Genomic DNA, 54,705 nt, shown 5'->3' with positions numbered 1-54,705 from the left:
CCCTGCGTAGTTCTCGTAGTCGAACACCGCCGTGCGGCAGTTGAGGAAGCTCCGGAACGACGAGACCCGGCCGCTCCACCCGATGGCGCTCAGCCTGGGGTACCCGTAGGAGTAGTAGGAGCATCCGCTCGACACGCCCGTGATGACGGTCGAGCCGCCCCCGTAGTTGATGTGCTCGTAGACGATGCTGACGACGTAGGCCGCCTGCACCCCGACGCTCGATCGGGCGGCGACTTCGTACTCCGCGGCCCGGAACGGCTTGCCGCCGATCTTGGTTCCCTCGGGCGCCGAGATCTTCACGCCCTTCTGCCTGAGCACCTCGGCCACGAGATCGACGCCGGCATCGACGCAGAGGCTCTCCTGGGTGATCCCGTCGACCCAGCAGCTGTTCGCGGCGTCGCGCACCGGCGGCGCGGCGACCGCCGCGCCCGGGCCGGTCAGGGTGAGCGCTGCGGCTGAGGCGAGCGCAGTGATGGCGGCGGCGATCCTTCGACGCATTCGACTTCCTCTCCGACGGTGTAGCTGGATGAAACCGCACCCTTCCGGTCGGATGCAACGATCCGGGTGGACTTGAGACGCATTGCCCGCGCCGGACATTCGAGGTTGGGGGATCGAATCGGTCGAGAGCAGGTGACCCGCGCTCAGGCGGGCTCGGCCGCCGACCGGTGATCCGGAATCGGCCGGGCATGATCCGATTCCGGAATGCATCTCGCTCCCGGTTTCGTGCGGGGCGCGCTCCCGGCGTACCGTACCCCAACGGTCGAGGTCGACGCGTCGAAGCCCGGGGGGAGCTTCGCCGGTCGACCTCACCGCCGTGTCCCCACCCAGCACGCACCACCAGTGGAGGCCCGCATGGGCATGCTCGTCTACGACGGCCGGATGTCACTCCCCCTCGATGACCGCACCCTCGCGCATGTGCAGGCGGTCGTCGTGAACAAGCTCCGCCGCCGCGAGAGTTTCGCGTTCACCGCCATCGTCGACGGCTCGGAGATCGTCTCCTGGATCGGCCCCGCGACGCCGCTCGAGTTCGTGTACTCGGGCAACCGCCGACCGCTGCTCAACCGCGCCTGGCTGGAACTGCTCGCGGAATCGGCGTCGTCGAACCGCGGCCTCGTCATCGTGCCCGAACCGCCGGAACTGCCCGAGGCCGCGCTGGCACCGGGTCGTGAGGTGCCCGGTCGTGAGGTTCCGGTCAGCGCCTGAGGGTCTCCGACGGTCGCTCGTCGAACGCACGCCGGTACTGCTCGGCGAATCGCGGAACGTGCGCGAAGCCCCAGCGGCGCGCCACGGCGGCGACGGTGACGTCGAGGCCGCCGGCGAGCAGGTCGGTGCGGGCGGCGTCGAGCCGGATGCGTCGGAGGTACTGCATCGGCGTCTCGCCGCGCTCCCGTGTGAAGGCCGCGTGCAACCCGCGTGTCGAGATGAACGCCGCGGCCGCGACATCCGTCGTCGTGATCGGATCCCCGACGTGGGCGTGCATGAAGTCGATCGCTCGCCGCACCGCCGCCGAGCCGGCGCCCTGATCGTCGGCGGTCTCGAGCCAGTTCGTCGGGAACGCATGCAGGAACGCCGTGGCGAGCTGATGGAACGTCGCGGCCGCGATCATCGGCAGTGAGTACACATCGGGGGTCACGTCGATGGCACTCCGGATGCCGCGAACCGTCGCATCCCAGTACGCGGCGAGCTCCGGCGAGAGCGGGGCGGTGCCGGTTCCCCGGAGCCGGAGGCCCTGGTTGCCCGTCGCCGCCCGGGCGATGGCCTCGACGGCGCGCGGGTCGAGCGCGACGACGCTCGCATGGTGCGCCTCCCACTCGGCGTCCAGACCCTCCGCGGGGGCGAGGAACGGCCGGCGGATGTCCACCGCCTCACGGCCGTGCATCCCGTCGAATCGGCCGATGATCGTGACGACCGTGAGCCCGGTCGACCCGGTGACCGCCGTGCCCGGGACATCCCACGTGAGGTCCACGATCGAGAACCGGTCGGCGGCGAGGGCATCGATGCCGACGTGGAACGTCGCCGGATCGGTCCGGGCGTACCGGATGTCGGGGAACGAGTCGGTGAGGCACCGCTCGACCGCCTCGGGCTCGCGGAGCGACAGGGAGGTGCGTTGTACGCCGGTCATCTGGTTCCTCGATCCTTCTCCCCGGCCGGCGCAGCCGGGAGCATCCACCCTACGTGCGATTCGGCGAGATGCAACCCCCCGCCGACCCGCAGCGACCCGGTCCGGCGGTCCACAATGGAGGCATGACGATCAACCCGATCGAACGCGCGCAGATGCTGAAGGCGCTCGCGTCGGAGACGACCGAGGCCATCGGCGCGCTCGCCGACAGTGGCGAAGTCACCCAGGGCAGCGCACTGTTCGATGCCGTCGCGAAGCTCGCCATCCAGGCGAACGGCATCTCGAACGTGCTCGTCGAGGTGCTGAACGAGCTTCGGACGCGATGATGAGCTACGAGATCGTGTGGACCTACGACGTGGCCTCCGCCCGCCGCGAGGCGTTCGAGCGCGCCTACGGCGCCGACGGTGACTGGGCGCGGCTGTTCGCACGCGGCGACGGCTTCCTCGAAGTGGTGCTCCTCGCCGACGCCGCCGTGCCCGGCCGGTACCTCACCATCGACCGTTGGCGCGATGCCGCATCCTTCGAGCGCTTCCAGGCCGAGCACGGCGACGCGTACGCAGCGCTCGACGACGACCTCGCGAACGTGTCGGGCCGCGGCACCCGGGTCGGCGGCTTCGTGCGACGCTGAGGATCGTGGCCCGTCGTGGCATCCGGTCGCCGTCGACGCCGTCGTGGCGGCCGTGCGCTCGGCCTAGGTCTCAGCTCCGCACGGACGCGCACTCCGTGACGAAGGCGGCGAGCTCGGCGGCCATCGATTCGGGCTCCCAGATGTGGTCGGCGCCGGGCATGCGCCGGAAGGTCGCGCCCGGGATCGCGGCGGTGAGCGCCTCGGCCGCCGAGAGGATGTCGTCGAACGACTGCTCGCCCGCGTACACGCGAACGGGCACCTCGAGGCCGCCGAGGATCTCGGCGAGCGGTGCGGACTCGACCCACGCCAGCGACTCGCCGTCGGGCACGTAGCTCACCACCTGCGCGACCGCCGCCTCGTACATGGGGGAGACGCGCAGCTCCTCGAGCCACTCCGGCGGCATGTCCTTCATGTAGTGCGCGAGCGCGCCCTCGAGGTCGCCCGCGGCGATGAGCCGGTCGACCTCCGCCGCCCAGGCCGCCGCGCCGCCGGCGATGCCCCCGATCGGCGCCTCCCACAGGCCCAGCCCCGCGACCGGGAGTCCCGTGTTCGCCGCGGCGAGCGAGATGGTGCATCCCGACGAGTGGCCGCACAGCACGGCGCTGCCGCCCGCGACCTCGAGGAGCGCCTCGATCGCGGCGAGCTCCCGGTCGAGTCCGATGCGTCCGGTGGCAGGGCTCTCGCCCCGGCCGACCCGGTCGTGGACCAGGGTCGAGATGCCGAGCGCGGCCGCGGCCTCGGCGGTCGCGGTGGTCCACGGGTCGATCGCCCGGAACGGCCCCGCGCCGGCGACGAAGACGAGCGCCGGGCCCGAGCCGCGGTGGTCGAAGGCGACACGGTCGCCGAGGCGGGTGGTGATGAACTCGCTCATGCAGGTGTTTCCTTCCTCGCCGCGGCCACTCGGTCGCGAACCAAACTAGACGGTGCAGTTCCGTTCTGCCGAGACTAGACTGATCAGTACCGAGCGTCAAGGACCGCATGGTGGAAGGGGTCGCATGCCAGAGCCGACTGCCGCGGCATCCGTCACCGAGGGCGCCTCGGCCCGCAAGCATCGGGCCATCCTGGCGGCTGCAGAGGAGATGTTCCTGCGCGCCGGTTACCTCGGCACGAACATGGACGAGCTCGCGGCGCTCTCGCAGGTCTCCAAGCAGACCGTGTACAAACACTTCGGTTCGAAGGAGGCCCTCTTCGTCGAACTGGTCACGACGATGACGGATGCCGCGGGCGACCGCGTGCACAACGAGGTCGCCGATCCGCCCGACGCGACCGCCGTGCCGGCCTACCTGCGGAACTACGCGGAGCGGCAACTCGACGTGGTCATGACGCCCCGCCTCCTCCAGCTCCGGCGCCTTGTCATCGGCGAGGTCGGTCGCTTCCCCGAACTCGCCCGCGCGCTCTACGAGAGCGGCCCCGGGCGCGCGATGGCCTCGCTCGCGGCGGTGTTCGGCCGCCTCGGCGAGCGCGGCCTGCTCGCGATCGACGATCCCGAGGTCGCGGCCGCGCAGTTCAACTGGCTCGTCATGGCCGGCCCGCTGAACGAGGCCATGCTGCTCGGCGACGAAGCGGTCCCCGACGCGAGCGCACGTCGCCGCCATGTGGCCGAGACGGTGCGCCTGTTCCTCGCCGGCTACGGACCGAGCGCCTGAGCCCGGCTCCGGTCACGCTCGGCCGAGCACGTCATCCCGCAGGAGCTGCAGTCGACTCGCCATGCGGAACGCATCCGGCCGGCTGGATGCCCCACTGAGGAACGTGGCGAGGTCGTGATCCGAGACGAACGTCACGCCGACGTCGGCGTCCACGAGGACGTCGACGAGGTTGATGAATCGCTGTTGCGCCTCGGCGTCGACATCCTCGAATGCGGGCACCCGAGTCACGGTCCAGCGCGGGTAGGACCGCGCCCACTCCAGGTACTCGATCGTCGAGGTCGGGCTCTGGCAGAGCTGGGCGAACGTGATCCAGAGCCCATCCGACCGGGCAGCGAGCACCTGGAAGTCGCGGCCGCGCACGGAGAGGATCGTCGCCTCGTCCTCGCCGGGCGCGTCGGACGGCGGTGAGGTGATCCACATGCCCGAGGAGAAGCCGCTCGAGTGCTCGTGGCGGACCGTGCGGTAGTCGGTCGGACCGTCGAGTCGGTACGTGTCCATGTTGGCAGTGATGAGCGCGATCCCCGGTTCGATGGTGTGATGCCAGATCGGGCTGGGCAGCAAGTCGTCGGGTGCGTAGTTCGAGGTCGCGAGCACCACGATGTCCCGACGGAACACGTGGTCGAGAAGCCGCGTGAGCAGGCGTGCGTCCCCCGAGTCGTGTACGTGCAACTCGTCGAAGAAGAGGAGGCGACTCCGCCCCGTCAGGTCGTCGATCGCTCGCTCCACCGCCTGGCGTTCGCTTCGGCGCTCGTGGATGCTGTCGTGCAGTTCCGCGAAGAAGCCGTGGAAGTGCACGCGGGTCTTGCGGGCGGTCGGCAGAGCCGCGAAGAACGCGTCGGCCAGCCAGGACTTCCCGCGTCCGGCCGGCCCATGCACGTACAGACCGCGCGGGCGCGATCGTCGTATGCGGCGATCGTCGACCGCCGCACCGAGCACGGCCATGCGCGCGACGAGGAGCCGCTGTTCGGGATCGAGCACCATGCGGGCCCGCGCCGCCGCGGCCTCGATCGCCGCCACCAGTTCCCGCTCCGCTCGCACGTCCCCAGCCTTGCATGCTCGTCCGAGGCGATCCCGTCAGAACAGCAGCGGAACGAGCTGGATCCCGAACCCGCTCGCGACGAACCGGTTGCGCCGGTCGCTCGTGAGCTGCGCCACCCAGTCGAACCGCCCGAGGTCGGCGATCTCGACGAACTCCCCCGCCCGCCCGTCGGCGCCGAAGCCGACGCGCAGCCCGTCGTAGTACCGCGATTCGAGCGGCTCGGTCACCGGGTCGACGTGCGGCAGCACCTCGCCCAGCCGACGCAGGACCCGCTCGGCGAGCGCGGGCCCTCGCGCGTCGACGCGAACGATGGCGCGGCGCCGGGCGAACGCCACGCCGAACTCGCGCTCGCACGCGTCGAACAGCCGGTCGTAGGCCCGCAGGTGCCGCACGACCGCCTCGACCTCGAACCCGTCGTCGGGCAGGCCCGCGCCGGCGTCGGCGAGCGCGAGCAGTCGGAAGTGCCGGGAGCGGGCGCCATCGTCGTTCGACAGGCTCTGCGCCCGCAGCGTCTGGTGCACCGTCGCGAGGCGCACCGCCGCCGGCGACGGCGACGACGACGGCGGCGACGACGGGTCGAGCAGACGCCGTGCGCATTCGAGCGCCAGCACGTTCGTGGGGTCGGACACCACCTCGGTGCCCCGCGTCGTCGTCACCGTGCGATCCTGCGAGGTCGGCGCGACCACCGAGTTGACGCCGAGCGGCGCGACCGGCGAGAGGAGCACGGCGTCGTACCCCTCGGCGGCGTCGAGCGCGAGTCGGTCGAGGGCGTTCGCGAGCCGCTGATCGAGCACGCTCGGCATCACGAAGCCGTCGCGCCGGTACTGCGCGAGGAGGTCGGCCGGACGCCGGCGCCCCGCCTGCTCGCGCACGAGGCGCAGCAGCTCGCCGCGCGTCCGGCTGGGTGATCCCTCCACGCGCGCGCCCGATCAGCCCTTCGACCCCGCCCACTCGAGCAGGCGCTCGGCGGGCCAGGTCGTGACGATCCGATCGGCGGGCACGCCGTTCGCCTCGGCGCGAGCGGCGCCGAGGTCGAGGAACGAGAAGTGCCCGGGCGCGTGCGCGTCGCTGTCGATCGTGAAGCGGCATCCCGCCTCGAGCGCGAGCTGGATGAGGTCGTCGGGCGGATCCTGGCGCTCGGGGCGGGAGTTGATCTCGACCGCGACGTCGTGCTCGGCGCACGCGGCGAACACGGCGCGGGCGTCGAACGTCGACTGCGGGCGGGTGCCGCGCGACCCCTCGACGAGCCGGCCCGTGCAGTGGCCGAGCACGTTGGTCTGCGGGTGGGCGATGGCGCGGAGCATCCGTGCCGTCATCTCGCGCGACTCCATGCGGAGCTTCGAGTGCACGCTCGCGACGATCACGTCGACGCGCTCCAGCATGTCGGGCGTCTGATCGAGCTCGCCGTCGAGCAGGATGTCCACCTCGATGCCCGAGAGCACGCGGATGTCGCCGGCTGCGCCGCTCGCGTTCAGCTCGTCGAGCACGTCGAGCTGCTCGAGGAGACGCTCGGTGCTGAGCCCGTTCGCGACTCGGAGGCTCGGCGAGTGGTCGGAGAGCACGAGGTACTCGAGGCCCACGAGCCCCGCCGCGCGCGCCATCGTCGCGATGGTCGTGGTGCCGTCGGACCAGTCGGAGTGCGCGTGCAGGTCGCCGCGCAGCTGCGCTCGAAGACCCGACGTCGCCGGGACGATCGCGGGGCCGGTGCGGGCACGGAGCTCGGCGAGGTACGCGGGCACCTCGCCGCCCACGGCTTCGGCGATCACCGTGTACGTCGTGTCGCCGATGCCCTTCGTGCGCTTCAGCCGGCCGTCGCGCACGCGTGCCGCGAGTTCCTCGGCGGAGTATTCGCCGATGACGTCGGCCGCCCGCCGGAACGCCTTCGACTTGAACGACGAGGCGCGATCGCGCTCGAGCAGGAAGGCGATCTCCTCGAGCGCCGCCACCGGGTCCATCAGCCCATTCTGGCCTGCCCCGGGGCATCCGTCACTCGGGATGTTCCCCCGGCGGGCCGGCGAGCACGGTGGGAACGTACTCGAGGAGCTGCAGGCGTCCGTCGAACAGTCGGTGCTCGACGAGCTCGAGCGCGACGTCGGGGTAGCCGTCGTAGATCCGGTCCTGACCGGTGGCGCCCGTGATCACCGGGAACAGCACCACTCGGAAGCGATCCACCAGGCCGGCCATGAGCAGCGACCGGCACAGCGAGACGCTGCCGAGCGTGCGCAACGGCGTGGTTCCATCGCGTTTCATCGCCCGCACCGCTTCGACCGCGTCGCCCGAGACGAGCCGGGTGTTGGGCCATGCGAGCGGCTCCTGCACCGTCGACGAGAAGACCACCTTGGGCATCGCCGCGAGCTCGGCCATGCCGGCCTCGTCGGGGTACTGCTCGGCGAGTCCGGACATGAGGCGGTACGTGTTGGCGCCCATCAGGGCGGGGTGATCGCGTTCGGGCGAGTTCGCGATCCAGCCGAGGTACTCGGGGCCCTCCATGCCCCAGAAGCCCGGCCAGCCCTCGGCCGCGCCGTAGCCGTCGAGGGAGGTGATGAAGTCGACCGTGAGTTCGGGCATCGGATGCCGCCTCCTGTCGTCGTGACAACCAGGTTCGAACGGCAGACTAACTCGAACAGCGATGTTCGACAACCCGTCGAGTTGCGGCCATCGGACTAGGGTGCAGAACGGGACCGGAACTTCCAGGAGGACGCGTGGCGCGAGTGACGAGCGCGGATGTCGCGCGCGAGAGCGGCGTGTCCCGCACCACGGTCAGCTACGTGCTGAACGGCACGGCGGGCACCTCGATCTCCGAGGCGACGCGTCGGCGCGTGCTCGAGACCGCGGCCCGGCTCGGCTACGCCCCCTCGGCCGCCGCCCGCACGCTGCGCAGCGGGCGCAGCGACCTCGTGCTGTGCGTGCTGCCCGACTGGCCGGTGGGTCCCGTCGTCGAGTCCATGCTCGACCACCTCGCCGACGATCTCGCCGAGCGCGGGCTCTCGGTGCTCGTGCACCACGCCCGCGGTGAGCGCCCGCTCTCCGACCTCTGGCGCGCCGTCACCCCCCGAACGGTCGTGGGCCTCTCGGCGTTCGATCCCGTTGACGTGCGGGCGATGCGGCGAGCGGGCATCCAGGTGGTCGACACCAGCCCCGACGAACGGGGGGCCGAGAACCCGCAACCTCGCATCGGCCGCCTCCAGGTCGAGCGGCTCGTCGCCGGAGGGCGCCGCCGGATCGGCTATGCCACGACCGCCGACCGACGGGTGGCCGAATTCGCCGACCAGCGGTTGGCGGGGGTCCGCGAGGCGTGCGCCGAGCACGGGCTGGCCGAACCCCTGGTCGTGCCGGTCGACGTGGACGCGGCATCCGGTACCGCGGCGGTCGCGACCTGGCGGGACGCGGGCGTCACGGGCGTCGCCGCCTACAACGACGAGGTCGCCTTCGCCGTGCTCGCGGGCGCACGGGCCGCAGGCCTCGCCGTGCCCGGCGACCTCGCGGTCATCGGCGTCGACGACGTGCCGCTGGCGGCGCTCGCGTCACCGCCGCTCACCACGATCACGCAGTCCATGGACCGGGAGGCCGCCTACCTCGCCGCACGGGTGATCGCGGCACTCGACGGCGACCCGCCGCCGAAGCGCTCCGGCGGCGGCCCGACGCTCGTCGCGCGCGACTCGGCCTGAAACCGGGAGCCTCGATCGAGTCGTCAGTGTCGGCGGTTCTGGCGGCCGCCTAGGCAGCCGGCACTGACGACTCGATGAACGCCCCTACGGCAGCGGGTACCGGACGAGGTACTGGGGCACGCCGATCACGGTCGTGTCGGCCTGCCCGCCGACGCCGTTCACGACGTGCTCGATCGTGCCGGCGCTGAGGTTCACCGTCATGATGTGGTGGAGCACCACGCCGTCGGCCTCGGGCACCTCGAACCCGTTCGCGGTGACGATCGACGGGTTGTTCTGGTTGAACACGTACACGCCGCCGCCGTGCAGCGTGTGCTCCGTGACATCCTCGTCCACCTTGTACCCCGCGTAGCCGAGCGTGCCGTCGGGACGCGTCCAGTCGGCCTGGGTCGGCGGGTCGTACGGCAGCTCGTTCTGGTACAGCACCGTCGTGCCGCGCTCGCCGTTCCAGACGGTGTTGAACTGCTGGAAGTGCTCGACGAAGAGGCCGGTCGCAGTCACGTCGTCGCCGTTCACGATCACCCCTGTGCGTCCGGTGTTCGTGTTCCAGCGGTCGGTGTCGCCGTTCACGCCCTCGGTGAAGCCCTCGACGCCGTGGTCGCCGCGCCACACCCAGGTGTGGTCGATGAGCACGTGGTCGCTGTTCACCACGAGCGCGGTGTCGGCCTTGCCGACGTGCGGCCCGCCCACGCGGAAGTACACGTCGGAGAGCGTGATCGGGTTGGCCGCGTCGACCTTCGCCGACTGGCCGCCGCCGGGCCGGCCGACCTGCATCAGCACGGGCGACTCCACGGTGCCCGCGTCGATCGTCACGCCGGCCACGATGATGCCGGGGGCGTCGGCGACCGTGAGCGGCACGGCGCCGTCGACCGCGGTGAGCGTCGCGTGCCCCATGCCGAGCACCACGGTGTCGGCGCGCTTGACGTTGATCGTGCTGTCGATGTCGTAGACGCCCGGCGTGAGCAGCAGGTGCTTGCCCCGGGCGAGCGCGGCGTTCATCGCACCGACCGGCTCCCCCGGCTTGGCGATGTGGAAGTCCGTGATCGGGATGCTGCGGCCGGGCGCCTCGCCGTCGGCCCAGGTGATGCCCCGCGTTCCCGCCTGCGCCTCGGGCACCCGCACGGCGTAGCGGCCCTCGTCGTCGACGTGGAGGTACGGCTTCTCCCGGCTCACGGGCGTCTCGTCGAGCGTCGTGTACGGCGGGTTCGGGAAGTCCGCGGCATCCGGAGCCCCCTCGACGCCCGAGAAGACCTGATTCCACACCCCGTTCGACCATCCGGCCACGACGCTGTTGCGCGTCAGCCACTGCTGCTGCGATCCGTTGATCGTGAACGGCAGGCGCGAATCGGCGATGAACCCGCCGCTCGCGTACTGGGGGCCTGCGGTGCAGTAGTCCATGAGCGAGAGGTTGCCGCCCGACACGTCGAGCCGGCGCATCGACACGGCCTGCGACACCGCCCAGAAGTTCGCCGAGGCGCGGCATCCGTCTTGACCCGCGCCGTTCACCTGGAGCGACAGGTTCGAGATCGTGCGCCAGAAGTTCACGAGCGCGATGCAGTTCGAGGTGCCGCCGTCCTCGAGGCAGCGGTTGTAGACCTCGAGCTTGCCGGTGATGTCGACGTCGCCCGGCAGCGCGCCGAGTCCCGCGACCTCGGTGTAGTAGCCGACGCGGGCCTGCAGGGGGTCCTCCGCGGAGCCGTAGGCGCCCGGCAGGAACAGCACGCTGTGCCGGGCGGTGGACATCTCGGCGTCGGTCTGCGCCGCCGCGAGCGCGTCGAGCATCGCCTGCACCTCGTCCTGCGGCATCGCCGGGTCGACGATGGTGACGTTCGGGCCGAAGTCGGGCGCGAACGGGTCGATCTCGGGCGCGGTCTCGGCGTGGGCCGCTCCGGCCGTGCCGACGGCGGTCAGCAGCACGGCGGCTGCGGCGAGCCCTGGCGTCGCCCGTCGCACCGTGCGCGCGGGTCGGGTGGGGGTGTTCATCCGGTCGAGTCCTCCTCGTCGAGGTCGGCGCCGTCACGCGAGCGACGGGGTCGTCACGTGTACAGGTGACTCGTGTCACCTCGGCGTACCCGCTCAGAGTAGGGGGCCGGGACGCGAACCCGCAAGAGTCCCGATGGAGCCCGGATGCCGCTACAGCTCGACGACCGTCATCCCCGAGCCGGACCCGCCCGCGGTGCCCATCGCGGCGATCGCCTCGGGCACCTGGTCGAGCGTGATGCGCCGGCCGACGAGCTCGATCGGCCGGAAGTCGCCCGATGCGACCGCGCCGAGCATCGACGGGTACTCGTGGGCGGCCATGCCGTGACTGCCGAGGATCTCGAGCTCGCCCGCGATCACCGCGTCCATGGGCATCGCCGCCATCGCGCTGTCGCCGAACATCAGGCCCACCTGCACGTGCCGCCCGCGCTTCTTGAGGCTGCGTGCCGAGGCGAGCGCGGTCTCGCTCGAGCCGAACGCGTCGACCGACACGTCGACGCCGCCGCCGGATGCCTCGAGGATGCGCTCCGCGGCCCCCTCGCCGCCGCGCACGGGCACCGCGCCGAGCTTCTCGGCCGCCTCGAGCGCGGCGTCCGAGACATCCACGCCGTAGACCTTCACGCCCGCCGCGACGGCGATCATGATCGCCGAGAGTCCCACACCGCCGCATCCGTGCACCGCGATCTGCTCTCCGGGAGCGAGCCTGCTGCGCGACACGATCGCTCGGTAGGCGGTGGCGAACCGGCATCCGAGCGAGGCGGCCTCGACGAAGCCGAGGCCCTCGGGCAGCCGGATGAGGTTGAGCGCGGCCTCGTCGATCACGACGTACTCGGCGAACGACCCCCAGTGCGTGAAGCCCGGCTGCGACTGCGCGTCGCACACCTGCTCGTTGCCCGAGAGGCACTCGGGGCAGCGGCCGCACGCGCAGATGAACGGGGCGGTCACCCGGTCGCCGACGCTCCAGCCGGCATCCTCGGGCACCTCCCGGCCGAGTTCGGCGATCTCGCCGGCGAACTCATGGCCCAGGACATGCGGCAGCTCGACGCTCTCGTCGTGGCCCATCCAGGCGTGCCAGTCGCTGCGGCACACCCCGGTGGCGCGGACGCGGATGACGGCGCCGCGGGGCGGGCACGCAGGCATCGGCACCTCCGCGAGCGCGGGCGCCTTGCCGAATTCGGTGAAGAGAACGGCACGCACAGGGGTCCTCCGGTTCGGGTCGATCCTTCGACAAGCTCAGGACATCGCGGATGTCGCGAAGCCGAGCTCCCCCGTGACCGACGTCGTCCGCGACATCCGCGAGCCTACCCGCCCGCAGGCGGGTGCACGGCCGGGCCGCCCTCGGACCTGTGTACGGAGCGAGAATTGTGTAACAATATGGCATGCGTTTCATGGTCGCCGTGCTCCTCGCCTCGGTGTGCTTCGGCACCACCGGCACGGCCCAGGCACTCGGTCCCGACGCGAGCGCGGCGTCGGTCGGGGCGGCGCGCATCCTCATCGGCGGGGGCGCGCTCGGGCTCGTCGCCCTCGCGATGCACGTCGCCGGGCGGCGACGCGGTGCGACCGGGACATCCGCCGCATCGCCGCCCGGCGTCGCTCCGCGGCATCCGCTGCCGTCATGGCTCGTCGTGGTCATCGGTGCGCTCGGGGTGCTCGGCTACCAGCCGGCGTTCTTCGCGGGCACCGCCGCCAACGGCGTCGCGGTCGGCACGGTCGTGGCGCTCGGGTCGGCCCCCGTGATCACCGGGGCGCTCGACTGGCTGCTGCGGCGACGCTACCCCGGCCACCGCTGGCTCGTCGCGACCGCGATCGCGACCGCCGGCGTCGCCATCCTCGCCGCGGCGACCGACCCGGGCCGGGCGGCGACCGATCCGCTCGGACTCGCCGCATCGCTCGGCGCGGGCACCTCGTACGCCGTCTACACGCTCGCCGCGAAGGCGCTCCTCGACCGCGGATGGTCGCCCACCGGCAGCATGGGCGCACTGTTCGGCGGAGCCGCGGTGGTGAGTGTGCCGCTGCTCGGCGCGACGGATGCCTCGTGGCTGGCGACCGGTCCCGGCCTGGCGATGGCGCTCTGGCTCGGGCTCGTCACCACGACCCTCGCGTACCTGCTCTTCGGTGCCGGACTCCGGGGCCTTGCGCCCGCCACGGTGTCGACGCTCACGCTCGCGGAGCCGTTGACGGCCGGGATGCTCGGCGTCGTCGTGCTCGGCGAGACCCTGACGGGCGGAGCCGTCGCGGGGCTCCTCGTGCTCGCGACCGGCATCGCCGTGCTCGCCACGGGCGGAGCGCGGCCGGCGCGAGCGCCGCTCCCGTCGGACGCGTCCGTTCCCGCGCGGTGATGCCGTTCCGCGGGCGACCCTGCGCGGGAACGGCGACATCGGCGGCATGCGATCCCGAGTGGATGCGGTGCCGGCGGGTGTCGGACACCACCGGTAGCGTGCACGCATGGACGTCATCCTCATTCCCGGGTTCTGGCTCGACGCATCCTCCTGGCAGCAGGTGACGCCGCTGATCGAGGAGGCCGGCCACCGCGTGCACCCGATCACCCTGCCCGGTCGCGAATCGGTCGACGCCGACCGGTCGGGCATCGGCCTCCGCGACCACGTCGACGCGGTCGTGCGCGTCGTCGACGGCCTCGAGGGCGAGGTGGTGCTGGTCGGCCACTCCGGCGGCGGAGCCGTTGCGCACGGCGTCGCCGATGCGCGGCCGCATCGGATCGCCCGCGTGGTCTACGTCGATGCCGGGCCGCTCGGGCACGGCGATGCGATCAACGACGAGCTGCCCGTGGTCGACGGCGAGATCCCGCTCCCCGACTGGTCGGAGTTCGAGGACGCCGACCTCGTCGACCTCGACGACGACCTGCGCGCCGCCTTCCGTGCGCGAGCCGTGCCCGAGGCGACGGGGGTCGCCTTCGATCCCATCGAGCTCCACGACGAACGGCGCTACGACGTGCCCGTCACGATCATCGCGTGCGAGTTCCCGAGTTCGGCCATCACCGAATGGATCGCCGCCGACTCGCCGTTCACGCGCGAGCTCGCGAGGGTGAAGCATGTCGACTACGTCGACCTGCCCACGGGGCACTGGCCGCAGTTCACGAAGCCCGTGCAACTCGGGCAGGCGATCACCGCGGCCATCCGCTGAGCGCGATCGGGGGTCGCGAGTCCGGGGTCGCGTGCCCGGTCGCGCACCCGGGGGTCGCGTATCCGAGTGCGCCCCGGTCGCCGCTCAGAGCCGGGAGCCGTCGATCGAGAACGTGTCGCAGGCGCCGGCGCCCTGCTGGTAGCCGGTCTCGAACCATCGCACCCGCTGCTCGCTCGTTCCGTGCGTGAAGGAGTGCGGGGTCACCTGGCCCTGCGTGGCCTCCTGGATCCGGTCGTCGCCGACGGCCGCCGCGGCGTCGATCGCCTGCGTGTACTCCTCACGGGTGATCGGCTGCAGGAACGGCACGCCGCGCTCGTCCTCGGTCTGCGCCGCCGCCGCCGCCCACGACCCGGCGAAGCAGTCGGCCTGCAATTCCACGCGGACCGCGTTCGACGTGGGACCGGTCTGGCCGTCCTGCGCCCGCTCGAGGACTCCGGCGATGTTCTGCACGTGGTGGCCCCACTCGTGCGCCACGACGTACATCTCGGCGAGCGGCCCGCCGCCTGCTCCGAAGCGGCTCTCGAGCTGGTCGTAGAAGCTCGTGTCGATGTAGATCGTCTGGTCGGGCGGGCAGTAGAACGGGCCGGTGGCCGACGACGCGTTCCCGCACGCCGTGGCCACCGCCTGCTCGAACAGCACGAATCCCTGCGGACCGACGTAGTCGAGCCCGACGTTCGGCCCCTCGGTCTGCCAGTAGTCCTCGAGCGAGGCCGACGCACCCTGCATGCGGCACTCGATGCGCTCGTTCGCATCCTGCCCGGTCAGGCACTGCTCGAGCGCGGTGTCCTCGGCCGCGGGCTGGCCCCCGCCCCCGAGGAGGCCCGTCACGTCGAAGCCGAGGAACTGCGAGAGCAGGATGAGCGCGACGACGCCGAGCCCGCCGCCGCCGATGGCGAGACCGGTGTTGCGTCCGCGATGGGATACCTTGCCGCCGCTGATGTCCGAGTCCGGGTTGAACGTCATGGATCGACGCTACTCCGGCGGACGGTACGAGGCCCGGCGAGGTCCCGGTTCGGGCGCCCCGTTGACAACGGCGTCGGAATCGGCTTCGGCGTGGACGTCGTCGTCCTCGTCGTCGTCGTCGTCCTCGTCGTCGTCCTCGTCGGCCTCGTCCTCGTCGTCGTCCTCGTCGGCCTCGTCCTCGTTCTCCTCGTCCTCGTGGCCATCCTCGTCGCCCTCGTCGTCGGCGTCCGCACCGCGACCGTGATCCTCCCCGTCGTCGCCACGATCATCGGGGTCGTCCTCGTGACCCGCGAACCGGTCGGTCGCCCGGATGAGGGCGTCGAGGATGCCGGGCTCGTCGAACGCGTGACCGGCATCGGCGATCAGGTGGAATTCGGCCTCGGGCCACGCCTTGTGCAGCTCCCACGCCGTCATCGCCGGCGTGCACATGTCGTACCGGCCCTGCACGATCACGGCGGGGATGCCCGCGAGCCTCGGCGCATCGCGGATGAGCTGACCCTCCTCCCACCAGCCGCCGTGGCGGAAGTAGTGGTTCTCGATGCGGGCGAACGCGGTGGCGTACTCGGGCTCCGTGAACCGCGCGATCGTCTCGGCCTGCGGCAGCAGCGTGATCGTCGACGACTCCCAGCGCGACCAGGCGATGGCCGCCGACTGGTGCACCTCGGGATTCGGATGCTGGAGGAGCCGTGCGTACGCGTCGATGAGGTGTCCCCGTTCGAGCAACGGGATCGGCGCGATGAAGTCCTCCCAGAGGTCCGGGAACACCGCCGCGGCGCCGCCCTCGTAGAACCAGTCGAGCTCCTCGCGGCGCAGGGTGAAGATCCCGCGCAGCACCAGTTCGGTGACCCGCTCGGGGTGCGTCTCGGCGTATGCGAGCGCGAGTCCGCTGCCCCACGAGCCGCCGAAGACCTGCCAGCGCTCGACGCCCAGGTGCTCGCGGAGGTGCTCCATATCGGCCACGAGGTGCCAGGTCGTGTTCGCCGAGAGGTCGACCTCGGGCTCGCTCGCGTGCGGGATCGACAGCCCGCATCCACGTTGGTCGAAGAGCACGATGCGATAGCGCTTCGGGTCGAACAGGCGGCGATGGACGGGGCTGGTGCCGCCACCGGGCCCGCCGTGCAGGAAGACGACCGGCTTGCCCTCAAGGTTGCCCGAGACCTCCCAGTAGATGTGCTGGCCGTCCCCCACATCGAGCATGCCCGTCTCGAGCGGCTCGATCTCCGGATACAGGTCTCTCATGCCCACACGGTAGACGAACGACGGATGCCCCGCCATCGCGCCGCGCCGCTCCGCACCCGCCCGCTAGGCGGTCGCGAGCTCTGCCGGTCCCTCTCAGGGACCCCGCCTACGCTCGACCCATGAGACCCGTCCCGCATCCGGTGCGTCCCGGCCAGGAGTCGGTCTGGGACTACCCCAGGCCGCCCCGCCTCGAGCACGTGGACGTGCGAGTCACGATCGAGCTCGGCGGCGAACTCGTGGTCGACACGCGAGATGCGGTGCGCGTGCTCGAGACGAGTCATCCGCCGGTCTACTACCTGCCCGTCTCGGCGTTCGTGCCCGGCTCCCTCGCCCCCCGACCGCGGCTCGACGTTCTGCGAGTTCAAGGGCTCGGCCCGGTACCTGAGCCTTCGCGGCGGAGATGTCGTGGTGCCGCGCGCGGCCTGGAACTACCCGACGCCCGCGCCGGGATACGAGGAGCTGGCCGACCGGGTCGCCGTGTACGCCGGCGCGATGGACGCGTGCACGGTCGACGGCGAGCGCGTGACACCGCAACCGGGCGGCTTCTACGGCGGCTGGATCACCGCGGATGTCGCCGGACCGTTCAAGGGCGGGCCGGGCACCGCCGGCTGGTGATCCGTCGGCCGACGCGAACACGCGTCGGCGCCGCGGCGTAGGCTCGCGGTATGAGCGTCACGCCGGTCACCATCACCATCACGGGCGCCGGAGGCCAGATCGGCTACGCCCTGCTGTTCCGCATCGCGTCGGGTGCGATGCTCGGCCCCGACACCCCCGTGCGATTGAACCTGCTCGAGATCCCGCAGGGACTTCGGGCCGCAGAGGGCGCGGCGCTCGAACTCCAGGACTGCGCGTTCCCGCTGCTCCACGAGGTCGAGGTCTACGACGACCCGGTGCCGGCCTTCCGGGGCACGAGTCACGCCCTGCTCGTCGGTTCGCGGCCACGTGCCGCGGGCATGGAACGTGGCGACCTGCTCGCGGCGAACGGCGGCATCTTCGCGCCGCAGGGCGAGGCGATCAATGCCGGCGCGGCCGATGACGTCCGCGTCGTCGTGGTCGGCAATCCGGCCAACACGAACGCGCTCATCGCATCGGCGCACGCGCCCGACGTGCCCGCCGACCGATTCACCGCCCTCACCCGCCTCGACCACAATCGCGCGCTCGGGCAGCTCGCACCCGCCATGCACACGCCGGTGGGCGACATCCGCAACGTCACCATCTGGGGCAACCACTCGGCCACCCAGTTCCCCGACGTGGCCCACGCCACGGCCGGCGGCGACCCGGTGCCCGCGCTCCTCGCGGCACGGCTCGGCGGCGTCGACGCGGCGCGCGAATGGATCGTCGACGAGTTCATCCCGCGGGTGGCCAAGCGCGGCGCCGAGATCATCGAGGTGCGCGGGTCGTCGTCCGTCGCGTCGGCGGCGAACGCGGTGATCGACCACGTGCGCGACTGGGTGCACGGCACGACGGGCGGCTGGACGAGCGCGGCCGTCGTCTCCGACGGGTCGTACGGCGTGCCCGAGGGACTCGTGTCGTCGTTCCCGGTCGAATCGGTCGACGGCGGCTGGCGCATCGTGCAGGGCCTCAGCCTCGATGCGTTCGCGCAGCACCGCCTCGCGACCACCGTCGCGGAGCTCGAGGACGAGCGCGACGCCGTGCGCGCCCTCGACCTGATCTGAGCCGGGAGGAATCGCGATGACGGATGCGACGACGCTCGACCTCTCGGCCTACCGCCTCCTGGTCGACGAGCGGTTCGACGGCGATGAGCTCGCGCGAACGCGCTGGTTGCCGCACTACCTGCCGCATTGGAGTTCGCGTGCGGCCTCGGCCGCCCGCTACGAGGTCTCGGCGGGCACGCTGAAACTCCGCATCGACGCCGACACCCCGCCGTGGTCGCCCGAGTTCGACGGCGACGTGCGGGTCTCCCACCTGCAGACGGGCGAGTTCTCGGGACCGCTCGACAGTCCCGTGGGACAGCACCGGTTCCGTCCCGGCCTCGTCGTGCGCGAGGAGCAGGACGAGGAGCGCCTGTGGCTGCCGCATCTCGGCGTCATCGAGGCTCGGGCGCGAGCCATCCGCGATCCCGCCGCCATGGTCGCGCTCTGGGCGATCGGATTCGAGGACGAACCCGCCGACAGCGGCGAGATCTGCGTCTTCGAGATCTTCGGCGACGAGATCGGCGACGACGGCGGACTGGTCGGCGTGGGGGTGAAGCCGCAGCACGACCCGCGCCTCGAGCTCGACTTCGAGAAGGTGAAGGTCGCCGGCGACCTCACGGCGTTCCACGACTACGCGGTCGAGTGGCTGCCCGACCGGCTGCGGTTCTTCATCGACGGGCGCCTCGTGAAGACCGTGCCGCAGTCGATCGCGTATCCGGTGCAGCTCATGCTCGACGTCTACGAACTGCCGACGGATGCCCCGCGCGACACGTCGTCGCATCCGCTCGTGTTCGAGGTGGCGCACGTGCGCGAGTACGTGCGGCGCTGAGCCGCCTACGCTGGTGGCATGGCCTCCGAACCGATGTCTCCCGCCCGCCGCAAGCAGCTCATCGTCGGGCTCGTGATGGGCGCGGCCGTGGGAGTGGGAATCAGCCTCTGGACCGGGTTCTGGCTCTGGCTCGCCGCCGGCCTCGCCGTGGGCCTCGCCACGGGCGCGCTCATGAAGCCGCCGTCGGAGTAGTCAGCGCGCGATGCGGCTCGCCGCCGCGACATACGCCTCGATCCCGTCGATCACCCGCGCGAGCCCGAAGTGGAAGGCTCGTTCCGGGTCGGCCGGTCCGCCGTACTCTTCACCCGCGGCTTGGCCGACGCGACCCGAGATCGGGTAGCGCGCCGGGTCCATGATCTGTTCGAGGATGGGCGCGTTCCGCTCCCACCATTCCTCATCGGACTCGGTCGTCGAGCGGTGCAGGCGCTCGGCGTCGACGTAGGCCCGCGCCGGCCCCACCACGAACCCGGCGATGAGGGTGACCACCTGGTCCATGTCGATGTCGCTGAGGCCGAGTCCCTCGATCGCACGGAGGCTCCACTCCCATCGGTCGGAGACATTCGGGCCGAGGGGAGGCCGGCTCGTGTCGATCGAGAGCAGCCACGGATGCCGCAGGTACTCGTCCCATGCCATGCGGGCGATCTGCTCGAGCCGTTCCCGCAGCGACCCTGCCGGCTCCGGCAACGGCCGCTCCCCGGCGACGCGGTCGACCATGAGGTCGATGAGCTCCGCCTTGCCGGGCACGTAGGTGTAGACCGACATGGGCTTGAGGCCGAGGCGCTCGGCGATGCGGCGCATCGACAGCGTCTCGATGCCCTCGTCGTCGGCGATCTCGACGGCCGCATCGACCACGGCGTCGACGCTCGCGCGCTGCTTCGGACCGCGTGAGCCGACCGGCTCCCCGAGACGGTGGCGCCAGAGCAGCCGGAGAGTGCGGTCGGGTTCGCCTCGCCCGGTGGATTCGGTCGACATGGGGGCTAGCCTACATTCTCCGTATGGTGTACGGTGCAGGGAATAACCCCGTATGGCGTACGTTGAAAGAGAGCGATGACGCAGACACCACCTTCCCCTCCCGCCCCGCCCGCGGCTCTGGACGCCGTCGGGCTCCGCAAGCGCTTCGGCGCCACCAGCGCGCTCGACGGCTTCGACCTCCGCATCCCGCGCGGTACCGTGCACGGTCTCCTCGGACCGAACGGCGCCGGCAAGACCACCGCCGTACGCTGCCTCGCGACCCTCACCGAGCTCGACGACGGCAGCGCGAGCATCGACGGCATCGACGTCCGCCGGCACCCCGCGGCGGTGCGTGAGCGCATCGGCCTCGTCGGGCAGACGCACGCCGTCGACGAAGCGCTCACCGCCAGGCAGAACCTCATGCTGTTCGCACGGCTGAGCGGCCTGTCGAAACCGCGGGCGGTGCGTCGCTCCGACCAGCTGCTCGCGACGTTCTCGCTGACGGATGTCGCGGCCCGCCCGGTGTCGGGATTCTCGGGCGGCATGCGACGCCGACTCGACATCGCGGCGAGCCTCGTGCTCAGGCCGGCCGTGCTGTTCCTCGACGAGCCGACCACCGGACTCGACCCGCGCGGCCGCGCGACCGTGTGGCAGGCCGTTCGGGAGGTCGCCGCTGCGGGCACGACCGTGCTCCTCACGACGCAGTACCTCGACGAGGCCGACCAGCTCGCCGACCGCGTCTCGGTGATGAACCAGGGGAAGATCGTGGCCGAAGGCAGCCCGGCCGAGCTCAAGCGCCGGCTCGGCGGAGATCGGGTCGCGGCCGTGCTCGCCGACCCCGACCGGCTCCGCGAGGCCGCCGGCGTCATCGCTCGGGCCGCCGGCGCCGAGGCATCCGTCGATCCCGACACCCGAAGCGTGACGGTCGAAGTCGACGACGGCTCACGCGCGCTCGCGCCCATCGTGCGCGCGCTCGACGCCGAGCACCTCGCCGTCGACGACCTCACCCTGCGCCGGCCGACGCTCGACGAGGTGTTCCTGCACCTCACCGGCGACGCGGGCGACGCATCCGAACTGCACGCCGAACTGGAGGTCCGATGACCACCACCACCCTCACCACCATGACGAGCGCCGGCCTGCGCGACCGCCGCCGCAACGCGCTTCGCGAGGGGTGGCTCATCGCCGGCCGCGACGTGCTGCACTGGATTCGCGAGCCGTGGGGCCTCGTGTTCGGCCTCGCCTTCAACATCATGCTGATCCTGATGTTCGGCTTCCTCTTTGGCGGGGCCATCGAGGTGCCGGGTGGCGGCGGCTACATCGCGTTCCTCCTCCCCGGCATGTTCGCCCTGACCATGCTCTTCGGACTCGAGAGCACGGTGACCGCCATGGCCGACGACGCAAAGCGCGGCGTCACCGATCGCTTCCGGTCGCTTCCGCTCTCGAGCGCCTCGGTCGCGCTCGGCCGCGCGATCGCCGACCTCGCCGGCTCGGCGCTGAACCTCGCGGTGCTGATGCTCGGCGGCCTGCTCATCGGATGGCGCCCCACCACGGGCCCCGCCGAGATCGTGCTCGGCGTGGTGCTCCTGCTCTGGCTGCGGTTCGCGTTGCTCTGGCTCGGCATCTTCCTCGGCCTGAGCTTCCGAGGCACGGGAGCCACGACCGCGGTGCAGGTGCTCGTCTGGCCGATCGGGTTCCTGTCCACGGTCTTCGTCTCAGCGGAGACGATGCCCGGATGGCTCGGATCGATCGCCCAGTGGAACCCCGTCTCGGCCACCGCGACGGCGGCCCGTGAGCTGTTCGGCAACCCGACGGGCACGACCGGGGGCTGGCTGGCCGACAACGCCGTGCTCGCGGCATCCGTCTGGCCGCTCGTGATCACGCTCGCCTTCCTGCCGCTCGCGGCGTCGGCCTACCGGCGGCTTCGACGCTGAGCGAGGGCGGTGGACGACGAAGGCCGGGTCCAGATCGGACCCGGCCTTCGCAAGCGCGCTACTTCTTCGACTTCTCGGGAACCGGCAGGGTGCCCGCGGCGCGCTTCGCCGCGTAGTACGCGCGTGCCTCGTCCTGGCGCTCCTGCTCGGCACCCGACGCGATCTTCGCGCGCAGGTGCTCGGGCGTGTAACCGAAGGCATCGACGAGGTCCTGCGCATGCGGGCGCAGGCGCTCGAGCAGTCGATCGATGTACGCCGTCACGGCCTGCGCGCGCTGCGGCGACAGGCGGCCGTGGATGAGGTACCACGCGAGGTGCTTCTCGACCAGGCCGAGGCCGAACAGGTCGCGCAGCCACGTGAGCACCTGCCTCGTGCCGGGATCGCTCGTCTGCTCGAGGCCCCGGGTGAACGCCTCCCACTGCAGGAGCTCGGCGTGGGCGCGGGCGGCCTCGATGAGCTCGTTCTGGTTGCGGTTGAAGGCCGCCGCGGCATCCGCCTTCGGCAGCTTCCGCGCGTCGCGGAGCCGGCCCGCGATGTCGGCGACCATGGTCTCGACGCGATCGGTGAGCAGTTCGCGCTGCGTGTTCGTGTCCCGAAGCTCCGACACCGAGCGGGCGGTCGATCCGAAGTCCGCGATGGTCTGCGCCAGGCGGCGAAGGCCCGTGCCGTGGTAGGCCCGATCGGCGGTCTGCGCGACGACGTACCGTGCCATGGCGCCGGCGTCGGCCTTGGCGAACTGCTTCGAGTAGTCGGTCAGCAGGCGCTTCGCGACGAGCTGCAGCAGCACGTTGTTGTCGCCCTCGAACGTCGCGTAGATGTCGAGGTCCTGGCGCAGCCCGACGATGCGGTTCTCGGCGAGGAACCCCGCACCGCCCGTCGCCTCGCGCGCCTCCTGGAGGGTCTCGAGCGCGTGCCACGTCGACAGCGGCTTCAGGGCGGCCGCGATGGTCTCGAGGTCCTGACGGTCGTCGTCGGTGTCGGCCCTGCCCGAGAACACCGCGTCGAACTTCAGCAGGAACTCGTCGTGCGCGAAGGTCTGCGCGTACGTGGTGGCGAGCTTCGGCAGCAGCCGGCGCTGGTGACGCTGGTAGTCGAGCAGCACCTCCTCGTCGGTGTCGCTCGCCGCGTTGAACTGGCGGCGCTGGTTGCCGTAGGTGATCGCGATCGTGAGCGCCACCGCGGCCGCCGCCGTCGCGGCGCCGTCGAGCGAGACGCGGCCCTGCACGAGCGTGCCGAGCATCGTGAAGAAGCGTCGCCCTGGGCTCGGGATCGGGCTCGAGTAGGTACCGTCGGGCGCCACGTCGCCGTAGCGGTTCAGCAGGTTCTCACGCGGGACGCGCACGTTCGTGAAGTGGAGCCGGCCGTTGTCGATGCCGTTGAGTCCGCCCTTCAGCCCGTCGTCTTCGCCGCCGATGCCCGGCAGGAACGCGCCGTCGCCATCGCGGAGCGGCACGTAGAACGCGTGCACGCCGTGGTTCACGCCCTTGGTGATGAGCTGGGCGAACACCACCGCCGCGATGCCGTGCAGGGCGGCGTTGCCGAGGTAGTCCTTCCATGCCCCGCGGAAGGGCGTGTCGATGACGAACTCCTGCGTCGCCTCGTCGTACGTGGCCGTCGTGCCGATGGCCGCGACATCCGATCCGTGCCCGGTCTCGGTCATCGCGAAGGCACCCGGTACCTCCAGCGACATGATGCCGGGCAGCCAGGTGCGATGGTGGTACTCGGTGCCGAGGTGCAGCACCGCGGCGCCGAAGAGGCCCCACTGCACGCCGGACTTGATCTGCAGGCTCGGGTCGGCGATGACGAGCTCCTCGAATGCGGCGATGTTGCCGCCGTGGTCGTCGAGACCGCCGAGCTCCTTCGGGAAGGCGCGATGCACCGCGCCCTGATCGACCAGGATCTTGAGCTGCTTCAGCACGCGCTCGCGATGCTCGGCCATCGGCTGGCCCTCGATGCGCTGCAGGTCGGGGTGTGCGGCGCGCTCACGCGCGGCGATGCGGATGTCCGCCCACGTGCCGAGGAGCTGTCGCCCGAGCGCGGCGACGTCGACCTTGGGCGAGTCGGGCGCCTCGGCGGCCGGCGGGGCCGGGACCGGGGCCGCGACCTCGTCGTTCGCGGGCTTCGCGGGTACCGTGGCGGCGCGCTCGCCCGAGTTCTTCGTGGTGGTGCGGTGTGCCGTGTCAACCATCGTCGGTTCTCGTCCTTCGTATGCGGCGGTCAGCTCTCTCCACGGTAGGACGACCGGCTGTCGCCCGAAAACGGGGCGTCCGGGGCCTACAAAACACGCGCACGACGGCTCACGGGCACCTGTTGGGACCCTACAAACCCCGGTGCCTCTGCCGTGGTGGTGTCCACAATCGGATGTCGCGGCATCCGCTCGATCGTCTGCCGCCTAGTGGCGGAAGAACTCGTTCGCGCGACGCGTCCAGAGCATGGCGATGATGAGGAGGGCGAAGACGATGCCGATGTACTCGCCGATCGCGACGGCCGGATACGTGATCGCGAGGAACACGGAGAGGAGGATCGACAGCACCTCGAAGACGGTGACGACGATGCGCGCGCCGTTGCTGCCACGCAACAGCCCGACGGCCACGACGATCACGACCACGCCGACGAGGATCCCGGCCAGCGCGGTGGCGATGAGCTGGCTCGCCCCACCGAACTGCTCGACCGTCGAGGCGATGCTCGTCTGGAAGAGGAGTATGGTGCCGCCGAGGATGTCGAGTGCCCCCGAGATCCAGGTCAGCACGGCGACGAAGGTCACGCCGCCAGGTCGATGGATGGCCATGAACGCCCCCGTTCGCGCCGCCCGACATGGCGGCCTGTTGCGATGTTAGCGCGAGGCGGCCTCGCTGCCGCGGAAGTAGGCGCTCGCCGGGCGCGTCCAGAGCAGGATCACCACGATCGCCGTGACGAGGACGCTCGCCCACTCGCCCACCGGGTCGCCGAGGTACGCCACCGCCATGAACAGCGAGCCGATGAGCGACAGGATCTGCAGCACCGTGACGATCATGCGAGCGATCCAGCGCCCCAGCCAGAGGCCGAACGAGAGGATCACGACGATCAGGCCGAGCACCATCGAGCCGATCGCGGCGGCGAGCAGCCCGCCCGATCCGCCGAAGGCGTCCGTCACATCGGGATCGTCCCCCTGGAAGATCAGGAGGATGCCCGTGATGATGTCGATGACACCGGACACGAATGCCAGGACCGCCACGATGGCGACTCCGATCGGCCGGCTCGTTGCTTCAGGCATGATGCGCTCCCCACTCGCTTCGCGCCGTGCAGCGCCGCACGACGACCTTGGGCCGATGCTAGCGCGACGACGGATGCCGCAGCACGAATCAGTCCGTCGGCTCGCCGGGAGCGAGGCCGCGGAAGAAGCGCGACGCCTCGCCCGACCACAGCAGGAACAGGATGGCGAGGGCCAGGAGCGCGCTCAGGATCTCGGTCGACAGGGTGGCCGGCGCCGCGATGCCAGACGAGACCGAGCCCGCCAGCGAGATCACCTGCAGGATCGTGGCCGCGAAGCGGGCGACCGCGTTGCCCCGGAACAGGCCGTAGGCGACGAGCAGCATGATGGCGCCCAGCACGATCGACGAGACGGCGACCGCGACGAGAAGGCCCGCTCCGCCGAACCGCTCCGTCGCACTCGCATCGGACTGCGTCGCGAGCAGCACGATGCCGCCGATGATGTCGAAGACGCCGGACACGATCGCGAGGACGGCGACGATCGTGACGCCGAGCGGACGCTTGGGGCCGAACTGGTCTGACATGTTGCTCCTGACGACGCCGGTGCACGGATGCCACGGGCCACGACCCGTTGCCGCGATCCTAGCCCCCGCCCGGCGGCGGGCAGCCCAGGTCGCTGGCGCGCCGCAACGGATCAGCCGTGCTCGGCGACCACGGCGAGCAGCTTCTCGCCGTACGCCTCGAGCTTCTTCGCCCCGATGCCGCTGATGCCGTCGAGGTCGGCGAGCGCGGTCGGACGGGCCTCGGCGACGCCGCGGAGCGTGGCGTCGCCGAACACGATGTAGGCCGGGACCCCCTGCTCGCGGGCCTCGCCGGCGCGCCACTCCCGCAGGGCCTGGAAGAGCTCGGCCTGCGCCGGATCGAGGTCGGCGGCGGCGGGCACCGCCTTCGGACCGCGGGAGCGGATGGGCCGATCGGGCTCGGTGCGGAGCATGACCGTGCGTGCTCCGGAGAGCACGGCGGCCGAGGCATCCGTCAGCGCGAGCGTTCCGTACTCGCCGTGGGTCGCGAGCAGGCCTTGCGCCAGGAGCTGGCGCACGACGCCGCGCCACTGCTGCTCGCCGAGGTCGGCGCCGATGGCCCAGGTCGCGAGGGAATCGTGACCGTACTGGCGTACGCGAGGGGTCTCCTTGCCGCGGAGGATGTCGATGAGGTGGCCGGCGCCGAACTGCTGCCGGCGCTCGCGCTTGAGGCGCACGATGGTGGACATGAGCTTCTGCGCCGGGATCGTGCCGTCCCATGCGGCGGGCGGTTCGAGGCAGGTGTCGCAATTGCCGCACGGTTCGCTCGCCTGGCCGAAGTAGGCGAGCAGGTTCTGGCGGCGGCACTGCACGGTCTCGCAGAGCGCGAGCATGGCGTCGAGGTGCTGCGCCAGACGACGTCGGTGCGCGAGATCGCCGGGACTCTCGTCGATCATGCGGCGCTGCTGCACCACGTCTTGGAGGCCGTAGGCGAGCCACGCCGTCGCGGGCAGTCCGTCGCGACCGGCGCGCCCCGTCTCCTGGTAGTAGCCCTCGACCGACTTGGGAAGGTCGACATGGGCGACGAACCGGACGTCGGGCTTGTCGATGCCCATGCCGAACGCGATCGTCGCGACGATCACGACGCCGTCCTCGCGGAGGAAGCGCTCCTGCGTGCGGCGCCGGACGCGGGCGTCGAGGCCCGCGTGGTACGGCATGGCGTCGACGCCGTTGGCGACGAGGAACGCCGCCAGCTTCTCGGTGGACGCGCGGGAGAGCGCGTAGACGATGCCCGAGACCGGTTCGCCCGAGGCATCCCGCCCCTCGCTGCGCACGAAGTCGAGCAGTTGCCGGCGCACGTCGACCTTGGGCGCGATGCGGTACTGGATGTTGGGGCGATCGAAGCTCGACACGAAGTGCCGCGCGCCGTCGAGCGAGAGCCGTGCGGTGATCTCGCGGTGCGTCGCCTCGGTCGCGGTGGCCGTGAGCGCGATGCGCGGCACGTCGGGCCAGCGTTCGGCGAGCTCGGAGAGTGCGAGGTAGTCGGGGCGGAAGTCGTGACCCCACTGGGCGACGCAGTGCGCCTCGTCGATCGCGAAGAGGGCGACCCGCCCCTCTTCGAGGAAGCGCTTGACCGGCTCGGCATTGAGCCGCTCGGGCGCGATGTAGAGCAGGTCGAGCTCGCCCGCGAGGTAGGCGCGTTCGACCGCCGCACGCTCGGCCGGCAGCTGGCTCGAGTTGAGGTACGCGGCGCTCACCCCGTTGCGCACGAGCGCGTCGACCTGGTCGTGCATGAGCGCGATGAGCGGCGACACCACGATGCCGGTGCCCTCGCGGAGGAGTGCGGGGATCTGGTAGCAGAGGCTCTTGCCGCCGCCTGTGGGCATGAGCACGACCGCGTCGCCGCCGCGCGTGACCTGCGCGATGATCTCGGCCTGCTCGCCCCGGAACGCGTCGTAGCCGAAGACCGTGTGCAGGGCCTCGGCGGCGTCGGCGAACCGGGCGGGCGCAGCGCGCGCGACCCGCGAGCCCGTCGAAACGCGCCGCTCGGACGAACCCGCTTCGGCGGGCGCAGGGAACTCGTCGGCCGGCGGTGCCCACTCGTCGTCGGGGGGCGGAAGTTCGTCGGGATCCCACGGGACCTCCTCGGTCCAATGGGGTTCCGCGTTGGGGCTCACCCGACGAGTGTAACGAGCGCCTGCGACGCTCCGGCCCGATTCTCCGCGGGTGGGAAGGGCCCGGGCGAACGAGAGCGGCCCCGGACGAGTCCGGGGCCGCTCCGCCATTCAGACGCGGGACTCAGCCGACGTTCAGCGTGAACGAGCTGGTCGTGCCGGTCGAGGGCACGAACACGTCAAACGTGGTCGGACCGCTCGCGCCGGCCGGGACCGTGAACGTGACGCTCGCCTGGCCGACCTCGTCGTACTCCGGCGTGTACGCGGTGTCGATCGGCGCGCTGCCGAGGGTGACGCCGCCATACGAGACGACTGCCGTGTCGGCGTCGACCTCGTCGCGCGTGAAGTCGAGCGACGACAGGTCGACGGTCACCTCGGCGCCCGCAGCGACCGTGATTCCGCCGGGCAGGTGCACGCCGACCGCGCGCTGCTGCACGTCGGGAGTGGCGGTACCGAAGGCGTCGAACCAGTCGACCATCGACTCGAGGTCGATCTTGCCGCTGTCGGCCTTGTTCGCGCCCTCGTCCAGGGTGGAGAAGTTGTCGCCGCCCGAGGCGAGGAACGAGTTGACCCCGACCGAGTAGGTGGCGTTCGGGTCGATCGGAGTGCCGTTGAGCCACATCTGGGTGATGTGCGATCCCAGCGCCGCGGCCGGGTCGTAGGTGTACGTGAACGCGTCGTTCACGCCGAGCTTCAGGAACGGACGCGACTTGCCCGGCTGCCACTGCTCCTCGAGCACCTGCTTGATCTGGGCACCCGTGAGGTCCATCGACACGAGCGTGTTGGCGAACGGCTGGACTCCCGCCGCCTCGGCGTAGGTGACCTCGCCCGACGCCAGGTCGGCTCGCAGGCCGCCCGGGTTCATGAACGTGATGTCCACGCTCCGAGTCCCGTCGACGTTGAGCGCCCAGAGCTGTACGTCTGCGACGAAGTTGCCGAGCGTGGACTCGCCGCCGCGGTTCTCCGGGAACGAGGATGCTCCTGCCGGGTCCGAGCGCACGGCGCGTCCGAAGAGACTGGTGGCATCGCCGAGCACGACGCTGCCGAGTTCGGCTGCGACCTCGACGGCGTCATCGACGATGACCGAGGTCTTGTGGTCGTCCTTGTAGGCGTAGCCGACGATGTCGCCCTCGGCGTCGCGCACGGCGAGGTCGTAGATCGTGTTGTGCATCGACACGATCTCGTCGCCGAGCGTGTCGTACCGGATCACCATGTTGCTGAAGCGCTCGCCGTACTGGCCGCTCGAGATGACCGGCCGACCGTCGATCACGTGGTTGTACGCAAGGTGCGTGTGGCCCGACACGATCGCATCGATGTTGTCGTTGGCGCCGTTCACGATCTCGCCGAACGGAGTGGTCGGGTCGATCGCGGACTCGATCGCCGTCGTCGCGGCGCCCTCGTGCACGAGCATGATGACGATGTCGGCCTCGCCGTTCGCGGCGTCGCCGTCGCTGAGCTGGTCCGCGACGCGGTTCGCCGCCTCGACGGGGGCGCCGACGTCGATCTGGTCGATGCCCGCGGGACTCACGAGGGACGGCAGCTCCTCGGTCACCGCGCCGACGAAGCCGATGCTGACGTCCTTGAACTCCTGCACCCAGTACTCCGGGAGCGCGGGGTCATCGGTGCCCGCGTCGTAGACGTTCGCACCGAGGTACTCCCACTCGGCGAGCGGCATGACCCGGTCGGTGAGGTCGGCGAAGCCCTGGTCGAACTCGTGGTTGCCGACCGCGCTCACGTCGAGGCCGGCCTCGTTGAGCGCCTCGATGGTCGGCACGTCCTGCTGGATGAATGACGTGAACGTGGATGCGCCGATCATGTCGCCGGCGGCCGCGAAGACCGTGTCGGCGCTGCCGCGGCGGATCTCGTCGACGGCCCGTGCGAGCGCGGCGATGCCGCCCGCGGCGCCGGACTGCTCGATGCGCCCGTGGAAATCGTTGACCGTGACGAGGTTGATCTCGGCGATCTTCTGCTTGTCCACCGGCGGCGCGGCCTGGGCGGATGCGACGCCGCTGAACGTGAGCGCGGCGGCAGTGGCCGTCGCGAGCGCGCCTGCGGCGAACCGGCTGCGCGACCGAATGGGGGCATTGGTGCGATCGAGTTCCGCACCACTGGACCGATGCTGCATTCCGTGTCTCCTCTGCGAGTCCGCCGAGGTTCCCGAATCCGCAACCCCCGGCCCTGCACGCCCCCGCGCGACGCTCGGGGGACGATCGAAGCCTACGATTCGCGCCCGGACGCGGGGAAGTGGTTTCGCCAACTCGTCACCTGCACTTAAGTGGAATGTGCGCAGAGCCTGCTCATATGAGCAGGCGCACCCCCGATGAGGTGTCACCCCGACCCGGGGCTAGGCTGGCCGCCGATGCTCACCGCCGTCCTCTCCCTCAGCGGCGCCCTGGTCTTCGGCGCGGCCGACTTCCTCGGCGGACTCGCCGCCAAGCGGATCAACGCGATGCTCGCGACGGCGGTCGCCGGACTCACCGGCCTCGTCCTGCTCCTCGTCGTCGCCCCGTTCCTCGGCGGAGCGTGGACCGCCCACGACGTGCTCTGGGGCATCATCTCCGGGGTTGCCGGGGCCGTCGCGATCACCCTCCTCTACGCCGCGCTCGCGATCGGCCCGATGAGCATCCTCTCGCCGCTCACCGCCGTGATCTCCGCGGTCGTGCCGATGGCGTGGGGTCTCGTCGTGAGCGGCGAGCGACTCGCCACGCTCGGCTACTGGGCGCTCGGGCTCGCCCTCGTCGCGGTCGTGCTCGTCGGGTTCGTGCCCGAGCGGGGCGCCGTGCGCCCGAGCCTGCGGGGACTCGTCCTGGCGACCGGTTCAGGGCTGGCCATCGGCACCTTCTTCATCACGATCGACCAGACGAGCGACGAGAGCGGCATCACTCCCCTCATCCTCAACCGCGGCGTCAGTGCCGGTCTCATCTTCACGGCACTCGGCGTGCTCGCCGTCGCGCGTGCCATGCGACGGCGACGCAGGTACGCGGTCGACGAGCGGATGCCGCGAGCCGCCGCGGCCCGCACGGCCGCGCCGAGGCGCACCGCCGTCACGGCCGGCCTGCGCCTCGCGGTCGCCTGCGGCGTCGTCGACGTGACCGCCAATACGCTGCTCCTGCTCGGAATCCGCGCCGGCGACCTCTCGGTCGCGGCGGTGCTCGGCGCGATGTACCCAGCGGGCACGATCCTGCTCGCCGCGGTCGTGCTGAAGGAGCGCATCGCGCCCGTGCAGTGGGTTGGGCTCGCGCTCGCGCTGACCGCGGCGGGCATGCTCGCGCTCGCGTAGGGGTCTACAGCCGCACCACCTCGGTCACCCGCACGCTCGCCGCGCCGACCTCGGCCGACGCCTCGAGGTCGACCTCCGCCCGGATCCGCCAGTCGTGGTCGCCCGCGGGGTCGTCGATCGTCTGCTCGACGCGCCACACGCCGGACGCGGCATCCGTCTCGTCGATCGTGACGAGCCGCGGTGAACGCGCCGCCCCGTCGGTGCCGATCGAGTCGTGCTCGGCGTAGTAGCGGTCGAGCGCGTCGGGCCACCCCGCGTCGGGGTCGAGCTCGGCCAACTCGTCGTCGCGCTCGAGCGCGGCGAGCTGCACGCGGCGGAAGAGCTCGTTGCGCACGAGCACGGTGAACGCGCGGCGATTCGTGACGACCGACGGCGGCGCGGGCGGCACCACGGGCGCCTCGTCCTCGGGCAGGTGCGCCGTGGGATCGACGAGCTCGTTCCACTCGTCGACGAGGCTCGAGTCGACCTGGCGCACCAGCTCGCCGAGCCACTCGATGAGGTCGAGGAGCTCCTCGTCCTTCGCGTCGGTCGGCACCGTCTGCCGGATCGCCCGGAACGCGTCGGAGAGGTAGCGCAGCACGAGCCCCTCGCTCCGGGCGAGCTGGTAGAACGCCACGTACTCGCCGAACGACATCGACCGCTCGAACATGTCGCGCACGACCGACTTCGGCGAGAGCTCGAAGTCGCGCACCCACGGCTGGCTCGACGCGAACGTCTCGAACGCCTGCGCGAGCAGCTCGGCGAGCGGCTTCGGCCAGGTGACCTCCTCGAGCAGCTCCATGCGCTCCTCGTACTCGACGCCGTCCTGCTTCATGGCCGCGACGGCCTCGCCGCGGGCCTTGAACTGCTGCTGGGAGAGGATCGGGCGCGGGTCGTCGAGCGTCGACTCGATGATCGACACGACGTCGAGCGCGTAGTGCCCGGTGCCGACTCCCGTGCCCGCCGCGGCATCCGGGTCGAGCAGTTCGATCGCGGCGAGCGCGAACGGCGACAGCGGCTGGTTGAGGGCGAAGTTCGGCTGCAGGTCGATCGTGAGGCGCAGGTCGGCCGGTCGCCCCGGCGCCGACGGCGGGAGGAGCTCGACGACGCCCGCGTCGCGCAGCGTCCGCAGGAGTTCGAGCGCACGGCGGGCGAGCTCGACCTGCCGCGACCGCGCCTCATGGTTGTCGAAGACGAGCGAGCGGATGCCGCGGGCCACGTCTCCCCCGCGGCCGATCACGTTGATGAGCATCGCCGCCGTGAGCTTCAGCTGGGGTGCGAGCGGTTCGGGCTCGGCGGCGACGAGCCGCTCGTACGACCCCTCGCCCCACGTGACCTGGCCGGCCGGCGCCTTCTTGCGCACGACCTTCTTGAGCTTCTTCGGATCGTCGCCCGCCTTGCGAACGGCGACCTCGTTCTCGATCTCGTGCTCGGGCGCGAGCACGACGACCGTGCCGGCGGTGTCGTAGCCCGCCCGGCCCGCGCGTCCGGCGATCTGGTGGAACTCGCGAGCGCTCAGCTGCCGCATCCGCTGCCCGTCGAACTTCGCGAGCGCCGTGATCAGCACCGAGCGGATCGGCACGTTGATGCCGACGCCGAGCGTGTCGGTGCCGCAGATGACGCGGAGGAGCCCGCGCTGCGCGAGCGTCTCGACGAGTCGTCGGTAGCGGGGGAGCATGCCCGCGTGGTGCACGCCGATGCCCGCGCGCACGAGACGTGAGAGCGTCTTGCCGAACGCCGTCGTGAACCGGAAACCGCCGATGGCCGCGGCGATCTCGTCGCGCTGCTCGCGCGTGACGACGCGGATCGACGACAGCGCCTGCGCCCGCTCCATCGCTGCCGCCTGCGAGAAGTGCACGATGTACACGGGCGCCTGCCGGGTCTCGATGAGCTCCTCGACGGTCTCCTGCACCGGCGTCTTCGCGTAGGAGAAGTGCAGGGGCACGGGGCGGTCGACGCCCGTGACCCGCGCGGTCTCGCGGCCGGTGCGCCGGGTGAGGTCGTCGGCGATTCCGGTGACGTCGCCGAGCGTCGCCGACATGAGGACGAACTGCGCGCGCGGCAGCGTGATGAGCGGCACCTGCCACGCCCAGCCGCGCTCGGGGTCGCCGTAGTAGTGGAACTCGTCCATCACGACCTGGTCGACCGCGGCATCCGCCCCGTGCCGGAGGGCGAGGTTGGCGAGGATCTCCGCGGTGCAGCAGATGATCGGGGCATCCGGGTTCACCGAGCTGTCGCCCGTGACCATGCCGACGTTGCAGGCCCCGAAGATGTCGACGAGCTGGAAGAACTTCTCGCTGACGAGCGCCTTGATGGGGGCCGTGTAGTAGCTGCGGCCGCCCTGGGCGACGGATGCCGCGTGCGCAGCCACCGCGACGAGCGACTTGCCGGTGCCGGTCGGCGTCGACAGGACGACGTTCGAGCCCGAGACGATCTCGATGACCGCCTCGTCCTGCGCGGGGTAGAGGGCGAACCCCCGCTCGTCGGCCCAGTCGACGAAGGCGTCGTACATCGCGTCGGCATCGTACGGGCGCGGAGCGCGGTCGAGGAGCGGCTGGGTCATCCGTCCGAGTCTGTCACGCGCGCGGCGCCCGGGCGGCGCCGCGCGGTCAGGGGCGGGGCGCGAAGTCGGCGGCGAGGCGCCCGAGTGCGTCGCGCTCGTCGGCTCCGAGCTCGCCGGGCGACGCCGCCGACGCCGTGATGGCGATGTCGGGTCCGCCCGCGGGCGACCACGTGATGGTGCCGTGCTCGAAGCATCCGCTGAACTCGTGCCGGTCGGGGTCGAATCCGACGTCGGCGACCGGCAGGCCCAGCGCCGACCGCTCCCATCCGAGGAGCGACCAGATGTCGCGGACCATGCCGTGCACGACCGCGGCGCCGTGCCGCGCGGTCCAGTAGACGGATCCGCCCTCGAAGTGCGCGTAGCCCCCGTCCACGCCGATGAGCGGCTGCTCGTCGGTCGTCGGCAGGCCGAGGAACGACGACTCGCCGCCGAGGGCGAGCCACCGGGCGGCGATCTCGCCGTGCACCTCGTGCGCCCCCGTGCCGTCCGACCAGTAGACGGCGCCGCGCTCGTACTCGCGGCGATACACGTCGGCGTCGCCCACGCGCGTGTGCGGTGCCACGGCGTCGCCGAGCCACGCGTGCTCGGCACGCTTCTCGCTGATCGCGGGCACCGCGACCAGGAGCCGGTTCGACGGGTCGAAGCTTACGGCCGTGCGGAAGTCCGACCAGCTCACGGGGCGCTCGCGACGGGTCGACCGGCGGTCGCCGGGTCGAGCGTGGTGGGTCGGCGACAGGCGCCGGGGTCGCGTCATCCGCTGGTCCATGGTGGTGCTCCGCTCATCGGCCCGGAGATCCGGGGAGGGGCCCGGTGATCCGGGTGAGACAGGGGAAGCCGGCCGGCGCCCCGCTCGCGGGAGGAGGTGCCGGGCCGGCTTTCCGATCGTGCGCCGCGGTGACAGTTCCCCCTGCGGTCCACGGCTCGACGATCGACTCCTACGCTACGAGCCGGGTTCCGGCCCGGGATCAGGGATACCCCTGAACGTGGGATGGCGCGTCAGCGCGCTCGCTCGAGCGCGGCGCTCGCGGCGGCGGTCGCCGTGGCGACGATCGCGGCTCGGCGCTCGGCGACCCGGTCGGTGCCCGATCCGTCGCCGACGAGGAGCCGGTCGAGCTGACCGAGCACGGGCCACGCGTTGACGAGGGAGACGATGGTGAGCAGCAGTTCTCCGGCGGTGTCCCGATCGACGCCCGGCAGCAGCGCCTGGAACCGGGTGAGCTTCTCGCGATGGTACTCGACGCGCGCAGCGGCGGCCGCGGCCGCCGGTCCGCGCTCGAGTCCCTCCCAGAACACGAGCCGCGGGATGACGCCGTCGGCGACGTGATGCTCGAAGAGGCGCCCGGCGTAGTCGCCCACGGCGTCGGCGCCGACGCCGGTCATGGGCACGTCGTCCATCGAGGCGCGGAGCCTGGTGCCGAGGACGGCGGCGAAGAGGTCGTCCTTCTTGCCGAAGTACTGGTAGATGCGCTCCTTGTTGACCCCGGCGGCCTGGGCGATGCGATCGACGCGGGCTCCGGCGAGGCCGTGTTCGGCGAACTCGGCGGTCGCCGCGTCGAGGAGCCGCCGTCGGGTGCGTTCGGTGTCCCAGGCCATGCGCCGAGTCTACAATCTCCAACTGGACAGTTGCGATTACGGCGCGGGCGTGGTTCACTTACAACCATTCAGTTGGAGATTGAACCTGGAGATGACATGACCGCCGATCCCATCGCCCGCACGCCCTCCGCCGCCGCGCCCACCGCCGCCGCCCCGAGCGCGCCTGCCGCCACCTCGTCCGCCGAAGCCACCGCGCCCCCCGCACCCGCTGCGCCCGCCGGCCCGCCGTCGGTGCACGTTCGGGCCGTCATCACGTGGGTCGCGATCTTCCCGCTCGTGGCCGTCGGCATGCTCGCGCTCGCCCCGTTCTCGGAGTCGTGGCATCCCGTGCTCCGCGCCCTCGTGCTCACCCTCGTCGTGGTCCCGCTCGCGGTGTACCTCGTGGTGCCGCAGCTCCTGCGCGGCTACGGCGCACTGCGCCGTCGCCGCCCGCGTTCGGGGGCCGGTGCTTGATCGCGTCGATCGCGGCCCACTAGCGTTCGCTCAGGCCGACACACGCCGGCGCGTCACCATCCGTCATCGTCGCAGGAGGACCGCATGCTGATCGCCGAGGAGAAGGGCGCCGAATCGGCGACCCGACCCGCACCGGGCAACTTCGACGTCGCCCTCGTGGTGGTGCACGGCATGGGCAGCGCGTACAAGAGCCAGATCCTCCTCGAGTGGGCCGAGCCGATCCTCGAGCGTATGGACTGGCTCGCGCGCGACCGCATCATCGGCGCCGACGAGGGGCACGGCGTCACCATCCACGACTCCGACCTCGCGGGCGAGCTGCCCATGGTCACCGCGACCGTGCGGTTCCCGAAGCGGCGCGACCCCGAGGCTGCGGCGGATGCCCCGGTCGAGACGGTCGTGCGCAAAGTCGCCATCCTCGAGGCGCGATGGTCGGATTCGTTCGTGCCGATGACCCGGGCGCAGGTGTTCCGCTGGGCGGTGCCGTTCCTGTGGCGGGCGATCTCGCGCACCCTGGGCCTGTTCCTCGGCACGATGGTGCTCCTGCCGTGGATGACGCTCGTGCACCACCTGCGCATGGACCGGCGGCTGCTGTTGCTGCCGCGCACGGTCAACCTCGTCGTCGACGTCGTCCGCCTCGTGGTCAGCACCCTCGCGTACGTCGCGACCTGGGTGTTCCTCGTGCTCCTCGGGATCGTGGTGACGCCGATCCTGCCGCTGCTCAGCCCGCTGCTGCTCATCCCGTGGTTCAAGGACGTGGCGCAGGGCGTGCTCGACCAGCTCGTCGAGTCGATCGGCGACGTCGCGACGTGGAAGGAGCGACCGGTTCGCGCATCGGCGATGCGCCTCGTCGTGCGCGACGCGCTGGCACGGGCCAAGGAGCTCGTCGGCGACGGCGACGTGCACCTCTTCGCGCACTCGCAGGGCGCCGCCGTCTCGACGTTCGCCCTCTTCGAAGAGCTCGATCCGACGGCGTATCACGTGCGGCGCCTCACGACCGTGGGCGCGGCCGTGATGCTCCTCGGCCGGGAGAGCTGGCGCGGGCGGAAGGACTCGTACACGCCCGTGCAGACCTGGATCGAGCGGAACCGCGCCGCCGAGCCCGGCGCGCGCGTCGAGTGGGACAACCACTGGGCGATCTGGGATCCGTTCTCGGCGGGGCCGATCGCCGACACGCGCGCCGAGGCCCGCACGCGCTGGCGGGCCGCGTACTTCCCCTCCGACGACACGGTCGCCGATGGCCCCGAGGAGCACGCCGTGCACAACACGAGCCAGCCCTTCCTCGACCACGGCATGTACCACGCGAACACCACGCAGGTGGTCGAACCGACCGCGCGGCACCTGCTCGGACCCGACTTCCCGACCGTTCCCGAGCCGGTCGCCTACCTCCGCAACCGGCTCGTCGTCATCGACAAGAAGTCGCTCGGGCTGTCGAGCATCGCCGCGGTCGTGATCGCGGCGATCCTTCCCGGCCTGCCCGCGGCATCCGCCATCTTCGCCGGGCTCGTGACGCTCGTCGCGAGCGCCGTCGGCCTCGCCGTCGCATTCGTCACGTCGGCCGACCTCGAGGCCGGGGCGTCCGCCGGCGCCGACGCCGTGGCGTTCCTCATCGACGGCGACCGGCTGTCGGCGATCGGCTGGGTGGTCGCGTCGGCCCTGCTCCTCGCGCTCCTGATCTGGCTGAACCAGATCATGCAGGGCCAGACCGAGCGCTCCATCGTGTGGGACCGGTGCCCGCTCGACGTGCGCACCTGGCTCGTGATCACGGCCATCCCCCGCACCCTGTACGTGCTCACGGCCGCCGCGGTCGTGTGGTTCGCCGTGTTCGCCTGGAACGATCCCCGGCTCGACACGACCGCGCTCGTCGTCACCGCGATCGGGCTCGCGGTGGTCGCCGGCTTCGTCATCGTGGAGCCGCGGTTCGCACCGGCGCCGGTCGTCGTGCCGGCCCGTCCCCGACCCGGAGGTGCCGGGGTGCTCCCGCTGTCCGAGCCCATGCGGCTCGGCGACGCGATGGCGAGCCCCGAGTACCGCGCGGAGCTGGCGGCACGGCGTGGGATGCTCCGGCCGGAGGGGCCGTGGGCCACCTGGTGGGCGAAGCACTTCCATGCCTGGCGCCCGCCGGAGGAGACCCCGGGCGCCGAGCGCCGCGCCTGAGCTCAGGCGCTCCGGTCCGACGGCGGGCGCACCGTCGGACGCAGCACGCCGACGGGGTCGCCGCCCGTCGCGAGCTCGACGATCGCCTCGATGAGGCGGAACGGAACGAGCGCCACGAGGTGCAACGCGACGAGCGGGGCGAGCAGGCCCGTGGCGTAGTTCAGCAGGAGCATGAGCGGCGCGAGCCGCCACCAGGGCACGGTGGCAAGCGCGGGCACGAGCGCGGCGGCGAGCCAGACGGGATTCCAGAACGCGGCGACGGATGCCCCGACCACGACCAGCGCGCCGAGCACCGCCTGCACCATGAAGACCGCGCCCGCGACCCCGCCGAGCGCGCGTTCCCGATCGGCGGACACCCACGCCCACATCAGCCAGGCCCGCAGGAGCGGCACGCGCTGCTCTCGGAGCGCGGTGCGGAACACCCGGTCGTCCTCCCGCCGCTGCACGAGTGCGGCCCGGCGGTCGCCGAGCGCGTCGGCGGCGTCGGAACGGTCGTCGTGCAGCACCGCGGGCGCCGACTGGCGTCCATAGCTCGCGATGAAGCTCCAAAGCCACGACGGCACCGACGCCAGGTCGCTGGCGCGGCCGGCGCCCACCTCGTACCGTCGTCCCGACACGGGGTCCTCGTAGTCGAAGCCGGCGCGCAGCCGGAAGCGATACCCGTCGGCGGGTCGCTGCGCGAGCACGAGCTCCTCGAGGTCTCCCCCGTCGTCGGTGCGGAACGGCATGCGGTCTCCTTCGCTCGCGACCATCTTGCCGCGACCTCTCAGCCGAGCAGCAGCGCCACTGCGAGGAGCACCGGGACCGATCCCATGGTGGTGAGGAACACGGTGTCGCGCGCGACGAGCTCTGCCGTCTCGTAGCGCTGCGCGAAGTTGAAGACGTTCTGCGCGGTGGGCAGGGCGGCCAGCACCGTGACGGCGTACAGCTCGACCCCGTCGAGGCCGAAGGCGAAGCGGCCGAGCGCCCACGCCGTGACCGGCATCGCGACCAGCTGCAGCGTGGTGGCGAGCAGCACGTCGCGGCGACCGCTGCCGGGCTCGAGGAGGCGCTGGCCGTGCAACGACATGCCGTAGGCGATGAGCATGACGGGCACGGCGGCGTGGCCGATCAGCTCGACCGGCTCGAGCACGATCGCCGGCAGTTCGAGCCCCGACACGGCGACGACGACGCCCGCCAGCGAGCCGATGATGATCGGGTTCGTGAAGGTCGAGCGCAGGATGTCCCGCACCGAGGTGCGTCCCTCGACCCGGGCGCCGAGCACCGCGAGCGCGGTCGGCGCGAAGACGAGCAGCTGCAGCAGGAGCACCGGGGCGGCGTAGGCGGCGTCGCCGAGCATGTAGGCCGCGATGGGGATGCCGATGTTGTTGCCGTTGACGTAGCCCGACGCGAGCGAGCCGACGACGGTGTGCGCGACCGTGCGCCGCCAGACGAGGAGCGACACGGTCGCGAACACGAGCATCATCGCCATGGCCGCGATGGCCGACACCGGCAGCAGTGCCGAGAACAGCGCGCGGACGTCGGCGGTCGCGAGCACCGAGAACAGCAGGAACGGGCCGAGCACGTTGAAGGCCAGCAGCGCGAGCACCTGGCGGGCGCCCGGGCCAAGGACGCCGGTGCGCCCGGTCACGTAGCCCACGACGACGGCGAGTGCGATGACGGCGAACCCGGTGAAGACCTGCGTCATGCGTGCGGACCGGCCACGGGTCGGAGGGGCGCGTCGGTCATCGCCTCGACCCTACCCCGCGTGCGGGCGGCGCTGGCCGCGGCGGCGTTCCCGACCTAGGCTCGGATGCAGCCGAGTCGGACGGGGGATGACATGGCAGGCGCGGGCGGGCAGCGTGGGGAATCCGAGACCGGCGGCGCGGCGGCATCCGTCGCCCTCGAGGTGGTCGACGCGTGGTGGCGGGCCGCGAACTTCCTGAGCGTCGGGCAGATCTACCTGATGGACAACCCGCTGCTCGACGATCCGCTCGAGCCCGAGCACATCAAGCCGCGCCTCCTCGGCCACTGGGGCACCTCCCCGGGGCTCAACCTCGTCTACGCGCACCTCAACCGGGCGATCGTCGAACGCGGCACGCCCGCGATCTACGTCTGCGGCCCCGGACACGGCGGACCCGCCATGGTGGCCAACACGTGGCTCGACGGCACCTACTCCGAGCTGTTCCCGGCCGTCACGGCCGACCGTGAGGGCATGCGGCGGCTGTTCCGCCAGTTCTCGTTCCCCGGCGGCATCCCGTCGCACGCGGCACCCGAGACGCCCGGGTCGATCAACGAGGGCGGCGAGCTCGGCTACTCGCTCATGCACGCCTACGGCGCCGCGCTCGACCGCCCCGGCCTCGTGGTCGCCTGCGTCATCGGCGACGGCGAGGCCGAGACCGGTGCGCTGGCCGCCAGTTGGCGCGCGCACGCGTTCCTGAACCCCGCCACCGACGGCGCGGTGCTGCCGATCCTGCACCTCAACGGCTACAAGATCGCCAACCCGACCCTGCTCGCGCGCATCCCCGAGTCGGAGCTCGTCGAGTTCCTCCGCGGCAACGGCTACGAGCCGCTCCTCGTCACGGGCGGATTCGACGGCGAGGACCACCTGGCCGTGCACGCGCGCATGGCCGACGCGATCGACGTCGCCGTCGAGCGCCTCGCCGACATCCGGGCGGATGCCGCAGCCGGCGCCTTCGACGAGCGGCCGCCCCGCTGGCCGGCGATCGTGCTGCGCACGCCCAAGGGCTGGACCGGTCCCGGCGTGGTCGACGGCGTGCAGGTCGAGGGCACGTTCCACTCGCACCAGGTTCCGCTCGCCGGCGTGCGTGACGACCCCGAGCACCTCGCGATGCTCGAGGCGTGGCTGCGCTCGTACCGACCCGAGGAGCTCTTCGACGACGACGGCCGCCCGATTCCCGGGCTCGATGCCCTGCGCCCGCGCGGAGACCTGCGGATGAGCGGGACGCCGATCGCGAACGGCGGCGTGGTACGACCGCTCGCGCTGCCCGGCACCGAGCCGTTCGCGGTCGAGGTCCGCGCCGACGGGCGCGGCGCCGACGGCAAGGCGACGGAGGTGTTCGGCGAATGGTTCGCCGAACTCATGCGCACCAACCCCGACGACGTGCGGCTCTTCGGTCCCGACGAGGTGCTCTCCAACCGGCTGGGCGCGGTGTTCGAGGTCACCGACCGGGCGTGGGCCGCCGAGCTGCATCCGCTCGACGAGCACCTCGCCCGGTCGGGACGGGTGATCGAGGCGCTCAGCGAGAACCTCATGCAGGGGCTGCTCGAGGGGTACCTGCTCACCGGGCGGCACGGGCTCATCACGAGCTACGAGGCGTTCATCCACATCAACGACTCGATGTTCAACCAGCACGCCAAGTGGCTGGAGGCGGCGAACGAGGTGCCGTGGCGCGGCGACGTGGCGTCGCTCAACTACCTGCTGTCATCGCACGTGTGGCGGCAGGACCACAACGGCTTCTCGCACCAGGATCCCGGGTTCCTGAACGTCGTCGTCAACAAGCAGGCCGAGGTCGTGCGGGTCTACCTGCCGCCCGACGCGAACACGCTGCTCTCGGTCGCGCGGCACGCGTTCGGCACGATGAACCGGGTGAACGTCATCGTCGCGGGCAAGCAGCCGCAGCCGCAATGGCTGTCGGCCGAGGAGGCCGAGGCGCACGTGACGGCCGGGCTCGGGGTGTGGGCGTGGGCGGGCAACGAGCCGGGCTTCGACGCCGACGAGCCCGCGGCATCCGTGCCCGACGTGGTGCTCGCGTGCGCCGGCGACGTGCCGACGATCGAAACGATCGCGGCCGCCCAGCTGCTGCGCGACCGACTGCCCGGGCTCGCGGTGCGCGTCGTGAACGTCGTCGACCTCATGCGCCTGCAGGACCCCGGGCAGCACCCGCACGGCCTGCCCGACCGCGAGTTCGACGCGATCTTCACGCGGAACTCGCCGGTCATCTTCGCGTTCCACGGGTACCCGTCGCTCATCCACCAGCTCGCGTACCGCCGCACCAACCACGAGAACCTGCACGTACGCGGCTTCATCGAGCGGGGCACCACGACGACGCCGTTCGACATGGTGCACCTGAATGACCTCGACCGGTACCGGCTGGCCCTCGACGTCGTGCGCCGCGTGCCCGGCCTCGCGGGCGAGCCCGGGGTGGCGGAGATCGCAGACGAGTGGCACGCCGCGCGGTCGGCGGCGCGCGGCCACGCCTACGAGCACGGCGAGGACCCCGAGTGGATCACGGGGTGGGAGTTCCGGGGCGCCGCGGGTTGACCGTTCGCGTCCCCTTCTGCGGATATACGATCCGGCGCGCCGCCGCTCGGGCCACCATGGCGGCGCGCCGGATCGTATATCCGCAGTTTCGAACAGGAGGGGCGCCGGGGGCCCGGCCCGCGGGCTACCAGCGGTCGTGGACCTGGGCGCGGATCTCGCGGTCGTAGAGTTCGCGAACGGATGCCTCGAAGCCCTCGGGCAACTCGAGCGAGCCGGCCGCCGCGTTCGCACGCGCCTGTTCGGGGCTTCGGGCGCCCGGGATGACCGAGCTCACGCCCGGCTGCGCGGTGATCCACGCCAGCGCGACCTGGGCCGGCGTCGCGTCGGGGGCGGCGGCGCGGGCGAGCTCGGAGAACTCGGCCGCGGCGCCCACGCCGGTCTCGTAGTCGACGCCCGAGAACGTCTCGCCCACGTCGAACGATTCGCCGTGCCGGTTGAAGCTGCGGTGGTCGTTCGCGGCGAACTTCGTGTCGAGCGTGTAGCGGCCCGAGAGCAGCCCGCTCGCCAGCGGCACGCGCGCGATGATGCCCACCCCGGCGGCGCGGGCTGCCGGAAGCACCTCGTCGAGCGGCTTCAGCCGGAACGCGTTGAGGATGATCTGCACGCTCGCCACGTTCGGCCGGGCGATCGCCGTGAGCGCCTCCTCGACCTTCTCGACGCTGACGCCGTAGGCCGAGATCGCGCCCTCGTCGACCAGCGTGTCGAGTGCGTCGTACACGCGATCGTCGGAGTAGACGGACGTCGGCGGGCAGTGCAACTGCACGAGGTCGAGCGTGTCGACGCCGAGGTTCGCGCGTGAGCGATCGGTCCAGGCGCGGAAGTGCTCCATCGAGTAGTTCTCGTGCTCCTGCGGCATCCGACGGCCCATCTTCGTGGCCACCGTCACGCCCGAGTCGGGGTGCTCGCGCAGCCAGCGACCGATGAGCGACTCGCTGCGGCCGTCGCCGTACACGTCGGCGGTGTCGAAGAACGTGACGCCGGCGTCGTTGGCGGCATCGAGCACGGCGAGCGCGTCGGCCTCGTCGACGTCGCCCCAGTCGGCGCCGAGCTGCCAGGTGCCGAGTCCGATGACCGAGACGGTGCGGCCGGTACGTCCGAGGGTGCGGGTCTGCATGGCTTCGAGCCTAGTCGCCCCTCAGTCCGCGGGGATCGGCACGGCTCGGCCGCTCACGACGATGCCCCCGCGCTCGGGGATGTCGACCACGAGCTCGCTGGGACGGCCGATGTGACGGCCCTGCTCGATCAGCACGCGCGCCGGCGGCGTCACGGCGCCGAGCGCGCGCAGGTACGCCCCGGTGGCGGCCGCCGCGGCGCCCGTCGCCGGATCCTCGGTGATGCGCCCGACGGGGAAGGGGTTGCGCGCCTCGAACCGCAGGCCGCCGTCCGCGGCATCCGGAAGCCGGTGCAGCACGATGATCGTCGCGGGCCAGCCCTGCGCATCCATGAGCACGCGAGCCGCCGCCGGATCGAAGTCGAAGCCGTCGAAGACGCCGGCGTCGCGCAACACGAGCACGGGGTGCCGGTTGCCCGCGTAGGCGAGGAGCGGCGGGTGGCGCTCGTCGAGGTCGTCGCGCGTGATGCCGAAGAGATCGAGCAGCGACTCGAGCACCTCGTCGGGCAGGGGCGCGGTCTCGGGCTCGACGCTCGTGAAGGCGGCCCGCAGCGCGCCGTCGACCTCGCTCGTCTCGATGGCGACCTCGCCGACGGGCGTGGCGAACCGGATCGTGCTGGGCCCCTCGCGCTCGGCGATCGCGACGGCGGTGGCCACCGTGGCGTGGCCGCAGAACGGCACCTCGGCGACGGGCGAGAAGTAGCGCACGACACGGGCGCCGTCCGACTCCCCCGTGATGAACGCCGTCTCGGCGTAGTCCACCTCGGCGGCGATGCGCTGCATGGCCGCGTCGTCGAGCGTGGCGGCGTCGAGCACGACGCCGGCGGGATTCCCGCCCTCGGGGTGGTCGGCGAACGCGGTGTAGCGGAGGATCCCGGGCGACGTGGTCATCCCATCATGATGCCCTGATCGGCGAGTACCGTGTCGCCGACCACGCGTCGCCCACCGCGCTCGCCTTGGTGTCGCGCCATCCGGCCGCGCGCAGCACGTCGCGCACGGCGCCGTCGCCGGGGGCGGTCGATCCCCGGCCCTTGCCGTGCACGATCCAGACATGCGTCGCGATGCCGCATTCCCGGAACCACACGGGAAGCATCCTGAGCTCGGCGTCGCTGCGCGCGACCACGACGATGAGCTCCGCCTCCCACGGCGTCGCGCGCGGGGCATCCGCCAGCGCCTCCTCGAGCTCGGGCAGGGGCAACTCGCCGCGAACCGCGACGCTCGTTCCGGGCGTCACGCCGAGTTTCTCGGCGAGCGACGGCGGCGGCGTGGTGAGCGCGTCGGCCCACTCGGACGCCGCACGGCCGAGACGGAACCGATAGGTGTTCCCGTCGGCCTCGAACGACATGATCCCGTCGGCCGCCTGCACGTGCCGCCATGACGTGCGCGGGACGCGCGCCCGTCGCTCACCGGATATGTGCAACCCCGCCGACTCCAGGTGCAGCGTCACGGCAGCACCCCCGTGCTCGCCGATCCAGGTCGCCTTCGCCTGCCTCCCCATGCTTCAACCCCCTGCATCATGATCGCCGTCGTGGCGGCACGATGCAATGCCCCCATGGGGTGTCAGGCCTGAGCTCGTGAAGGAGAATGGGCGCCATCCCGCCCGTGAGGTGGGGATGGCGCCCATTCTCCTGCGCGAGCTGGTCGGGTCAGGCCTCCTGCTCGGCGCCGAACCGCTGGCGGGCGTCGACGGGGATGAGCGGATGCTCCGCCCGCGCCCTGATCTGCTGCACCGCCCACGAGTTGCCGTCGGGGTCGGAGAAGCCGAAGAACGTGCCGCCGTCGCGCGGGTCGATCACCTGGATCTCGCCGCAGTCGACGCCACGCGACACCAGCTCGGCACGCGCCGCCTCGGCGTCGGCGACGACGAGCTGCACGCCCTTCAGCGACCCGGGCGCCATCTCGTTCTGCGCGGGCAGGGTGCCGATGACGATCGAGCAGCCCGAGCCCCGCGGCGTGAGCTGCACGAACCGCTGGTCGCCCATGACGGTGTCGTGGTCGAGGTCGAACCCGACGCGGTCACGGTAGAACTCGACGGCGCGGTCGATGTCGCCGACCGGCACGATGACGACCTCGAGGGTCCAGTCCATGATGGTGTGCTCCCTTCGTGGAGGCCGGCGGCTCAGGCGCCGAGCACCTGGTCGAGTCGCTGGTAACCCTCGCGCATGCCCTGCTCCATGTTGCTCTGCACCATGCCGTCGCGGCTCTCGACGCTCGGGTACACGCTGTGGATGCGGACGCGGGTGCGCCCGTCGCCGAGGTCTTCGAAGGTCAGCGTCTCGTTGCTCACGACGTCGGGGAAGCCCTCGAACTCGAAGGTCTGGATCACCAGCTCGTTCTCGCGCACGGTGTGGAACGTGCCGTTGAACGCGTACGCCTCGCCGTCGGGATTCGTGTGCACGTAGCGGTAGTCGCCGTGGCTCACGAAGTCCCAGCGGTCGACGGCCATCTCGTAGCCGTTCGGCCCGAGCCACTGCTTCACGAGCTCGGGGTCGCGGTGCGCGTTGAACACCGCGGCCACGGGCGCGTCGAACTCGCGCTCGATCTCGATGAACGGCAGCCCCTCGGGGGCGGTGATGGTGACGGGGTTGGTGGTGGTGGTCATGATGGGTTCTCCTGTGTGGCGCCGGGCTTCGGTCCGGCATCGGATGTCGCGGCGTTGGTGCCGCGGTCGGTGGCGAGCAGCGCGTCCAATGCGCGGAACTGCTGCTCGTGGATCAGCCGGTAGCGGTCGATCCACGCGGTGAGGGCCTCGAGCTGCGCGGCGTCCAGGTGAACCGGACGACGTTGCGCGTCGCGCGTGCGCGTGACGAGCCCCGCCTGCTCGAGCACCTGGATGTGCTTCGAGACGGCCTGCTTGGTGATCTCGAAGGGTTCGGCGAGTTCGTTGACCGTGGCAGGTCCGCGGCTCAGGCGGGCGATGATGCCCCGCCGCACCGGGTCGGCCAAGGCCATGAAGGCGCGGTCGAGTCGGTCGTCCGCGCTCGGGTCCACGATCATCACTCACCTTTGTCAACTCATTCATTGATCAACCAATTGATTGATTACAGGTTACGTCCGGGCATGGTGGTCGTCAAGTGGGCGATTCGGGGGAGTCGCGAAGTCGCGGCATCCGGAGCAGAATCGGGCCACGCCGAAGCACCTGGAGTTCCGCGGTCACGAGGGCTTCTCGGTCTCGCTCTCGGGCGACGACGACGCGACCCTGCGCAGCTACTGGGAGCAGCTCGCCGAGGGCGGCCGGGTCGTCGAGCCGCTCGAGACCGCCCCCTGGGGCGACAGCTTCGGCATGCTCGTCGACCGGTTCGGCGTGAGCTGGCTCGTGAACATCGCCGGCGAAGGGTCCTGAGGACGCACCGCTCGCCGCCGGCACTCCCCGGAAATGCGCGAACGGATGCCGCGCCGCGCCTCACTGGGAGGCGCCGGCTGCGGCATCCGCTCGTCGACCGGCCCTTCGACAAGCTCAGGGACCGGTGGGGATGCGAGAACTACGCGATGACGGTGATGTTCTCGGCCTGCAGGCCCTTGGGGCCGCGGGCGGTCTCGAATTCGACCTTCTGGTTCTCCTCGAGCGAGCGGTATCCGCCCGACGCGATCGCGCTGAAGTGCGCGAAGACGTCGGCAGAGCCGTCATCCGGGGCGATGAAGCCGAAGCCCTTGTCGGCGTTGAACCACTTGACGGTTCCGGTTGCCATATTCTTTTCCTTCTGTAAAGCCGAGCCGCCGAAGCGGCTGCGACGTGCACGACTCGGGGCCGTGCGGGGTTCCGACGGCGACGTCCGCCGCCGGAAGTGCGTGGTCGATCAGACCCGACGGAACTGGTTCACCATCGGGCAGTCGAATGGGTCGCGCGCGGCGAGGCCGACGCGGTTGAGGTAGCGGACGACGATGGCATACGACTGCAGCATCGTCGTCTCGGTGTAGGGCACGTCGAGCGTGCGGCAGTACTCCCGCACGATCTCGCGGGTCTTCGCGAGGTGGGGGCGCGGCATGTTCGGGAAGAGGTGGTGCTCGATCTGGTAGTTCAGGCCGCCGTAGAGCAGGTTCGCCCACCAGCCGCCCGAGATGTTCCGCGAGGTCAGCACCTGCTTCGAGAAGAAGTCGAGCTTCGCGTCCTTCGGGATGATCGGCATGCCCTTGTGGTTGGGTGCGAACGAGGCGCCCATGTAGATGCCGAACACCGCGAGCTGCACGCCGATGAACGCGAACGCCATGCCGAGCGGGAGGAACGTGAAGATCGCCCCGAAGTAGATCGCGAACCGCGCGGCCATGAGGCCGAGCTCGATCCAGCGACCCTTGACGGGCCCCCGCGCGAAGAGCGTGCGGATCGACGTCATGTGCAGGTTCAGGCCCTCGAGCGTGAGCAGCGGGAAGAACAGCCAGCCCTGCCTGCGCGTGATGAGCGCCATGACGCCGCGCTGCTTCGCCGCCGACTCCTCCGTGAAGGAGATCGTGTCGAAGTCGATGTCGGGGTCCTTGCCGATCTTGTTCGGGTTGGCGTGGTGGCGCGTGTGCTTCGTCATCCACCAGGCGTAGCTGATGCCGACCACTCCGGCCGCGAGGAAGCGCCCGACCCGGTCGTTCGCGGGACCCGATTCGAGCACCGCACGGTGCGAGGCCTCGTGGGCGAGGAAGGCGAACTGCGTGAAGATCAGGCCCAGTGCGCCCGCGATCAGGAGCTGGAACCACGAGTCGCCGAGCAGGAAGAACCCGGCGATCGCCCCGCCGAGGGCGAGCGTGAGCAGTGAGACGAGTGAGACGTAGAACCAGCGAGCGCGGTTCAGGAGACCGGATTCGCGAACGACCCGGGAAAGTGCCGTATAGCTCCGTGTGATGTCCATGGAGCCGGTGCGGGGCTTCGTCGCCCGGATCGCACCGAGGGTTTCGGTGTGAGAGATGTCATTCCCAGCTGGTCGTCGACTTCCCAGCCGTGTAATGCGGGTAAACCACCCGCTGTAGATGTCTCGAGTCTAGTGCCTTGGAATGGGAAGGCGCTGTGAGGGCTCGCGGATCCACGGCGTTCACTGCGCGATATCGGCCGCGATGCGTAGTTCGTCGACGAACGTCGCGTAGGCGGCGCGCCGGTCGGCGGCGTCCTCGATGCGCAGCAGGGCCGACGGATGCGTCGTCACGAGCACCGGCACCGGGAAGACGGATGCCCCGCCCGCGGCATCCGGCGGCAGCACCCGGCCGCGCACCTCGCCGATGCGCACGGTGCGCCCGAGCACCGAACGCGCTGCGGTGGCGCCGAGCGCCACGATGACGCCGGGACCGACCGCCTCGAACTCGGCCTCGAGCCACGGTCGGCAGGCGACGATGTGGGCCACCGCGGGCTTCATGTGGATCCGCCGCGTTCCGCGGCGCTCGAAGCGGAAGTGCTTCACGGCGTTCGTCACGTACACCCCCTCGCGTGCGATGCCCGCCGCGTCGACGGCGTCGGCGAGCAATCGCCCCGACGGGCCGACGAAGGGCTTCCCCTCGAGGTCCTCGCGGTCGCCGGGCTGTTCGCCCACGAGCATGATCGCGGCGCCGGCCCGCCCGCTCGAGAACACGACCTGGGTGGCGTCGCGCCAGAGCTCGCAGCCGCGGCACTCGTGGGCGGCGCGGCGCAGGCCCGCGAGGTCGGCACCGGGCGGCACCCACTCGTCGGCACCCGGACGGTCGGGGTCGTCGGCCATAGGCAGGAGCCTACGATGCGGCGCCGTGGTCGGCGAGTGGTTGCGCGATCGCGCTTCGACGGGCTCGGCGAGCGTTCGGTCCCTGAGCCTGTCGAAGTGCAGACTGGACGCATGCGCATCATCGTCACCGGGGGAACCGGCAAGCTCGGCCGCACCGTCGTCCGCACGCTGCAGGAGGAAGGCCACGAGGTCTGGAACCTCGACCTGCACGGAAGGCGCGGGGGATTCATCCGCGTCGAGATGACCGACTACGGGCAGGTCGTCGACGCCATCGCGGGAGTCGACGACCGCCACGCGGGCGTGGACGCGATCGTGCACCTCGCGGCCATCCCGGCACCCGGGCTCGAGGGCGACGCGGCGACCTTCCACAACAACATGCTCGCGACGTACAACGTCTTCCAGGCCGCGCGACGGCTCGGGATCCGGCGCATCGTGTACGCGTCGAGCGAGACGGTGCTCGGCCTTCCGTTCGACACCCCGCCGCCCTACATCCCGGTCGACGAGGAGTATCCGGCCCGGCCCGAGAGCACGTACTCGCTCGTGAAGCACCTCGAGGAGCAGCTGGCGATCGAACTCGTGCGCTGGGATCCCGCGCTGTCGATCACGGCGCTCAGGTTCTCGAACGTGATGGACCCCGACGACTACGAGGCGTTCGGCTCGTTCGACGCCGACGCGACGCTGCGCAAGTGGAACCTCTGGGGGTACATCGACGCACGCGACGGCGCGCAGGCCGTGAGCCTCGCGCTCGCGAAGGCGGGGCCGGGCTTCGAACGGTTCATCATCGCGGCCGCCGACACGGTGATGAGCCGGCCGAACGCCGAACTCGTCGCCGAAGTGTTCCCGGATGTCCCGGTGCGCGGCGATCTCGGCGTCAACGACACGCTGCTCTCCATCGAGAAGGCGCGCCGGCTGCTCGGCTACGAACCGCGCCACTCCTGGCGCGACGAGAGCCGGTCGGACTGAGCGCCGACGACGAACGCCGTCGCGGCCCGTGGGCAGCGACGGCGTTCGTCGTGTTGCGACCTAGAGGGCGCGGATGTTCTCGGCCTGGAGGCCCTTGGGGCCCTGCGCGACCTCGAACTCGACCTTCTGGCCCTCATCGAGCGAACGGTAGCCGCTGCCCGTGATGGCGCTGAAGTGCGCGAAGACGTCGGCCGAGCCGTCGTCGGGGGCGATGAAGCCGAAGCCCTTTTCGGCGTTGAACCACTTGACGGTTCCGGTTGCCATACTGCTGTCCTTCTGTCTTGCGGGCCGCGATCGCGTGCCCGATGCGATCGAGGGTTCGATCGCGACCCCGACGGCCCGGTGCCGCCGAAGCGAGGGGGCGAGGGGCGGGTGTGCGCTCAGGCATCCGCCGTCTCGTATCGGGTCATGCCACGCGGATCGGTCCGCCTCCGGGCAATCAGGTGGAGGCACGGGCGAGTGCCCGCTAGATGGAGGAATCGTTGAAGGCCACCATAGCGGTTTCGACCCCCGCTGCACACCGTTCGCGACCGGATCGTGACCCTGCATGACGCTGCGATTTGTCCCTCCAAGAGGGGACATGCGGCAAGATGCCAGCCGACTCGGTGCGAATCGGGGCAGAATCGTGGCATGAACCGCCGCCCCCTGCGTTTCTTCGCCCTCGTCTACGCCCTCGCCGTGCTGTGGCTCACGGTCGGGCCGGCACCGTGGCACGGCAGCGGAAACCAGCTCGACGGCGGCATCCTGAATCCGGACGCGTGGACCGCGACCGTCACCTGGACGACGGGCTATCTCGCCGAGATGGCGTTCAACGTGGCGATGTTCATTCCCGTGGGCGTCTTCGCCGCGCTCCTCCTGCCGCGGCGCCGCTGGCCGTTCGCCGTCGTCGCGGGGTTCGCCTTCACCGCGCTGATCGAACTCGTCCAGGTGCCCGCCGCCGATCGCATCTCCGACCCGCGCGACCTCGTCATGAACGCCGGCGGCGCCGTGTTCGGCGTGCTGCTCGTGCTGGTCGCGCGCGGGGTCCGGCGCGCGGCGGCCGTCGCCTCGCACCTGCCGGACACGACGGATGCCGGAACCGGGCTCCGGGTGCCGGCGGCCGGCCATGGGAACGACTCCCACGACGGCCGCCGCGAGGCCCTCGGCACCACCGCGTCGTCCGTCGATCGCACGGCGGCCTGAACGCGCGTCCGCCGGTCCGCCGCTACAGTGTTCTGGTGACCTCCCCCGCCGCGCCCGCCGGCCGGGCACGGCTCCCCTGGGTGCGACTCGCGCTCGTCGGGGCGGCCGGAGGCCTCCTCTCCGGTGCCTTCGGCGTCGGTGGGGGAATCCTCATGGTGCCCCTCCTCATGACCTTCGCCGGCATGAACCAGCGCCGGGCGTCGTCGGCCTCGCTCGCGGCGATCGTGCCGGCCGCCGTCGCCGGCTCCATCACGTATCTCGTGAACGGGCAGGTCGACCTGCTCGCGACGCTGTTCGTCGCGATCGGCGGCATCGCCGGGTCGTGGGTCGGATCGTGGCTGCTGCGGCGCCTCTCGCTCGGCTGGTTGCGCTGGCTCTTCATCGCCCTGCTCGTCGCCGTGGCGGTCCGCATGCTGCTGGCGATCCCGGAGCGGGGCGACGGCGCACTCGAGTTCGACGTGGCCTCGGTCGCCGCCATGCTGGCGCTCGGCGTCGCCATCGGCTTCGCCTCGGGCCTGTTCGGGATCGGCGGCGGCATCATCATGGTGCCCGCGTTCATCGCGTTGTTCGGCATGAGCGATCTGGTGGCGAAGGGCACGTCGCTTGCGGTGATGATCCCGACCGCGGTGAGCGGCACGATCGCGAACGCACGAGCCGGCATCGTCGACCTGCGCGCCGCCGTCATCGTGGGCGTCGCGGCCACGGCGGCGTCGTTCGCCGGGGTCGCCATCGCGTTCCTGCTCTCGCCGGAATGGTCGGCGCGCCTGTTCGCGGCGCTCGTCATCGTCGCCGCGGTGCAGCTGACCGTTCGCGCGATCGCGCTGCGGAGGCGGGAGCGGCCGCGTGACGCGTGAGTCCGGGCGGCGCGCCGGCTGGTACGACGACCCTTCGACGGAGCTCAGGGACCGCGAGTCGGATGCCGCGCGGTTGCGCTACTGGGACGGCGTGAAGTGGAGCCCGCACACGGCGCCGAAGCCGACCGCCGACGAGGTCGACCAGGTCTCCGGGCACACCGTGCGCCTGCGTGCACCCGACGAGCACACGACGGTGCCGTTGCCGCCCGGGCCCGTGGACTCCGCGAAATCCGGCGCCTGGTTCACCCGCGCGCTCGGGCACCTGCGGCGGACCGGCGGCGCACGACGCTCGCGGCTCGTCAGGGAGCACACCAATCCGAGAACCCGCCCTGCAGGCTGAGCGCGACACGTCCCGTCGAGATCTCGACGATCGTGGTCATCCTCTCGGTGAAACCCGGATCGCCTGAGTAGCCGTCGGGGCGACTGTCGTCGGGTGACTCCGCGACGGCGACCCAGCGCCCGTTCGGCGAGGTGCAGTGGTCGCGGATGACGCTCGTCGGCACCGCCGGCGCGAACAGCTTCGAGAGTTCGCCGTCGGCGCCGACGGCGGCGAGCATCGAGGAACGCACGTTCCGGCCGGCCTCCACGCGCGCCTGCACGAGGGAGACGAGGTACCGACCCTCGCCGTCGAGCACGCTGATGTGGTCGGCGTAGACGTTGTCGGCGAGCTCCGGCGTCTGGAGCTCGAGCGCGGTCGCCGTTCCGTCGGCGAGGCCGAGGACGCTGCCGCCATCGGGATCGGCGACCAGGAGTTCGCTCGTGCCGGCGATGAAGCCGCGGATCTCGGCGTGCACGCCGAGCGGCGTCGGGGATTCGCCTCCCAGTGCGTCGACGAGGTACAGGCCCTGCTCGAAGTCCTGCGCCACGAGCGACGTGGTGCCCGGCACGAAGGCCCACGACATGACGCGCATCGGCGTGCCGTCGAGGGCGAGCACCGGCAGCGGCGCGGCCGGCGCGGTGCCCGAGAGGTCCAGCGTCATCAGCTCCGCCGCATGCTGCCGGACGCCCTCGACGGCCGGGGTGTCGAGCACGAACCCGACGAGCGGGTGCGTCGTCGACGCCGCAAGGTCGCGGATCGTGGCACCCTGCGGCAGTGCGAGTTCGGCGGGGTCGGGCTGCGCATCCTTCGACAGCGCGATCCCGTTCCGCCCCTCGTCGTCGACGGTCACGACGACGAGCACCGCGCCGGCGCGGGCGAACTCCTGGATGCGCGGCGCGCTGAACACCACCTCGGGGCGGGGATCGGCGAACGAGCTGCGCTGCACGAGGTCGGCCTCGCCCCGATGGCTTCGGCGGTGCAACACGTACACGTCTTCGTCGGGCGTGGCGAAGCGATGCTCGACGACGGCCGGTGCCGCCTGGTACGCCCCCACCACCCCCGGCACCCGCACGGTGTACTCGGCCGCGTAGTCGAGCGGTCGGTCGAAGGTGATCACGATGTCGCGGTCGTCGACGGTCGCGGTGACGGATGTCGCGGGCTCGACCTCGATGGCTGCGGCGTCGATCTCGACGACCGGCTGATTGAGCGTGAGCGTCAGCCGCTCCCCCGCGAGCCGCGTCGCGCTCGCGACGTCGAGCTCGGCGGTGTCGAGGCGCGGGCCCTGCACGAGTCCGGCGAACCCGAACCCCGCGACGGCGACGACGAGCACCAGGACGGTGCCGATCAGGCGCTGCCGGAAGGGACCCTGGCGGCCGTCGTCCGACCGGGCCGCCGACGAGGCCGGGGGCGCCGCGGACGCCTCAGAAGACATACGGCTGGTCGGGTTGGTCGGTCACGGCGAGTTCGTCGGCCGTGAGCAGCAACGTCTCGGCAGTTGGGCTGCCGACGTTCGCCTCGAACAGTCCGGTGGCGGTGACCCACTGGTCGGGCTCGAACTGTTCGCGCCAGCCCGGGAGGTACACGGGCACGCCCACGGGCTGGGCATCCACGGCGCAGCACGTCACGGTGAAGCGGGCGATGTAGAACACGTTCTCGGGGTCGTCGGGCGACGCCGTGACGAAGCCCGTCACCTCGATGGCGCGACCGGCGAAGAAGTCGGGATCGGGATTCTGCCGCAGCAGCACGGCCCAGTCCTTGACCGTGAACCGGGACGTGTCGCCGCCGATCAGGTCGGGGGCGTCGGCCCCGGCCGACACCGCCGACGTGTTGATGCTTCGCTGGGTCGCGGTCGCCGAGGTGAGTGTGGCCGGCGGCAGCGCGAGGAGCGCGGCCGCCGCCATCACCACCACGACCGTACCGAGGACCGCCCGGATGCGGCCTCCGCCCCGATGCTCGTGGTGCTCGTCGTGCTCGTGCTGCTCGTGCTCCCCGGGAAGCGGCGCCATGGCGAATGCGGCGATCGTGAGCACCGAGGCGATCACCGCCATGATGACGGTGAACTCGAAGTAGCGCGGATGGATGTAGAGGCCGAGCCGGCCGGTGGCGGCGAGCCATCCGGTGGCGACGATGCCGACGAGCGAGAGCACGATGCCCTGCCACCGTGCGATGAGCTGTTCACGCAAGGGCGTTCACCGCCAATCCGAGTGCGGCCGCGGCGAGGCCGACGAGCAGGGAGAGCTGCAGCAGGGTCCGTGCCGTGAAGGTGGTGCGCATGAGGGCGAGCATCTTCACGTCGATGACGGGACCGAATACGAGGAAGGCGACGATCGCACCCGGCATGAACGTCGAGCCGAACGCGAGGATGAAGAACGCGTCGACGTTCGAGCAGATGGCGATGACGAACGCGAGCGCCATGAGCGCGAAGACCGAGAGCACGGGGTTCTGGCCGAGCGTGATGAGCAGGTCGCGGGAGATCCCGACCTGGATGATCCCGGCGACCGCCGAGCCGACGAAGAGCGCCGGGAGCATCGCCGACGTCTCGGTGCGGAACATGTCGACGCTCCGCCGCGTGCGGGTGGCCGGTGCCTCGTGGCCCGCGCGTGCGCAACTGGCCTGGAAGCCTGGCGTGAGCAGTCGCATCGGTTCGG

General features: G+C 71.4%; 55 protein-coding genes and 3 pseudogenes (2 of these 58 cut by a window edge). 22 read left to right on the top strand and 36 right to left on the bottom strand.

All coding sequences use genetic code 11. The features are described from left to right. On the bottom strand, positions 1-498 hold the 5' portion of the coding sequence (locus EZM51_RS17305) for a hypothetical protein (RefSeq protein WP_136709555.1). The gene continues 81 nt to the left of window position 1, outside the view; only the first 498 of its 579 coding nucleotides appear in the window; its start codon is at positions 496-498; its stop codon lies beyond the left edge, outside the window. Between the two features lie 354 nt (positions 499-852). Between EZM51_RS17305 and EZM51_RS17300 the strand changes: the two genes are divergently transcribed. Next, entirely contained in the window at positions 853-1,203 is a 351-nt protein-coding gene (locus EZM51_RS17300) for an ATP-dependent DNA ligase (RefSeq protein ID WP_136709554.1), read from the top strand. Here EZM51_RS17300 and EZM51_RS17295 read toward each other — a convergent pair. Beyond that, positions 1,193-2,122, bottom strand: coding sequence for a helix-turn-helix transcriptional regulator (locus tag EZM51_RS17295; protein ID WP_136709553.1), 930 nt, complete (start codon positions 2,120-2,122; stop codon positions 1,193-1,195). The genes EZM51_RS17300 and EZM51_RS17295 overlap by 11 nt on opposite strands. Before the next feature lie 122 nt (positions 2,123-2,244). Here EZM51_RS17295 and EZM51_RS17290 point away from each other — a divergent pair, with 122 nt between their 5' ends. Together EZM51_RS17290 and EZM51_RS17285 are read left to right on the top strand one after the other, a co-directional pair. Next, positions 2,245-2,445 carry a hypothetical protein gene (locus tag EZM51_RS17290; protein ID WP_136709552.1) on the top strand — a complete coding sequence of 67 codons (201 nt, stop codon included), beginning with the start codon at positions 2,245-2,247 and terminating at the stop codon, positions 2,443-2,445. After that, entirely contained in the window at positions 2,445-2,747 is a 303-nt protein-coding gene (locus EZM51_RS17285) for an antibiotic biosynthesis monooxygenase (protein ID WP_136709551.1), read from the top strand. Before EZM51_RS17290 ends, EZM51_RS17285 begins: the two co-directional genes overlap by 1 nt. Before the next feature lie 70 nt (positions 2,748-2,817). Here EZM51_RS17285 and EZM51_RS17280 read toward each other — a convergent pair whose 3' ends face one another. After that, positions 2,818-3,618 (bottom strand): alpha/beta hydrolase, encoded by an 801-nt coding sequence (locus EZM51_RS17280; RefSeq protein WP_136709550.1) that lies wholly within the window; start codon positions 3,616-3,618, stop codon positions 2,818-2,820. A 124-nt stretch (positions 3,619-3,742) separates the two neighbouring features. Between EZM51_RS17280 and EZM51_RS17275 the strand changes: the two genes are divergently transcribed. Next, entirely contained in the window at positions 3,743-4,393 is a 651-nt protein-coding gene (locus tag EZM51_RS17275; protein WP_136709549.1) for a TetR/AcrR family transcriptional regulator, read from the top strand. A 12-nt stretch (positions 4,394-4,405) separates the two neighbouring features. On the opposite strand, the gene zapE is transcribed toward EZM51_RS17275, so the two are convergent. The 4 genes from zapE to EZM51_RS17255 are packed head-to-tail and all read right to left on the bottom strand — an operon-like array spanning position 4,406 to position 8,000. Further along, on the bottom strand, positions 4,406-5,431 hold the full coding sequence (gene zapE, locus EZM51_RS17270) for a cell division protein ZapE (RefSeq protein WP_136709548.1): 1,026 nt from the start codon (positions 5,429-5,431) through the stop codon (positions 4,406-4,408). A 36-nt stretch (positions 5,432-5,467) separates the two neighbouring features. Continuing rightward, positions 5,468-6,349, bottom strand: coding sequence for a hypothetical protein (locus tag EZM51_RS17265; RefSeq protein ID WP_136709547.1), 882 nt, complete (start codon positions 6,347-6,349; stop codon positions 5,468-5,470). A gap of 12 nt (positions 6,350-6,361) precedes the next feature. Continuing rightward, positions 6,362-7,387, bottom strand: coding sequence for a PHP domain-containing protein (locus EZM51_RS17260; RefSeq protein ID WP_136709546.1), 1,026 nt, complete (start codon positions 7,385-7,387; stop codon positions 6,362-6,364). A 31-nt stretch (positions 7,388-7,418) separates the two neighbouring features. Next, positions 7,419-8,000: a dihydrofolate reductase family protein gene (locus EZM51_RS17255; RefSeq protein ID WP_136709545.1), complete on the bottom strand. Its 582-nt coding sequence runs from the start codon at positions 7,998-8,000 to the stop codon at positions 7,419-7,421. Positions 8,001-8,134: 134 nt separating this feature from the next. On the opposite strand from EZM51_RS17255, the gene EZM51_RS17250 reads away from it, so the two are divergent. Then, positions 8,135-9,100 (top strand): LacI family DNA-binding transcriptional regulator, encoded by a 966-nt coding sequence (locus tag EZM51_RS17250; protein WP_136709544.1) that lies wholly within the window; start codon positions 8,135-8,137, stop codon positions 9,098-9,100. Positions 9,101-9,184: 84 nt separating this feature from the next. Here EZM51_RS17250 and EZM51_RS17245 read toward each other — a convergent pair whose 3' ends face one another. Together EZM51_RS17245 and EZM51_RS17240 are read right to left on the bottom strand one after the other, a co-directional pair. Then, positions 9,185-11,080 carry an adenylyl cyclase gene (locus EZM51_RS17245; RefSeq protein WP_136709543.1) on the bottom strand — a complete coding sequence of 632 codons (1,896 nt, stop codon included), beginning with the start codon at positions 11,078-11,080 and terminating at the stop codon, positions 9,185-9,187. Between the two features lie 150 nt (positions 11,081-11,230). Beyond that, positions 11,231-12,274 carry a zinc-dependent alcohol dehydrogenase family protein gene (locus EZM51_RS17240; protein WP_136709542.1) on the bottom strand — a complete coding sequence of 348 codons (1,044 nt, stop codon included), beginning with the start codon at positions 12,272-12,274 and terminating at the stop codon, positions 11,231-11,233. A gap of 182 nt (positions 12,275-12,456) precedes the next feature. Here EZM51_RS17240 and EZM51_RS17235 point away from each other — a divergent pair, with 182 nt between their 5' ends. Both EZM51_RS17235 and EZM51_RS17230 read left to right on the top strand, forming a co-directional pair. After that, positions 12,457-13,416 (top strand): EamA family transporter, encoded by a 960-nt coding sequence (locus EZM51_RS17235; RefSeq protein WP_136709541.1) that lies wholly within the window; start codon positions 12,457-12,459, stop codon positions 13,414-13,416. Positions 13,417-13,522: 106 nt separating this feature from the next. Beyond that, positions 13,523-14,218, top strand: coding sequence for an alpha/beta hydrolase (locus EZM51_RS17230; protein ID WP_136709540.1), 696 nt, complete (start codon positions 13,523-13,525; stop codon positions 14,216-14,218). Positions 14,219-14,302: 84 nt separating this feature from the next. Here the strand turns inward: EZM51_RS17230 and EZM51_RS17225 are convergent, their stop codons facing one another. Both EZM51_RS17225 and pip read right to left on the bottom strand, forming a co-directional pair. Continuing rightward, positions 14,303-15,181 (bottom strand): neutral zinc metallopeptidase, encoded by an 879-nt coding sequence (locus EZM51_RS17225; RefSeq protein WP_136709539.1) that lies wholly within the window; start codon positions 15,179-15,181, stop codon positions 14,303-14,305. 288 nt (positions 15,182-15,469) lie between these two features. Next, positions 15,470-16,420 (bottom strand): annotated as a pseudogene (pip, locus tag EZM51_RS17220) (prolyl aminopeptidase); the annotation flags it as partial. A gap of 119 nt (positions 16,421-16,539) precedes the next feature. Here pip and EZM51_RS17215 point away from each other — a divergent pair. The 4 genes and pseudogenes from EZM51_RS17215 (at position 16,540) to EZM51_RS17200 (ending at position 19,096) form a co-directional block, all read left to right on the top strand. After that, a pseudogene (locus EZM51_RS17215) lies at positions 16,540-17,035 on the top strand (DUF427 domain-containing protein). Between the two features lie 50 nt (positions 17,036-17,085). Next, positions 17,086-18,096, top strand: a complete 1,011-nt coding sequence (locus EZM51_RS17210) for a malate dehydrogenase (protein WP_136709537.1) — start codon at positions 17,086-17,088, stop codon at positions 18,094-18,096. A gap of 16 nt (positions 18,097-18,112) precedes the next feature. Further along, positions 18,113-18,904: a glycoside hydrolase family 16 protein gene (locus EZM51_RS17205; protein WP_136709536.1), complete on the top strand. Its 792-nt coding sequence runs from the start codon at positions 18,113-18,115 to the stop codon at positions 18,902-18,904. Positions 18,905-18,922: 18 nt separating this feature from the next. Beyond that, positions 18,923-19,096: an HPP family protein gene (locus EZM51_RS17200; protein ID WP_136709535.1), complete on the top strand. Its 174-nt coding sequence runs from the start codon at positions 18,923-18,925 to the stop codon at positions 19,094-19,096. On the opposite strand, the gene EZM51_RS17195 is transcribed toward EZM51_RS17200, so the two are convergent. Next, complete coding sequence (locus tag EZM51_RS17195) at positions 19,097-19,876, bottom strand: TetR/AcrR family transcriptional regulator (protein WP_136709534.1); 780 nt, start codon at positions 19,874-19,876, stop codon at positions 19,097-19,099. 75 nt (positions 19,877-19,951) lie between these two features. Here EZM51_RS17195 and EZM51_RS17190 point away from each other — a divergent pair, with 75 nt between their 5' ends. After that, on the top strand, positions 19,952-20,956 hold the full coding sequence (locus EZM51_RS17190; protein WP_136709533.1) for an ATP-binding cassette domain-containing protein: 1,005 nt from the start codon (positions 19,952-19,954) through the stop codon (positions 20,954-20,956). Continuing rightward, the gene (locus EZM51_RS17185; RefSeq protein ID WP_136709532.1) at positions 20,953-21,786 is read left to right on the top strand and encodes an ABC transporter permease; all 834 of its coding nucleotides are present in this window, start codon (positions 20,953-20,955) and stop codon (positions 21,784-21,786) included. Before EZM51_RS17190 ends, EZM51_RS17185 begins: the two co-directional genes overlap by 4 nt. A gap of 58 nt (positions 21,787-21,844) precedes the next feature. On the opposite strand, the gene EZM51_RS17180 is transcribed toward EZM51_RS17185, so the two are convergent. From EZM51_RS17180 to EZM51_RS17155, 6 genes are all read right to left on the bottom strand, one after another. Next, complete coding sequence (locus EZM51_RS17180; protein WP_136709531.1) at positions 21,845-23,974, bottom strand: acyl-CoA dehydrogenase; 2,130 nt, start codon at positions 23,972-23,974, stop codon at positions 21,845-21,847. Between the two features lie 204 nt (positions 23,975-24,178). Then, entirely contained in the window at positions 24,179-24,574 is a 396-nt protein-coding gene (locus EZM51_RS17175; RefSeq protein ID WP_136709530.1) for a hypothetical protein, read from the bottom strand. A 45-nt stretch (positions 24,575-24,619) separates the two neighbouring features. Further along, a complete protein-coding gene (locus EZM51_RS17170) occupies positions 24,620-25,039 on the bottom strand; it encodes a hypothetical protein (RefSeq protein WP_136709529.1) in 420 nt (139 codons plus the stop codon). An 88-nt stretch (positions 25,040-25,127) separates the two neighbouring features. Next, entirely contained in the window at positions 25,128-25,559 is a 432-nt protein-coding gene (locus tag EZM51_RS17165; protein WP_136709528.1) for a hypothetical protein, read from the bottom strand. A 110-nt stretch (positions 25,560-25,669) separates the two neighbouring features. Then, the gene (gene recQ, locus EZM51_RS17160) at positions 25,670-27,673 is read right to left on the bottom strand and encodes a DNA helicase RecQ (protein WP_248305722.1); all 2,004 of its coding nucleotides are present in this window, start codon (positions 27,671-27,673) and stop codon (positions 25,670-25,672) included. Between the two features lie 121 nt (positions 27,674-27,794). After that, complete coding sequence (locus tag EZM51_RS17155) at positions 27,795-29,795, bottom strand: 5'-nucleotidase C-terminal domain-containing protein (RefSeq protein ID WP_136709526.1); 2,001 nt, start codon at positions 29,793-29,795, stop codon at positions 27,795-27,797. A 234-nt stretch (positions 29,796-30,029) separates the two neighbouring features. On the opposite strand from EZM51_RS17155, the gene EZM51_RS17150 reads away from it, so the two are divergent. Next, positions 30,030-30,950: an EamA family transporter gene (locus tag EZM51_RS17150; protein WP_136709525.1), complete on the top strand. Its 921-nt coding sequence runs from the start codon at positions 30,030-30,032 to the stop codon at positions 30,948-30,950. A gap of 4 nt (positions 30,951-30,954) precedes the next feature. On the opposite strand, the gene EZM51_RS17145 is transcribed toward EZM51_RS17150, so the two are convergent. The 3 genes from EZM51_RS17145 to EZM51_RS17135 all read right to left on the bottom strand — a co-directional run bounded on the left by EZM51_RS17145 (position 30,955) and on the right by EZM51_RS17135 (position 35,085). After that, positions 30,955-33,492, bottom strand: coding sequence for a DEAD/DEAH box helicase (locus EZM51_RS17145; protein WP_136709524.1), 2,538 nt, complete (start codon positions 33,490-33,492; stop codon positions 30,955-30,957). A gap of 46 nt (positions 33,493-33,538) precedes the next feature. After that, positions 33,539-34,246 carry a hypothetical protein gene (locus tag EZM51_RS17140; protein ID WP_169053961.1) on the bottom strand — a complete coding sequence of 236 codons (708 nt, stop codon included), beginning with the start codon at positions 34,244-34,246 and terminating at the stop codon, positions 33,539-33,541. A gap of 242 nt (positions 34,247-34,488) precedes the next feature. Beyond that, on the bottom strand, positions 34,489-35,085 hold the full coding sequence (locus tag EZM51_RS17135) for a TetR family transcriptional regulator (protein WP_136709522.1): 597 nt from the start codon (positions 35,083-35,085) through the stop codon (positions 34,489-34,491). 96 nt (positions 35,086-35,181) lie between these two features. Between EZM51_RS17135 and EZM51_RS20875 the strand changes: the two genes are divergently transcribed. Beyond that, on the top strand, positions 35,182-35,538 hold the full coding sequence (locus tag EZM51_RS20875; protein WP_211195964.1) for a hypothetical protein: 357 nt from the start codon (positions 35,182-35,184) through the stop codon (positions 35,536-35,538). Positions 35,539-35,622: 84 nt separating this feature from the next. After that, positions 35,623-37,692 carry a hypothetical protein gene (locus EZM51_RS17125; RefSeq protein ID WP_136709521.1) on the top strand — a complete coding sequence of 690 codons (2,070 nt, stop codon included), beginning with the start codon at positions 35,623-35,625 and terminating at the stop codon, positions 37,690-37,692. 2 nt (positions 37,693-37,694) lie between these two features. Here EZM51_RS17125 and EZM51_RS17120 read toward each other — a convergent pair whose 3' ends face one another. Beyond that, positions 37,695-38,420 carry a DUF1353 domain-containing protein gene (locus EZM51_RS17120; protein WP_169053960.1) on the bottom strand — a complete coding sequence of 242 codons (726 nt, stop codon included), beginning with the start codon at positions 38,418-38,420 and terminating at the stop codon, positions 37,695-37,697. A gap of 38 nt (positions 38,421-38,458) precedes the next feature. Further along, the gene (locus EZM51_RS17115) at positions 38,459-39,379 is read right to left on the bottom strand and encodes an AEC family transporter (RefSeq protein WP_136709519.1); all 921 of its coding nucleotides are present in this window, start codon (positions 39,377-39,379) and stop codon (positions 38,459-38,461) included. Between the two features lie 132 nt (positions 39,380-39,511). On the opposite strand from EZM51_RS17115, the gene EZM51_RS17110 reads away from it, so the two are divergent. Then, entirely contained in the window at positions 39,512-41,956 is a 2,445-nt protein-coding gene (locus EZM51_RS17110; RefSeq protein ID WP_136709518.1) for a phosphoketolase family protein, read from the top strand. A 124-nt stretch (positions 41,957-42,080) separates the two neighbouring features. Here EZM51_RS17110 and EZM51_RS17105 read toward each other — a convergent pair whose 3' ends face one another. From EZM51_RS17105 to EZM51_RS17080, 6 genes are all read right to left on the bottom strand, one after another. Further along, positions 42,081-43,070, bottom strand: a complete 990-nt coding sequence (locus EZM51_RS17105; RefSeq protein WP_136709517.1) for an aldo/keto reductase — start codon at positions 43,068-43,070, stop codon at positions 42,081-42,083. 21 nt (positions 43,071-43,091) lie between these two features. Next, positions 43,092-43,958 (bottom strand): PhzF family phenazine biosynthesis protein, encoded by an 867-nt coding sequence (locus EZM51_RS17100; RefSeq protein WP_136709516.1) that lies wholly within the window; start codon positions 43,956-43,958, stop codon positions 43,092-43,094. A gap of 4 nt (positions 43,959-43,962) precedes the next feature. Next, positions 43,963-44,565, bottom strand: a complete 603-nt coding sequence (locus tag EZM51_RS17095) for a hypothetical protein (protein ID WP_136709515.1) — start codon at positions 44,563-44,565, stop codon at positions 43,963-43,965. Positions 44,566-44,713: 148 nt separating this feature from the next. Continuing rightward, positions 44,714-45,154, bottom strand: coding sequence for a VOC family protein (locus EZM51_RS17090; protein ID WP_136709514.1), 441 nt, complete (start codon positions 45,152-45,154; stop codon positions 44,714-44,716). A 32-nt stretch (positions 45,155-45,186) separates the two neighbouring features. Next, the gene (locus tag EZM51_RS17085) at positions 45,187-45,669 is read right to left on the bottom strand and encodes an SRPBCC family protein (RefSeq protein WP_136709513.1); all 483 of its coding nucleotides are present in this window, start codon (positions 45,667-45,669) and stop codon (positions 45,187-45,189) included. Then, complete coding sequence (locus EZM51_RS17080) at positions 45,666-46,064, bottom strand: metalloregulator ArsR/SmtB family transcription factor (RefSeq protein WP_211195963.1); 399 nt, start codon at positions 46,062-46,064, stop codon at positions 45,666-45,668. Before EZM51_RS17080 ends, EZM51_RS17085 begins: the two co-directional genes overlap by 4 nt. 130 nt (positions 46,065-46,194) lie before the next feature. Here EZM51_RS17080 and EZM51_RS21145 point away from each other — a divergent pair. Continuing rightward, positions 46,195-46,410 (top strand): annotated as a pseudogene (locus EZM51_RS21145) (VOC family protein); the annotation flags it as partial. A 139-nt stretch (positions 46,411-46,549) separates the two neighbouring features. Here the strand turns inward: EZM51_RS21145 and EZM51_RS17070 are convergent. From EZM51_RS17070 to EZM51_RS17060, 3 genes are all read right to left on the bottom strand, one after another. After that, complete coding sequence (locus EZM51_RS17070; RefSeq protein ID WP_136709511.1) at positions 46,550-46,756, bottom strand: cold-shock protein; 207 nt, start codon at positions 46,754-46,756, stop codon at positions 46,550-46,552. 108 nt (positions 46,757-46,864) lie between these two features. Beyond that, positions 46,865-47,902, bottom strand: coding sequence for an acyl-CoA desaturase (locus tag EZM51_RS17065; RefSeq protein WP_136709510.1), 1,038 nt, complete (start codon positions 47,900-47,902; stop codon positions 46,865-46,867). 180 nt (positions 47,903-48,082) lie between these two features. Beyond that, positions 48,083-48,739 carry a UdgX family uracil-DNA binding protein gene (locus EZM51_RS17060; RefSeq protein WP_136709509.1) on the bottom strand — a complete coding sequence of 219 codons (657 nt, stop codon included), beginning with the start codon at positions 48,737-48,739 and terminating at the stop codon, positions 48,083-48,085. A gap of 111 nt (positions 48,740-48,850) precedes the next feature. Here EZM51_RS17060 and EZM51_RS17055 point away from each other — a divergent pair, with 111 nt between their 5' ends. Then, a complete protein-coding gene (locus EZM51_RS17055; RefSeq protein ID WP_136709508.1) occupies positions 48,851-49,702 on the top strand; it encodes an NAD(P)-dependent oxidoreductase in 852 nt (283 codons plus the stop codon). Positions 49,703-49,762: 60 nt separating this feature from the next. Here the strand turns inward: EZM51_RS17055 and EZM51_RS17050 are convergent, their stop codons facing one another. Next, positions 49,763-49,966 (bottom strand): cold-shock protein, encoded by a 204-nt coding sequence (locus EZM51_RS17050; protein WP_136709507.1) that lies wholly within the window; start codon positions 49,964-49,966, stop codon positions 49,763-49,765. 366 nt (positions 49,967-50,332) lie between these two features. Here EZM51_RS17050 and EZM51_RS17045 point away from each other — a divergent pair, with 366 nt between their 5' ends. The 3 genes from EZM51_RS17045 to EZM51_RS17035 are packed head-to-tail and all read left to right on the top strand — an operon-like array spanning position 50,333 to position 52,078. Next, positions 50,333-50,884 carry a VanZ family protein gene (locus tag EZM51_RS17045; RefSeq protein WP_136709506.1) on the top strand — a complete coding sequence of 184 codons (552 nt, stop codon included), beginning with the start codon at positions 50,333-50,335 and terminating at the stop codon, positions 50,882-50,884. 35 nt (positions 50,885-50,919) lie between these two features. Continuing rightward, positions 50,920-51,738, top strand: coding sequence for a sulfite exporter TauE/SafE family protein (locus EZM51_RS20660; RefSeq protein WP_169053959.1), 819 nt, complete (start codon positions 50,920-50,922; stop codon positions 51,736-51,738). Then, positions 51,728-52,078 carry a DUF2510 domain-containing protein gene (locus EZM51_RS17035; RefSeq protein ID WP_136709505.1) on the top strand — a complete coding sequence of 117 codons (351 nt, stop codon included), beginning with the start codon at positions 51,728-51,730 and terminating at the stop codon, positions 52,076-52,078. The genes EZM51_RS20660 and EZM51_RS17035 overlap by 11 nt, the downstream gene beginning before the upstream one ends. Here the strand turns inward: EZM51_RS17035 and EZM51_RS17030 are convergent. The 3 genes in view from EZM51_RS17030 to EZM51_RS17020 are tightly spaced (each overlapping or abutting the next) and all read right to left on the bottom strand, a layout consistent with a single transcriptional unit that may run on beyond the window. After that, the gene (locus EZM51_RS17030; RefSeq protein ID WP_136709504.1) at positions 52,038-53,489 is read right to left on the bottom strand and encodes a hypothetical protein; all 1,452 of its coding nucleotides are present in this window, start codon (positions 53,487-53,489) and stop codon (positions 52,038-52,040) included. The two genes, EZM51_RS17035 and EZM51_RS17030, sit on opposite strands and share 41 nt — an antisense overlap. Further along, positions 53,479-54,240: a TIGR03943 family protein gene (locus EZM51_RS17025; protein ID WP_136709503.1), complete on the bottom strand. Its 762-nt coding sequence runs from the start codon at positions 54,238-54,240 to the stop codon at positions 53,479-53,481. Before EZM51_RS17025 ends, EZM51_RS17030 begins: the two co-directional genes overlap by 11 nt. Further along, positions 54,233-54,705, bottom strand: the 3' portion of a protein-coding gene (locus tag EZM51_RS17020) for a permease (RefSeq protein ID WP_349236072.1). The gene runs 469 nt beyond the window's last position; only the last 473 of its 942 coding nucleotides appear in the window; its start codon lies beyond the right edge, outside the window; it ends in the stop codon at positions 54,233-54,235. The genes EZM51_RS17025 and EZM51_RS17020 overlap by 8 nt, the downstream gene beginning before the upstream one ends.

The sequence above is a fragment of the Agromyces sp. H66 genome (assembly GCF_004959775.1).
GTDB lineage: Bacteria > Actinomycetota > Actinomycetes > Actinomycetales > Microbacteriaceae > Agromyces.
This window is presented reverse-complemented; position numbering and strand designations above follow the sequence as displayed.

Coding starts and splice junctions, on each gene's coding strand:
- EZM51_RS17300 (WP_136709554.1), top strand. CDS start 853: ATGGGCATGCTCGTCTACGACGGCCGGATGTCACTCCCCCTCGATGAC.
- EZM51_RS17295 (WP_136709553.1), bottom strand. CDS start 2,122: ATGACCGGCGTACAACGCACCTCCCTGTCGCTCCGCGAGCCCGAGGCG.
- EZM51_RS17290 (WP_136709552.1), top strand. CDS start 2,245: ATGACGATCAACCCGATCGAACGCGCGCAGATGCTGAAGGCGCTCGCG.
- EZM51_RS17285 (WP_136709551.1), top strand. CDS start 2,445: ATGAGCTACGAGATCGTGTGGACCTACGACGTGGCCTCCGCCCGCCGC.
- EZM51_RS17280 (WP_136709550.1), bottom strand. CDS start 3,618: ATGAGCGAGTTCATCACCACCCGCCTCGGCGACCGTGTCGCCTTCGAC.
- EZM51_RS17275 (WP_136709549.1), top strand. CDS start 3,743: ATGCCAGAGCCGACTGCCGCGGCATCCGTCACCGAGGGCGCCTCGGCC.
- EZM51_RS17260 (WP_136709546.1), bottom strand. CDS start 7,387: ATGGACCCGGTGGCGGCGCTCGAGGAGATCGCCTTCCTGCTCGAGCGC.
- EZM51_RS17255 (WP_136709545.1), bottom strand. CDS start 8,000: ATGCCCGAACTCACGGTCGACTTCATCACCTCCCTCGACGGCTACGGC.
- EZM51_RS17245 (WP_136709543.1), bottom strand. CDS start 11,080: ATGAACACCCCCACCCGACCCGCGCGCACGGTGCGACGGGCGACGCCA.
- EZM51_RS17235 (WP_136709541.1), top strand. CDS start 12,457: ATGCGTTTCATGGTCGCCGTGCTCCTCGCCTCGGTGTGCTTCGGCACC.
- EZM51_RS17230 (WP_136709540.1), top strand. CDS start 13,523: ATGGACGTCATCCTCATTCCCGGGTTCTGGCTCGACGCATCCTCCTGG.
- EZM51_RS17225 (WP_136709539.1), bottom strand. CDS start 15,181: ATGACGTTCAACCCGGACTCGGACATCAGCGGCGGCAAGGTATCCCAT.
- EZM51_RS17210 (WP_136709537.1), top strand. CDS start 17,086: ATGAGCGTCACGCCGGTCACCATCACCATCACGGGCGCCGGAGGCCAG.
- EZM51_RS17205 (WP_136709536.1), top strand. CDS start 18,113: ATGACGGATGCGACGACGCTCGACCTCTCGGCCTACCGCCTCCTGGTC.
- EZM51_RS17200 (WP_136709535.1), top strand. CDS start 18,923: ATGGCCTCCGAACCGATGTCTCCCGCCCGCCGCAAGCAGCTCATCGTC.
- EZM51_RS17195 (WP_136709534.1), bottom strand. CDS start 19,876: ATGTCGACCGAATCCACCGGGCGAGGCGAACCCGACCGCACTCTCCGG.
- EZM51_RS17190 (WP_136709533.1), top strand. CDS start 19,952: ATGACGCAGACACCACCTTCCCCTCCCGCCCCGCCCGCGGCTCTGGAC.
- EZM51_RS17185 (WP_136709532.1), top strand. CDS start 20,953: ATGACCACCACCACCCTCACCACCATGACGAGCGCCGGCCTGCGCGAC.
- EZM51_RS17180 (WP_136709531.1), bottom strand. CDS start 23,974: ATGGTTGACACGGCACACCGCACCACCACGAAGAACTCGGGCGAGCGC.
- EZM51_RS17175 (WP_136709530.1), bottom strand. CDS start 24,574: ATGGCCATCCATCGACCTGGCGGCGTGACCTTCGTCGCCGTGCTGACC.
- EZM51_RS17170 (WP_136709529.1), bottom strand. CDS start 25,039: ATGCCTGAAGCAACGAGCCGGCCGATCGGAGTCGCCATCGTGGCGGTC.
- EZM51_RS17165 (WP_136709528.1), bottom strand. CDS start 25,559: ATGTCAGACCAGTTCGGCCCCAAGCGTCCGCTCGGCGTCACGATCGTC.
- EZM51_RS17155 (WP_136709526.1), bottom strand. CDS start 29,795: ATGCAGCATCGGTCCAGTGGTGCGGAACTCGATCGCACCAATGCCCCC.
- EZM51_RS17150 (WP_136709525.1), top strand. CDS start 30,030: ATGCTCACCGCCGTCCTCTCCCTCAGCGGCGCCCTGGTCTTCGGCGCG.
- EZM51_RS17145 (WP_136709524.1), bottom strand. CDS start 33,492: ATGACCCAGCCGCTCCTCGACCGCGCTCCGCGCCCGTACGATGCCGAC.
- EZM51_RS17140 (WP_169053961.1), bottom strand. CDS start 34,246: ATGACGCGACCCCGGCGCCTGTCGCCGACCCACCACGCTCGACCCGGC.
- EZM51_RS17135 (WP_136709522.1), bottom strand. CDS start 35,085: ATGGCCTGGGACACCGAACGCACCCGACGGCGGCTCCTCGACGCGGCG.
- EZM51_RS20875 (WP_211195964.1), top strand. CDS start 35,182: ATGACCGCCGATCCCATCGCCCGCACGCCCTCCGCCGCCGCGCCCACC.
- EZM51_RS17125 (WP_136709521.1), top strand. CDS start 35,623: ATGCTGATCGCCGAGGAGAAGGGCGCCGAATCGGCGACCCGACCCGCA.
- EZM51_RS17120 (WP_169053960.1), bottom strand. CDS start 38,420: ATGCCGTTCCGCACCGACGACGGGGGAGACCTCGAGGAGCTCGTGCTC.
- EZM51_RS17115 (WP_136709519.1), bottom strand. CDS start 39,379: ATGACGCAGGTCTTCACCGGGTTCGCCGTCATCGCACTCGCCGTCGTC.
- EZM51_RS17110 (WP_136709518.1), top strand. CDS start 39,512: ATGGCAGGCGCGGGCGGGCAGCGTGGGGAATCCGAGACCGGCGGCGCG.
- EZM51_RS17105 (WP_136709517.1), bottom strand. CDS start 43,070: ATGCAGACCCGCACCCTCGGACGTACCGGCCGCACCGTCTCGGTCATC.
- EZM51_RS17100 (WP_136709516.1), bottom strand. CDS start 43,958: ATGACCACGTCGCCCGGGATCCTCCGCTACACCGCGTTCGCCGACCAC.
- EZM51_RS17095 (WP_136709515.1), bottom strand. CDS start 44,565: ATGGGGAGGCAGGCGAAGGCGACCTGGATCGGCGAGCACGGGGGTGCT.
- EZM51_RS17090 (WP_136709514.1), bottom strand. CDS start 45,154: ATGGACTGGACCCTCGAGGTCGTCATCGTGCCGGTCGGCGACATCGAC.
- EZM51_RS17085 (WP_136709513.1), bottom strand. CDS start 45,669: ATGACCACCACCACCAACCCCGTCACCATCACCGCCCCCGAGGGGCTG.
- EZM51_RS17080 (WP_211195963.1), bottom strand. CDS start 46,064: ATGATCGTGGACCCGAGCGCGGACGACCGACTCGACCGCGCCTTCATG.
- EZM51_RS17070 (WP_136709511.1), bottom strand. CDS start 46,756: ATGGCAACCGGAACCGTCAAGTGGTTCAACGCCGACAAGGGCTTCGGC.
- EZM51_RS17065 (WP_136709510.1), bottom strand. CDS start 47,902: ATGGACATCACACGGAGCTATACGGCACTTTCCCGGGTCGTTCGCGAA.
- EZM51_RS17060 (WP_136709509.1), bottom strand. CDS start 48,739: ATGGCCGACGACCCCGACCGTCCGGGTGCCGACGAGTGGGTGCCGCCC.
- EZM51_RS17055 (WP_136709508.1), top strand. CDS start 48,851: ATGCGCATCATCGTCACCGGGGGAACCGGCAAGCTCGGCCGCACCGTC.
- EZM51_RS17050 (WP_136709507.1), bottom strand. CDS start 49,966: ATGGCAACCGGAACCGTCAAGTGGTTCAACGCCGAAAAGGGCTTCGGC.
- EZM51_RS17045 (WP_136709506.1), top strand. CDS start 50,333: ATGAACCGCCGCCCCCTGCGTTTCTTCGCCCTCGTCTACGCCCTCGCC.
- EZM51_RS17030 (WP_136709504.1), bottom strand. CDS start 53,489: ATGTCTTCTGAGGCGTCCGCGGCGCCCCCGGCCTCGTCGGCGGCCCGG.